Origin of the sequence: Legionella santicrucis, assembly GCF_001468135.1 — a bacterium.
Taxonomy (GTDB): Bacteria; Pseudomonadota; Gammaproteobacteria; order Legionellales; family Legionellaceae; genus Legionella; species Legionella santicrucis.
In genome coordinates this window covers 1-57,671 of record NZ_LNYU01000012.1, presented here as the reverse complement: position 1 = coordinate 57,671, position 57,671 = coordinate 1, and the positions used below count along the sequence as shown (strand labels likewise).

Here is a 57,671-nt window from a genome sequence, read left to right as displayed (position 1 = left end):
AGCCTATTTTGATTGCGAACAACCCGAGATTGATTGGTTGCTTTCCCCTTTTTCTAATAATGATAAAAAATTATTTCAAGCCCTCACATACCTTCCCCAAGGAACAAAGGTAGGTAAATCGGCTTATCATAGCTTTGATTGTTCCATCATGGATATCGCTGATGATATTGCTTATGGGGTTCATGATCTCGAAGATGCCATCCATTTAAGACTAATAAATCCTGCCCATCTGGATACTCAAGAATTCAGACTACTTTTAGCTAATACTTCATTAAATCATCGGAAAACCCATCTCATTGATTCTTTATTTTCATCAGATTTATATTCAAGAAAACAAACTATTGGTGAAATGGTCAACTATTTCATTACTTCTACTCAGATCATTATCACGAACGAAAACTTTGAAAATAATTTACTTAAATATAATCTTGCATTAATTCCAGAGGCAGATGCACTGCTCCACTATTTGAAACAATGCATTTACAATAATGTTATTGATTCCCAAGAGGCACGCACTTTTGAGTATGGCGGACAAACAGTGGTACTTAGATTATTTGATGCCATCAGCTCAAATCCTGGCAGTTTATTAGATAATAAAAATAGAATATTGTTTAAAGAGGCTGAGGATGAAACTACTGCATATCGAATTGTTTGTGATTACATCGCCAATATGACTGATGAATATGCATATAGAATGCATGAGCGATTGTTTGGATTTAACACAAGGACAATTTTTGAAAGGCTTTAATTCCGAACTCAAGGTGGCTCCACAATAAAGTTAATTGAGGTAAATTAACAAAATCACAGTACATAATGTTTTGGAAAGAAGTACTTTAGCGATAAAAAACCAATAAAAGCTAGGGTTTTGTGTGCTTGATTAGTGCCCCGGAAATGAGGAAGATCTGGAAAAGACTTAATTATTGCTCCAGATTTGGGAAAGAGCCGAAAAATTTAAATTCTAGAATAAAAAAGTATTAAAATGGCGTCCCCAAGGGGGTTCGAACCCCTGTTCCCGCCGTGAAAGGGCGGTGTCCTAGGCCTCTAGACGATGGGGACCTGGAACATTTTTCACCATCAACATCTGAGATGTTGATGGTGGAGCTAGGCGGGATCGAACCGCCGACCTCTTGCATGCCATGCAAGCGCTCTCCCAGCTGAGCTATAACCCCAAAATTAGGTTCGCAGTTTAATGAGCTCTCTCAGCTCTGTCAAGTAAATTTTACATTTTTCCAAAAGAAGAGACTTTTAATCCCCAAAACTGATACTTTATATGATTAAATTAAACTCACTGAATCGTCAGTACTAAATTATACGAGCCAATTCATAATAAGTTTAAAAAAAATAAAATAACTTCTATTCTATTATATCCCAGCCCCAAATTAGTCCTTGTACTGCTAATCTTAATTATTTATTGAATCGCTTTGTCTACTCCACTCAATTGATCATTTTAATTGCAATAAGATTGATATGCTATCATTTAATATATAGATGTTTCAATTGGTGTAATGAATGAACATTGAACTCAGTAATCAAATTGAAGAATATAAATCTCAATATAAAATGGCAGATTCTCTTGCAGAAAAACTTAATGTTATTGTTGATTTCAGGTTATACGTAGCTAGCTTTAATGATGGGATTTTCGGCCCAGAAGTTAACGAAAAAGATAAAAATGAAGTTATTCAGGAACTAGAAACTCTTAAAAAAGACTTAAATCAATATTGTCTAGAGAAAAAAATCAACATAACAAACATTAACGACATGTGTGAAAAAAGACAGCAAGTAGGTACTTTAATTTCAGAAGTCGAAATCTTATGTAATCGAAACGAAAAACAGACCCTAACTCAAACAATCGCTAATGCTTATCATATTTATAATACTTGCCAAAAAGCCTTGATAGAAAAGGACTATGTATTGCCCAGTGAAAAAGAAGAATTACAAAAAACAGCAGAAAAGTATATGAATATAATGAAAACTCTTTGTAATAGAACAAATAATACACTGACATTGATAGCAGGTAAAAGAGTTTACCAAGCAATTAGTAATGAAGATGAGTTACCAAAAAAATTAAAGTTGGATGGAGATAAATATAATCTGGTACCTAACGAAAGTATTAAGTTAAATAAGATTCCTGCAGAGAATAATGCGACTAGTACAGCAAAATATAGATGGAGGAGGACAGCAAAACTTGCTTTAGCCAAGGAGCGCGGACAATTATTGGAAGTGAATGAGCTTTCCAAACAACAAGATATCAAGGGACAAACAAAAATGCTTGAACCTAAAGAGCGCGATCCTCATCGTGCACTCATTCGAGATGGAAAGATTGTAAGATATGATAGAGAATTATCCACAACAACACTTGCTGATACATCAGATATGCTGTCTCACGGCAAAGGAGGATACTGCGCTTTTACGATTAACGCAGATGGAGACATGTATCTTTTTAATCATAAAGATAAAACGGATAAAGTGGCTCATTCAACCATGACTGAAGGAGGATTAGTATTAGGCGCAGGTGAAATGCAAATTAAAAACGGTCAAATCGAAGTAATTACTTGTTATAGTGGTCATTACAGGCCGGGAGTTAAAAATATATATGAAACTTTGAAACATTTGGTAGAAAAAAATATCGATATTTCTCAAATCAAAGTTGCCTTTTTAGAGGAACCTAAAGAATTAGAACATCTCACGAAACAAACCATTGACTTACCCGATAAAGTTGTAAGTAGTTCCGGAGATCTTTGTCATATTGAAGAGGTTCTTTCAGATGTTTCTCACCAAGATAGGCAAACCCACTTAGGCTTACGCTATGCTTATAATGCTCAGGATATAGTTAACCATATGAATTTGCTTTCAAAACAACAGACAATTAAGGAAAACTTATCCGAATTTAAAAATATAGAGGATCCGAATAAAACTACTGAGCAAATAAAATTTTCAAATAATTAATTGATGATCCTGTCATATAAATAATGCTGCTTTCATAGCTCGGTTGAGTACAAGAAAATATTTAGTAAACTCCCCCTAAAATCGCTATCAAATGATTTAAAAAAGATTTTTATGAGTATTTACCCTACATAACTCGCTTTGTACATTCTTTTTTTTTCATTATAATGAAATCAATTTTAAAGAAAAAAGAACAGATGCTTCTCTTTTTTATCAGATAATTTACTGAACAAAGTTGAAATATTTCTGCATATTTTTCTAAATTTTACAGGAGTTTCATTGTGGCTCAATCTCCCCAAAATAAATACCTTCAATCCCTACTGGAAAACTTGATTTCTTCATATGAAACCGAGGTCAATTATAACCCTATTGAAATTGAACTTGATCCAGCACAAGTCTCCTCTAAGGACATTGATACTTTATTAGGTTTTGTTAGCGAGCCACGCCAACGTCTTTTTATTTTTAAAATCCCTGGCAATGAACACACTTCAAATCAACTTGCCCTTAGTGCACGTCGCACCGTATTAAATAAAACAGCAGAAACAATACTCCAAAATACCTCGAGTGGACCTAAAATTTATCCTTTAAAAAAGGCCTTAGTTACAAACTCCCAATCGGTTCGAGCTCGTATCCAAATTCAAAAAAGCTTTGTGTTACCTAAAGCTCCAAGCATTCAAAAGGATACTAGACAAGAACATATAGAACATATAGTAACAGAAGATTCTGCTCTCATTTCTATTGAGTTGCCTGAATTTCCTGCACTTACCCAGCAACTTAAAGCCCTAGGTATTATGCACCTCCAAGAATCCGCTGTATTAAAAATTAAAGAATTTTCTTATGCATTTAAGGATGGAATTATTCCCAATAATCTACCTAAGGGATTTTATATTAATAAAGACAAACAAGCGCTTTGTTATACTGATACACCAAGAAGGCTTCCCTCTGCATTAGCTCCTACACTTAAAAATCAAACCTCACTTATTTTACCTTCTACAGAACTAATAGCCGGTTTATTACCGGATATTTCTCAAAGCACCATAGCCTTACTAATGAACACGTCTTACTCAACAGCACAAAAAAATGCTTTGATTCGTTTATTTCCCAAATATGAAGATGAACTCAAAGCATTACTGCAAGTTACTAAATCCAATACCCCATCTATTATTTCGCAAAAACAAATTCAGTCTATAGTCCCATTTTTGTGCAAACAATTTCTGCTTGGTGGTGAAGCGCATACTCTTTTATTAGTAAGGTTACTTAGTACCTGTTTAAATAAAAAAATTAGTCTTGCATTTCTCGAAAATCCAGAGGTACAAAACTCACTTTTGACTCCCCGAGGCATTAAAAATCTTCAAAAATTAGCCTATCTTCCCGCAGAGCAAAAGGAGTGGTGGAATGGTTTAGCCACTGCTCATCTAAACTATGATAAAAGTAGTTTTGACTTTAATATTTTTTTTGAGGCCTATACTCAAGTATTCCTACCTAGAATCGCAGAAAAAAACTTGACCCTTCCTAATCCATGCCCCATCGAACATAAGGGTCATCTTCTTATTACATTAAACCGCGTATTAGATGTTATAGAGCATGCAGAAAATCCACAAGAACAATGTCTTTCTTTAACTCAACTTAATTGGGGACCAACAGGCGTACACCATGCAATGACGCAAAAATCTGCGTCTAAACAATTTAAGCACGTAGCTTCTTGTATGAAAATCGAAAATCATGAAGATACGATTACCGATCCAGAACTCATTTACCAACAAATCGAAAATGAACATTGCCAACTCACGCCATGGTTATTTCGATATATAGGACAACATTGGAAAAAGGAACTTAGACTGTCCGATATTCAAACCCAACTATCTGATATTGAAAAACTTAGCGCCTGGACACCGCTACAAAGAAAACAATTAATTTTTATCTTAACCTGCACTTTTGCCGACAAAACAACTCTTAACGTCGAACAATGGCAACAAAACTTAACCAGTTGTATTCACTTATTACAACAATTAAATCAAAATCAGCGAAGCGATTTATTACAAGTCTTTACCCGCTGTTTTAAATTTAAACCCGTCCCTTCTTTGGTACAAATAGATTTTTTACTAAAACAATGCATTGAAATTAAAGATGCATTTCCCAATAAAAATTTTAAAAATGATCTGATTGAACCTCTTATTTCTTGCTTAGAGAATGAAGGATTTGATGTATTTAACATAGTACAAGAACGCATTCAAAAAACTGCACCATCTTCAGAGGACAATCGATACTCACATTCAGTCATAAACTCTTTCACAACAATAGTACAAGAGAATCGCCAAATTTTACCCCCTGATCTCATCAAATTATTAGCAAAACTTAATGAGCCCGTTTTAACCCAGCCAAACATTAATAATTTATTATTAGCACTGCAAAACTTACACGCTATGAAAGGTGATGCTTTTAGTGAAATCGTTTTGAGCGCTTTAAGTCAAATTAATATCTCTAAATCACCATCGTTGCCCAAAATTGGGCAAATTCAAACGCTACTTGAAACACTGGCAAACTCACCAAGCTCTATTCCAACTGAAAATAAAACAGTTGAGAGACAAGAGGATTGGATAAAAGAATACATCATTGAAAAAAATCTTTTGCCAGGTTGCGTGATAGGCAATGGCGATATTTCTAAGCTTGATGATCTGATTGTCGATGCATTAGTTGATGCCATAAAAAAGCGAAGCGCTGCATTTAAAATCGATTCACTCAAAGCTGTATTACAAAAAAATCTACAAAGCTTTATCGTACCTAAACAATTAAGAGAGCAATTGAATCTAGAGTTAATACCACTTTTTGATGCAGTCAATGATCTGGTTAATTTATTACAAAGCCCCAACCCCAAATTTCCAAATGTGATTGAAAAATTACGTTTTTTTGAAGAAAAAAAACCTATATTACTTAATGGCATGTATGGAGTGGGCATTCTTGGGCAAACGAAAGGGGAATATATATTAAGTTTCTTGCTTACTGGAAAAAGACATGCTCATGACAATACTACAGGCTCAGCATTTGCAACTATTTTAAGTCAGTTGCATGGGTTATTTATTTCTGAAATGAATGCCTTCTTTGGTAATCCACAAAATAAACTTCTAGTTAAAGATTTAGATATAAATACAAGTCTTTCTTGGATGGCTGCATTTAATGACACACACTCTTTAACATTCTTTTTCAAAGAGGAACTCATTCAGAAGAAAGTCTTACCTGCATTAAAGAAAACACTTCAACAGCTCAATACTCAAGATCCCGAGTTTGAAAGAAATATTCTTAATGAAGCAACATTGCTTGTTGAAAATGCCCCCTCTGATCACTCTTTACAAGAGTATAAAAACAAAATTGAATCCATCGCCAATTATCTCAATTTGCTTATTGATATACATGAACAGTTACCTGAGCAATTCAATAAAATCTATAAGCAATTAAGTTCAGGTGCTTTAACCCGCTTAAATTATACTCAAAAACAAATTCTGATTAATAAGTTAATTCAAGACAAGATCGAAAATTTAGATCTTTATTTAAAATTAACAACGCAAGCCTTGGAAGAAAATCCTGATGCAGAAAGTGATGCTATTGAACGAGGGATTCATGGTTTAGTAGAACTTTTCGAATTAACTGATCTTGATCCTGAAGCACAAGTAATGTTCTTTAAAATGAGTATGGCTCATAATTTAAAAAGTACTAGCCCTTTTCCCTTAGCTGCATTAAATGAATTAAAAAAATCGAATCTTCCCGAACACATTAAGTCATTAATTATAAAAAAAATAATTCATATTTTAACCGAACTTTCAGGAGCAACCTCTCCCGAGCTCGTACAAAACCTAGTACAGCAAACTCAATTATTCTTAACTCATAATCAAGGTCAAGCAGAACTTTGTATTGCTTTATTAAACCGTTTTTCTCCAGAAAACCCCGATCAAGATCTCAATGCCTATCCTCTTATTCTTCAACAATTAATGCAAATCAATTCGGAAAATAGAGCAAAAATTGCAACAATTTTAACTGGCCTTGCGCAAAACAAAAAAGATTATACAGTCAACTTATTTGCTTTATTAGAAGTAACTAAAGGTTTAGGACGACGTTCTTCAGTCGACATTGATCAAGTTTTAAAATTATTTACCACTCCCCCCTATCCTAATACTCAAAGCTTAAACTCTGCATTACTTGCCCATGACTCAGAAAAACTTCGGGCCTATTGTTTAAGCTTTGATACTAATCCCTTTGCTCAAACAGGAGAACAAAGAGATTTAAACAAACAATTTGCAACAGATAGAGTGAAAGAGGCTTTAATAAGCTTACAAGATTCACTTCATGAAATGGATTTACCTCATTCATTACAATTGAAACTTGCAAAGCAATTAACTTTTATCGAAACCTTGGGTTATACCGATCCATTAAATCCCGATGATTTTAAAACCCTAAAAAAATTAACTGCAAGTTCGCGGCACGATTTAAAAGAACGAGCAAAGATATTACTTATGCAATTATGTTCAAAATCAATTGAGCCTGAGCAAGTTGAAATCACCTGTTTAGAGCTGCTCGCCTATCTTAGAGAAATTTATTTTCGTACTACAGGATTATTCCCAAACACCACACAAATGCTTATCTTATTACTTGCTTTAAATGATCCATCCTCCAATTTATTAATGCGTATCAAAACAGGGGAAGGAAAAAGCATTAATACACCCATGCTCTCTGTTTTGCAATGGACCCAAGGTGGAACGGTCGATCAGTGTACCGCCAATCCACAACTTTTAATTCGCGATTTCGAAAATAATTGTGAACCATTTTTTAAATTTTTAGAAATTGAAACAGCACTTATCCAACATGATAGCCCTCCAGAAGTTTATAAGCATAATGGAATTAACTGTTCTACAGTTGAGGATATGGCCTTTTTCCGCTTATCTGCAAAAGAATCCAAAAAAGAAAACCTACTCAAAACCAACGGACCAATTCATGTTGTTTTAGATGAGTGTGATGATGCCCTTTTAGATCAAGTAACCCTTTATAAATTAGTCGCAGAAAATGAAAAACTCGATGAAAATCCCGCTGAATGGATTTATCCGCTTGCTTATCAATTCATTAATCTACCAACATTTCGCAATATCGATCCAGCGCAAGGAAAAGTTTGGGATGAAGAGGAAGATCTAGAGCAGTTTCGTTTATTTCTAAATAAAGAAATCAATGAGCAATTCAAAGGCAGCGTTGAAAAGCAAAATTATTTGATGGCATCAAGCAATACCCAATTAAAACAATGGATTCATGCAAGTTGTATTGCGGCAACACTTGTAGAAAACAAACATTTTATTATTCAACCACTTAAAGAAAAAGATGAATCAGGACACGAAACAACCAAAAAAATTATTTGCGTGCCCTTAATACGCAGTACTCCTAAAACAGGATCTATTTTCACTGAAGCTGTACAGCAAGCATTACAGGCTCGTCTTAAAGCTGAGCGAAAAGATCATGCTCAATATTTTGTTATTGATCCAGTTCCTTCAGTCTTATCCAACCAATCAGCCCGAGGTTTAATCAAATTTTACCAAAATACGAATGGGCGTTTACTGGGCATTTCTGCAACACCAGGAGATAAGCGAGAATTAGAAAGCTTGGCTACTGCAATCGGTACACAAGCAATTAGTGTTGCCCCCTATGCAGGTGATAAACGCATCAACCATGCCCCTATTTTTACTTTAAATCGTGAAGAAACCATTCAAGCGATGCATAAAACTCTGGACAAGATTAAATGCTCTATTACTAAACCAACAATGGAAATCAATCCTGATACCGAGATTCAAACTTATGCAGAACGTGAAACATTAATTACACAAACTAAAAGGGCTATTGAAAAATGGAGCCATACTCAAACCCAGCCCATTCTGGTCATCAGTGAGGATTTTGATGAAGCGCAGGCCCTTGGTACTAGCTTAAAAGCATATAAAGATCAAGGATTCAAAATTCAAATTATCACTGGAAAAGAGAGCTCTGGTGAATTAGATCGCATTATTAAGCAAGCAGGACAAGTTAATACCATCACTGTGGGTACAGCAATGCTTGCAAAAGGGATAGATATAAATACAGGAGATCACCCTAAGGGCTTATTCGTCATCCAAACCTACCCCGATACAGAAAGAATGACCACTCAAATTGCTGGGCGTGCTGCTCGAAATGGTAAGCCAGGTGAATGGCTGCCTATTTATCAAGTTAAACCACCAGAAGATTTATTCACTCAATTTTTTTATTATGTTTTTCCCTGGAGACGCCAACATATCAATGAACGTGCTGTTGAATTATTAAGAAATAAAATCAAATCACAAGCAGCTATTGATGGACTATATACTCAGGCGATTGATGAAGCACAACACATATTAATGCAACAAATTGAGGCCTGGGAAGGGTTACTTCTCGAACTTTACCCAGATGATCCTAAGATGCAATTTGAATTCTATCAGTGGCGTGAAGCTCTTTTAGGTGAGCTAACTCGATCCCAAGAAACAAGTATCTCTGAGAGTACTCTTGCTACAAGCATTAACCAATTTAAAATCTTTGCGTGTAAGCTTTGGGAAATTGCTCGCGAAGAAAAATGGACAGCTAAAGCAGAAAAAGCAACACATATGACTAACGAACAAAGTCTAAGGCTAAAATATTTAAAACAATTAAACTTCGCTCAAGAATTGAATGTGCAAACTCAATTACTGCAAAAATCGAAACCATTTACAGATGCAACCAAAGCATTAATACAGCAAAATCTTGAAACCATTATTGCTGATAAAGCTGGAGCCGTACTTGACTACACAAAACCTAGTGGCGAGATGAAAACAGATTTGGAGCTTGCACAAAGTAAACAAATTTTACCTCAACTGATTGGAGAATTCTGTGCTGTTTGCCCAGAAGCAATAGAAAAATTCTTCCCAACTCATTCGCAAAACTCCTCGTTTATACCTGAAATAATCACCAATGTGATTAACAAAGTAATCGAGAAAAAAAATAAAATTTTATATAACGAGGAAAAGAAAGAGTTGACTGAAAGTATTATTCAGTTCTATCAAAAGAAATTGATGAAGGCAGATCGCAATAAAGTCCAAGAATTGTTATTGCAAATGAAATCATTAATGCTCAATCACTGCCAAGAATCTCGTCAGTTTCCATTAGTAGAACAATTTAAAATTCAAGGATTGGTTCTTAATTTTTGTACTCTGTATCAAAACTCAGCCTTACCTGCAGACATCCATTTAAAAAATCTTCAGACACATTATAACGAAGAAATAATGAAACGACTGGCCCAACGTCTTTGTGAAGAATTTTCCTGGGTAAAAGAAAATCCAGAACCTTTTCATGCGCTATTTGAACGTACTGTAGCCAAAGAAGCAGCCTTAGCTCTTTATAAGCTGGCTGAGAATGTAAGGGACTCATACCAAGACAAAGATAAAATTCAAGCCCTTTATATTGAACTTAAGAAACAACAAGCAATCTTGAAAGATAAGTATCTGATTTCAGTAGGCCACTCATCCCCTCGCAATGTAATTAATGATGCCTTGAATGCAATAGACTCATTAACGCATCCCTTACATTGTGATCTTGATTTTCGAAAAAACTGCCATGATAAAGTGGTTTCAAAACACCACATCGACGCATTTCGCCGTTATTTGGCAAGTGCATCACCTTACTTCTTCGAAACTTATGATCCCGTTTGGAGTCATCTAAAAGAAACCTTGCTTAACATAAGTCATCAAAGTAAAAATAATCCAGGTCATATAGTACAAGAACTCTACGAAGCCACAGAACGATTTAGTACTTATGAAGCATACAAGCCTTATTCAAATCAACTTAATGCATTGAAAAAAAAGCTTCTTAGTTCAATTAAGGAATTAAATAAAACTGATGGATTAAACCAAGACACCCTAAAAAATTTATTAGTCCAAAAAAAGACCCAATTTGCGCACTTATTGAATGTAAATCCTGAGCAGATTCGTATTCAAAATGGTACTGATGGAATTCAATCCTACATAGAAATACAAGTGGCAGATGCACCATTAAAAGAGGGGTTTACAGGGTATCAATCTGCTTTCTTATCCCGAATAGAAAATGAACGAAATGAACTCAAAAAATTACAGCTAACACTTGAAGAAAATAAAGAAGCTCTTCTTAACTTATCTGATAAACGTGTAATTGAAACTCTTCCTCTGCTAAAACGAGCAGAATTTGAGAAGTTATTTAGATTAAAAGCACTTGTAGCTGAAGATTGGAATAATATCAATATTGATCGCTCAGAACTGCCTGAATTCATTCAAAAAAGGTTCACCCAGAGCGATGAAATGAGACAATGGAATTGGATCAAAAACCCAGTCGATCTCGATCAACTAAAAATGATGTTAGATATGAATCCAGATGAATTTTTTATTGATCTCATTGAGGAACAATCAAGAATAAAAAATAATCTTGAAGAGATACGAAGTAAGATACAAGATACTGAGGAACAAATCCGTAAACAAGAAAAAGAAATCTTAGAAACACAAAATAGAATTAAAGCAGCACAAGAACGCAGACAACAGTCTGATTGCGGCTATCTAGAAAGCGCTTCTTTAATGAGTCAAATCGTTTTTCATCAAAGCAAAATTATTTATATTAATCAATTAATCGCAAAATATGAGCAGTTTATAAAAGCAACTCAAAATGAAGAAATTGAGTGTATTGAAAAATTACGCAATCATAATCAATTAATTGATGATAAAAGAATCGAGTTTATAAAAGCTCATTTGCAGCAAACGAAACACGAGCTTATATCCTCGCTGCAAGAGACCTGTAAACAACAAATTACTAAGATACAAAAAGAGTTACAAATTACAGAACCTACTATTGATGCATTAGAAAATACTGAGCGCCAAAAATCACGTTACCAAACACAGCGCTTTTTCAAAACAAGTGAGTTCTTAAAATATGAAGCAAGTTTATCCCATGAAGAAGCACTCATTCCTAAAAAAACATCAGTACAAAACACACTTTTTAACAAAACCAATCTGACAAATGGAGAAAAACATCAAGCACCTTCTTTAACTTATAACGTATAATTAGGATAACTCATCATATGGCTGCAAATACCAAATGATATTTGCAGTATCATTTTGCGTGGCTTAAACTGATCATAAGGAAATGGTGTTGTTATTTTTCTCCTACGAAGCGCTAGGTCCAAAGGAATACGGCAACATCTGACAAACTCTCATTGGCTAAACCAGTGCTTAGTTGGTTTTGACTTTATTTAAGAAGGGCCACCTCTCCAAGGTAAAATACAGGAATTTATTTATGAAGATACTATTAACGTTGCTTCTATTGACACTAATGAGTACAAGCTTATTTGCAGAAAAACTCATTATTGGAACATCACCTTTCAATCCCCCCATGGAAATACGAGCAACTGCAAATAATGTATTTACAGGATTTGAAATTGATCTCCTCAATGAAATTTGTCGCCGAATTAATGCTACCTGTGTCTATGAGCCCATGACCTTTGAAGATATTATGAAAGCTGTGGCAACAGGGAAAGCTGATTTAGGTATAGACGGTTTTTTTATTACTCAAGAACGACTTGCATCTTATTTATTTAGCCGACCCTATTTACAAACTCAAGCCCAATTACTCACAACGGTTGATTCTAATATTGATAACACTAACGTCAATACAGGAAAACGTATAGGCGTTGAAGCCGGGACCGTATTCAAATCTATTCTAGAGCAAAAGTATGATAACGTTAAAGTGATCAGTTATGATAATCAACAAAATATGTTAAGAGACTTAGCCGAGCAAGACATTGATCTGGTTATGCTTGATTTTATTGGAGCAGCATATTGGGTACATACCAACCCAGACAATTTTAAACTAATTGGCAAGGCGATACCTTTCGGCACGGGATATGGCATCATAGCGAACCTCAATCAAGGCGCACTTATCTCTAGAATCAATAATGCATTGGATGCTATGGAGAAAGATGGTACTTATTTAAGTATTTACTCCCGTTATTTCTAATGGCGCTACTGGGTCTGTTGACAAAAACTTAATTGCCATGATAGAAATAATGCTGTTTCATCAATCAATTAGAAAAATGTTGAAATTTTATACTTTTATTAGCTTAATTTTAATCACAAGTATAGGTTTTGCTAAACCTTGTTCCCATTATAGAAGCTGTTTAATCTTAAAAAATCAACATTCTCAATTTGCTATGATTACATGCAATTGGCTAAGCGAGGTTACTTCAGAGGGAAACGCTCAGGGATCAACACAATTGGATTTAAGCTATGGTGATGGACTCGGAGCTCCTGAGCCACGAGCTCTTTATTGCTCATTTATAACTGCACAAACACAACACGATTTTAATTTTTATAATCCTTACTGGGGCTCACGCATTGAATTCAATCTCATCTCAGAAAAACAACTTGATGTACGTGTTATTGATGGATGGGGCACCAGAGATACCAAATATAAATTCAAGTGGTAAATTACTTTTAAAAGTATCCATTAACGGACGCAGATGAATTAATTATAAGTGGGTCTTGACGGTAAAATTGAACCATCAACTGATAAACGCCCGCATAATAATGCCTGATAATTTCGGGCCTTTCGAAAAATAATTCGCTTAAAACAGCAAAAAACTCAGCTGGAGATGTCGCAGCATAATGGTTAATGGGGATAGGATCATTTTGTTGTATGCGATTGATAAAATCATTATAAGCATCATTAAATTCAGTAGCCCACTGCAAAGCAGACATCCCTTTATGTAGTGGAGGAAATCCATTTGCCCTACCATTTTGCATATCTAATTTGTGCGCGAACTCATGGAGCACTACATTGCGTCCATCAGTCCCACCATGATGCAGTACATCATTCCAGGAAAGAACCACCGGGCCACGCTGCCATGATTCACCACTTAAATGAGCATTTCCTAAATGTTCAATACCGTATTCATCAACCACTTTATTTTGTCGTGAATAAGCTTCGGGATATATTATTACGGAAACCCAATCATCATACCAATCTAATCCAAGGTTTAAAATCAAAAGACAAGCCTGCAATGCGATGCTTAATTGCATTGCTGTAGTGATCTGAAAATTATTACCCCCTTCTAATGATTTGTAGTGAAGAAATAAAATTGCTAATTGCTTAAGCTTTATTTTTTCCTGTTTACTTAAACGCTGAAGTAGTGATAAATGCTGAAATGCATCATTCCACTCAGCTTCAGTGATCAGGGAGTATTGAATAATCCGTTTTTGCCGCCATGCTTTTAACCATTGAAACATGACTATAATCCTTTGTTTTACAAAATCCTATTTTTTAATTGAATCAAATAATCAACCGCATTAAATGCTGATGTATAAGCTGAAAAACAAGGATTAGAACTATTTACTTTATCAGATAAATCATCCAGATCACTGCCTGAAATAATTCCGTTGCCTACAATAACATCATTTAACGCAAATTGGGTAAAACAAGTATTAATATGAGACATAATATAATTATAGTGATCTCTATTTGAATTCAAAACCAGCCCTAAGGCAATGTAACCATCAAATGGATTTTTTTTCTGAAATGTATTAATAACGAACGGAATCTCATAAGTTCCAGCTTGTAATGACTCAATTTGATACTCATAATCAGAGCCTTTAACAACATCAATGCAATAGGAAAGTTGTTGGGCTGATAATTCCTTATGGATGCAAGATGAAATAATTAAAATTTTTGCCATAGATTAACATCTATTTTTTGTAAGTTGTATGAGATACGTAATTGCTTGGAACGCTTCCCGCACCCTTTCACCATTTTCAACTCGCTCTCGTAATAATTCCATGCTAGGAGCAGAAATAATACCATTACCAATCATTAAACCATTCATGGCAAATTGAATAAAGCATTCTTTTACATGCTCCCAAATGAACTCATAATGATCCGTTTTTCCTTTGAGTAATAAGCTTAAGGGAATGTAACCATCAAATGGATTATGGCTATGATAATGCTGAATAACAGCTGGAATTTCATAAGTTCCGGCATTCACTGTTTCAACTTGGTATTCATATGCGGATGATTTTAATAAATTTAAGCAACTTGCTAATTGTTTTTCAGCAAGCTCTTCGTAATAATTTGACCAAACAATAAGAATTTTAGCATTAGACATATTTTTAATTAAACTTAATGAGACTCTAAATAACAGAATGGTACTCGAAAATAGAGGCTGATTCAATTTAGTAGCTTAAACAATCATAGATTGTCATTTGATTCATATAAACCCCAAATCGAAAATCAGTGTTAAATCCTCAATAGCTCAGACTGAGCCTCTTCGAGCTTTTTAATTTTTTTTATAGAATCCGTATCACAATGAAAAAACAAATGCTCCCCGTGGGTCCAAACATAATTAACTCCTAGAGCAACAGCATAAAAAATTCCTAAACCAAGAATAGCTGCAGTAACATTAAGCAATACATCGCCCCAACCACGATGATTATTAAGTTCAATAGATGCTTTTTTTATGGCTTTTTTACAATTGGTACGAAATAACTCATAATTTTTTGCATTTTTGTTATTGAAGTAGGTCTTTGCTTCACTCTTTAAAGTATCATAAAGTTCTACAGCCGCATCAGCGGCTTTCTGATACGTTTGAGGATTGGTTTTAGCCTTTTCCCTCAATGCAAGTGCTTTTAGCTGAACCACAGCTAACTCATCATAAAATTTCGAAACTGCATCTTGGCTTGCATGCATAAACGCAATGAAGCAATCCTCCTTTTCATTTCTATCAATTATATCTTTCTCAACTAAAATAGTTAAAAACACATCAAAGTCTTGGGCACTAATGTTTCTAGTAAATTTCATATGAAAATGAGTGATTTCTCTGTCCAAAGCATCATCATGATAATACTCATGATCTGGATACGTACGATGAACAGGTTGTACCGGTGATAATCTTTTAACAAAAGGGTCTTGCGGATCAAATGGATTATATATCCGTAAGGGCCAAATAGGTTTTAGTATAGATTGAGTGGAATCATAATAATTTGATTGTATTATTTGTTGATATAAAGAATACCAAGGTACTGTTTTGGGCACATATAGAGTTACCGTATTATGAGCTACACTAATATAAACATTTTTACATAAGCGAGTAAATGCTGGCACAGTCTCCCCCGGCATTAAAAATTATAGTGCTTATTATTCTATCCCAATGGATACACTCTGATTTACTATGCTTTTAAAAAGACATTCTTGTTTTCATTCGTTACACCATCATCCATACACTCAATGAGCTGTGAACCTGCAGTAGAAAGAGTACGTGTCCCCAAAGAAGCTAATGAACAAGGAATACTAAGAATCGCTAATAAAAAACTTGCTGTAGATAAAACAAGCGCATAACCTGTAACATATAAAGAAAGAGCAGCAACGTCTAGAGCATTTTCACTGAGTTCTGAGATACCAAAAGCAGCCGCGCCGAGTGCAAACAACAAACTCCCTACACAAAACGCTGGCGCAATAGCGGTAATAAGCACACCCATGGTACCTAAAAAGGTTAATCCTAGCGGGTAAACAACTGGTGCAATCACTCCACCCGCAAACTCTTTGCCATTTTGATAAGGCTTAAAAAAGCCCGGTCTTTTGTTATAAGTTTTGATAAATCGTCTTAACTCACCAGAAAAACAAAGATCCTCAGGCAGATCGTTACTACTATCCAATACATAAGATAAATCATCTAAGGCTGCTAATCCCAGCATAAATTTCTCACCATGAGTAATTATTGCTCATAATATCGGGGAAATAAACTGAAGTCAATTATTTTAGTTAAAGTTAAAATAATAATATTTCTTTACTTTTCAAAATGTTACTAATTAGTAATCATTGATAAACCATCCAACAGCCGCTATCCTTTTTTATTTTTTACTTTAGGGGGTAAAGCAACATTAGCTACCCAACCGCCCCCTAATGCTTTAATTAAACTCACTGCTGATGCCATTTGTAACCCATCTATCTGCGTCGCCGCTTGTTCTGCTGCTAGTGCGCTAATCTGAGCTGTAAGTATATTAGCATAAGGCAAAGTTCCTGCTTTATATTGATTTTTAGTGAGCTTAAGTGCATAGATTGCATCAGCTGCTTGTTTATCTTGCACAATGCTTTGTTTTTCCAGAAGACGCAATGAAATAAGATTGTCTTCAACATCTTGAAATGCATTGAGAACCACTTGACGATAATTTGCAACTTGGGCAACATACTGTTCTTTTGCTGCTCGTACCCCTGCTGCACGATACCCACCATCCAATATAGTCTCCGCTAATTGCATACCAGCAGACCAACTGATTGATGGTTTATGAATCAACTGATGGAAACTATGACCTGCAGCACTTGTGGTACCAGTCAAGGTCAATGTTGGAAAGTAAGCAGCAACAGCTACACCAATCAATGCACTTGCTTGTTGCACCAAACGTTCCGCTTGTGCAATATCCGGCCTACGTTCAAGCCATTCAGAAGGAACTTGAAGAGGAATTGGAGGTGGCTTCAATTTTAAAATCGCAGGTTTTAATGAGAAATAAGCAGGAGGTCTTCCCATGAGTACAGCAATAGCATGCTCATATTGACCTCGTAAAATACCATTATTAATAGCGGAAGTCTGAGCTGTCTCAAGTTGAATTTGCGCCTGGACTACATCGGCACGAGAAGCAACACCAGAAGTATATTGATTGCGTGTAAATTGTAACAATTTTTGATAGGCAATTACTGTTTCATCTAAATATTTTTGACTTTTATCCAATGCACGAAGTTCAAAATAATATTGTGCTAAAGCACCTTGAGCTGATAAACGGGTCACACCAATTAAAGCCTCATTAGACTCGGCTAAAGAAAGATTTGCTTCTATGGTTCGACGAACCAAACCCCAAATATCAGGCTCCCAATTTGCATTCAAAAATCCAGTATAAATGGTTGTTGTATTTGCTACAGGTACAATATTTGTCGTTGCCGTACCTTCACTAGATCCAGAGGAACTGATAATTGTTGTAGATCCCCCAGCTTGCCGCTGCCTGAATACGCTACCCGCACCTACTAATGTTGGATATAAACTCGCGCGAGCCTGATCAACAATTGCCAGTGACTGGCTGAAATTAGCTTCTGCACTAACAATACTTTGGTTGTAATGATACAGTTGCTCTTCCAATTCATTTAATACAGGATCATTGAATACCTTCCACCATTGCCCGCGCTCTATATCATCTTGAGGTTTAATGGGTTTCCAATTTTTACGCTTAGCTTCTAGGACTTTTTTACCTTTGGCTTCTTTAAATTGTGGTGGCACTACAAGTTTTGGAGGAACATAATTAGGACCAACCATACATGACGAAAGTAGAGATAATACTAAAGTTAAAAGCACATATTTTTTTAATAAAAAATGTTGGATCGAAGTGATATGGGATTTTTGATAGTATTTTATTAGGTTGAACTTTCTTTCTCCCTGGCTATATAGATTATGAGTGTCCATAGGCGCCTCTTAATTTAAACCGTTTCATAAAATTACGAACCCGAACTCCTGCGGTATCCATTGTCAAATAAATTACTGGAGTAGTATAGAGTGTTAATAATTGACTCATAATTAACCCTCCCACAATTGCAATACCCAGGGGACGTCGTAATTCAGAACCAACACCAAACCCAATAATTAAGGGCATAGCACCTAATATAGCTGCCATTGTAGTCATCATAATCGGACGAAAACGCAATAGTGCCGCTTCATAGATCGCATCACGTGGAGATTTATTCTCCAAGCGTTCCGCCTCCAAAGCAAAATCAATCATCATAATGGCATTTTTTTTCACAATTCCAATCAGAAGAATCATCCCAATAAGAGCAATAATGCTCAGATCAGACTTGAATAATAATAATGCCAATAATGCACCAACTCCAGCTGATGGCAAAGTAGACAAAATCGTTATAGGATGAACTAAGCTTTCATAAAGCATTCCAAGTACAATATAAACGGCCAAGATCGCAGTTAAAATCAAAAATTTTTCATTTTTAAAAGACTCCTGAAATGCTTGTGCAGTACCTTGAAATGATCCACGCATGGTTGGTGGTAAATCCAATTTATTAACCATAGCAGTAATTTTATTCACTACGCCACCAAGAGAGCTTCCTGGTGCTAAATTAAATGAGAATGTTGCCGCAGGAGCTAGACCTTGATGGTTGACAGACAATAAAGTAGAACCCGCCTTAAAACTGGCAAACGCAGATAAAGGAACCTCATAACCCGCTGAGGATTTGACATAGATTTCATCTAAAACAGAAGGATATTGCCAATATTTTTGAGCGACATTCATGACCACATAATATTGATTCATTGGCATATACATCACTGAAATCTGACTTTGTCCAAAAGCATGATAAAGCACTTGGTCAATCTGTTGTGGTGTAATGCCAAAACGCGATGCAGTATCATGATCTACGTTGACATAGGTTTGCAAGCCATGATTAAGCTGATCATTATTCAAATCAACAATTCCATGAATTTTTGATAACTGTTCCATGATATGAGGGGTCCAGATCGCAAGATCTTGCAAATTATCAGCAGAAACCGTGTACTGAAATTGGGCTGCAGCAGCTCGGCCACCAATAGTTAAATCTTGGGCTGACTGCATATATAAAGTTGCACCAGAAATTGAAGATAATTCTTTTCGCAAACGGCCGACAACCTGATCGCTCGTAGGACTATCAGCTTTTAATGGTTTCAATATGATAAATACAGTTCCCGTATTCGTTGTATTATTTCCTGGACCACTTCCTATAAATGCGGCAACATTTGCTACAGCGGTATCTTCTTTTATTTTCGAAACAAATTGACTTAATTTTTTCCTCATTGCTTGAAAAGAGATATCTTGATCTGCTCGCAAAGTCCCGGCGATCCTATCTGTATTTTGTTGGGGAAAAAAACCTTTGGGGATAATGACAAATAAATAAATAGTTAAAACAATTGTGGCAAACATAAGAAACAACATGAAGCTTGGATGAAATAATGCCCAGTGTAAGCCATTAGCATAACGTAATCGTACTCGTTCAGTAAAACGCATAAAAAAATTGCTTTGTTCTCCCTCATCCTCACGCAACATTCGCGAGCACATCATAGGAGTCAATGTTAATGAAATAACAAGTGAAATCAATATTGCTATGGATAGTGTCACTACAAACTCACGAAACAAGCGGCCGACAATCCCTCCCATCAGTAAAACTGGAATGAAAACTGCAATTAAAGAGATGCTAATAGAAAGTACCGTAAAACCTATTTCTTTGGATCCATCAAAAGCAGCTTGTAATGGTTTTTTACCCAGTGCAATATGGCGTGAAATGTTTTCCAATACTACAACAGCATCATCCACTACAAATCCTGTAGAAATGGTTAAAGCCATGAGCGATAAGTTATCAAGACTGTAATTTAATAATTTCATAACGGCAAAAGTTCCAAGCAAAGATAATGGTACAGCAATACCCGGAATCATCATTGCTCTGAAGCTACCAAGAAAAAGATAAGTGACAAAAATAACCAAACACATGGAAATAAATAGAGTAAGCTCTACATCATGCAATGAAGTGCGAATTGTTGAGGTTCTATCCATTAAAATATTTAATTGGATGTTCTTTGGCATAGAGGCCTCAAGTTGCGGTAAAATTTCTCTTACGTGATCGACAGTTTTAATCACATTTGCTCCTGGTTGTTTAAATAAAACCAAGAGCACTGCAGGTTTACCATTTGCTAGGCCCGCCGTATGTACATCAGCAACAGAATCATAAACATGAGCTACATCTGATAGGCGCACAGGCTGGTTATCGAAGTAGCTAATAATCAGTGGAGCGTATTCTGATGCCTTGAGCATCTGATCATTACTTTTAATTACTGAAACAGTCTGATCATGAATGAGTTGCCCCTTTGCCAAATTCACATTAGCATCTGCAATGATTGTTCCTAATTGATTTAGTCCTATTCCGTATTTATTTAAAGCAGTAGGATTTATTTCAACCCGTACCGCAGGTAATGAACTTCCTCCCACATTTACCTGACCTACTCCCTCAATACGCAAAATCTTCTGTTGTAACAGAGTTGATGCCACGTCATATAATTGTCCTGGAGTAAATTTATCCGAAGTCAATGCAAGAATCATAATCGGAGCATCAGCAGGATTCACCTTGCGATAGGTAGGATTGTTCGTTAAATTTGTAGGCAACTGACTCATTGCGGCATTAATTGCTGCTTGGATATCACGAGCTGCCCCATCAATATTACGTGACAAATCAAATTGTACTATGATGCTTGTTTGTCCTAAAGTACTTGAAGAAGTAAGCTGAGAAATTCCTGCAATTCGCCCTATCTGCCGTTCTAAGGGTGCAGCAACTGAAGTCGCCATGATTTCTGGGCTCCCTCCAGGTAACTGGGCTTGTACTGTAATTGTCGGAAAATCAATCTGAGGCAATGGAGCTACAGGCAATAAATCAAAGGCAAGAATTCCTGCAAAACTTAAACCTAATGCTAACAAAATAGTTGCTATAGGTTTCTTAATAAATAGGGATGATAAATTCACAATCCAGCCCCCGAAGCATTAGGATTGTGTTTACCATAGCCCATTACCTTACGCGATATACGATCAAAAGTAAGATAAATAATAGGAGTTGTATATAAAGTGATTAATTGACTCACAATTAATCCACCAATAATAGCGATACCCAGAGGACGACGTAACTCACCTCCTATACCATGACTTAAAGCTAAAGGGATTGCACCGAGCATAGAAGCCATCGTCGTCATTAGAATCGGCCTAAAACGTAATAAAGCAGCTTCATAGATTGCATCTTTAGGTTGACGTTGATATTCGCGTTCTTGCTCAAGCGCAAAATCAATCATCATGATCGCATTTTTTAAGACAAGGCCAATCAATAAAATAATTGCAATCAAAGCAATAATTGTTAATTCATTTCCTGAAAGATATAAAGCTAATAATGCGCCCATAGATGCGGAAGGTAAAGTAGACAAAATGGTTAACGGATGAATATAACTTTCATAAAGAACACCTAAGATAATATAGACGACTACAACTGCAGCAAACACTAACCATCCTTCATTAGCAAGTGATTTTTGGAAACTTTTTGTGGTTCCTTGAAAATCAGCCTCTACACTCAATGGCAGATTCAGACTCTTCTTTGCTGCTTCTATTTGGGTTACAGCATCTCCTAATGAAGCATTGTGAGCAAGATTAAAAGATAGTGTTGCTGAAGGAAATTGATCCTTATGAGCAATAACTAATGGCGCTACTTTTTGTTTCAAATTGGCAAAAGTCTTAATAGGTACAGAACCACTGATACTAACCCCTGTGGTAGACCCAAGATTTAATGAACTCGATACTGATGGATTTGCTACTCTATAAGACGTTGTAGGGGAATTAGGAACAGGAGCAGTAGTCACCGTACTGTTTGGATTAGTTGTTATCGTAGAGTTAATATAGATGTTGTCAAAAGCAACTGTTTCTCTTTGTAATGAAGGGAACACTTCCAACACAACCCGATACTGGTTACGTTGGGTAAACATAATGGATATTTGTCGCTGTCCAAAAGAATCATATAAAGTATCATCGATCATCTGCATTGTAATTCCAAGTCTGTATGCAGTATCTCTATCAATATCAATTGCAGTCACCAAGCCATTATTTTGTTGATCCGTATTCACATCTTTCAAAATGGGGATTTGATGCATTTTTTCTAACATTAAATTAGACCATTTGGTAACCTCTTCCTTATCAGGAGCACTAATACTGTATTGAAATTGAGTGCGACTCGTCAATGTATCTATGGTTAGATCTTGCACTGGCTGCATGTATAATGTTGCACCTACAACTTGCTGAACCTTAGACCGCAAATGATTCATCACATCGGTTACACCTAGACGTTCATCTAAGGGTTTTAAATTAATTAGAATGCGTCCATTATTCAATGTAACATTTGTGCCATCAATGCCAATAAATGAAGAAACATTTTCAACGGCAGGATCAGTAAGTACCGCGTTTACTAAAGCTTGCTGACGATTAGCCATTTCTTGAAAAGAAACAGAGTCTGAAGCCACAGAAATTCCCTGAATAACTCCTGTATCCTGAATAGGAAAAAAACCTTTGGGGATAAAGTACAATAAAATACTGGTGATGAGCACGGTAATAAAGAAAACCAACAATATTAAAGGTTGTCGTGAAAGAACCCAGCCCAGAGAACGTTTATAATAATCAACAAAATAATTTAACTTTTTCTCTAAAAATTGCTCTAAACGTGTTGCATGGCTTTCACTGTGAGGTTTTAAAATTCGAGAACAAAGCATGGGCGTTAACGTTAAAGAAACAAAAGCAGAAATCGCGATGGTTATGGTTAGGGTCAATGCAAACTCACGAAATAATCGTCCTACTACATCGCCCATAAAAAGTAAGGGAATTAATACGGCAACCAGAGAAATAGACAATGAAATAATGGTAAAACCAATTTGCGCAGCTCCCTTGTGTGACGCATCTATGGGTTTTTCGCCCATCTCGATATAACGCATAATATTTTCAATCATGACGATTGCATCATCGACTACAAAACCCGCTGCAATGGTTAATCCCATTAATGTAAGGTTATTTAAACTAAAACCGAGTAAATACATTAACCCCAATGTACCTACAAGAGCCAATGGCACTGAAATACTAGGGATAATTGTTGCGGAAAGTTTACGCAAAAACAGAAAAATCACCATCACAACTAATACTACGGACAAAAGCAATTCTAATTGAACATTTTCTACAGAAGCACGAATACTCGTAGTGCGATCAGTAAGTATTTTTACATCCACACCTGCAGGAATTGCTGCCCGCATTTGCTGGAGCAGCTTTTTGACTCGCTCTGTTACTTCGATAACATTAGCTCCTGGTTGGCGCTGTATGTTAATGATGATAGCAGGCTCTTTATTCATCCATGCCGCTTGCATATTGTTTTCTGATCCATCAATAACACGAGCTACATCAGATAAACGAACAGGGGCCCCATTCTGGTAAGCAATAATTAATGGACGATAATCAGCAGCAGATAATAATTGGTCATTAGAATTAATTGTATAAGCTAATCTTGGTCCATCAAAATTTCCTTTTGCAGCATTCACGTTGGATGCCATAACTAAAGTCCGTATGTTCTCCATAGTTAATCCATAAGCTGATAAAGCATCAGGATTTGCTTGGATACGCACTGCCGGCCTATGCCCTCCACCTATACTGACTAAACCAACACCCAATAACTGAGAAATTTTAGGAACAAGGCGTGTTTCAGCGTAATCTTCTACTTTGGTTAAAGGTAAGGTATTTGTAGTTAAGGCCAAAGTTAGAATAGGTGTATCTGCGGGATTTACTTTGCTGTATATAGGCGGATTGGGAAGAGCTGTGGGTAAATAACTACTTGCGGCATTAATAGCTTGCTGCACTTCTTGTTCAGCCACATCAAGACTCATGTTCAAATTAAATTGTAAGGTAATAATCGATGATCCTGTTGAACTATTTGATGTCATTTGGTCCAATCCAGGCATTTGACCAAATTGGCGTTCAAGTGGTGCAGTTACCGTGGTACTCATCACATCAGGACTTGCACCAGGATAAAAAGTAGACACTTGAATCGTTGGATACTCCACCTCAGGTAACGCAGAAACAGGTAATAATTTGTAAGATAAGACCCCTGTAAGGAAGATAGCAAACATTAATAATGAAGTTGCTATTGCTCTTGCGATAAATGGGCCTGAAATACTCATGTCACCCCAATAAAGAAACGGCTATACTGGCTGTTTTAACAGATATGTCCTTAGGATGCTCGGCGTGTATTAGCACCTTAGATCCGTTAATTAATTTATCAGCGCCATTAATTACAATTTTTTGACCAGGTAATAAGCCACTTTTAATCACAGTATCATCACCGCTTGTAGGTCCCATTACAATTTTTTGAGTTGCTACAGTATGATCTGAATTAATAATATAAACAAAATCTTCTGTTGTTGTATGTTGCACAGCAGCTGTTGGTACAACAGTAGCATCATGTAATGTGTCAACTAGTATTTTCACATTAACAAACTGATTAGGAAATAATTTTTTTTCCTCATTATTAAAAACAGCCCTTAATCTGACTGTTCCGGTAGTCGTACTAATTTGGTTATCTAAAGCCAATAACGCTCCTTTTGCAAGTAAATGCTCTTGTTGCCGGTCATAAACGTTAACTTCCATTTGCTTGTCACCATAAGCTTTTGGAGCTATCTGCGGTACATAATCTTCTGCAACAGGAAAAATCACGGTAATTGGATCCATAGTAGTCACAACAGCAATGGCTTGTGTATTTGATATTTGTACAATATTGCCAGGATCAATCAATCGTAATCCAATTCGTCCATCAATTGGCGAAGTTATATTGCAATAAATGAGATTAATTTTAGTACTTTGAATTAACCCCAAATCCGATTTAACGTTTCCTTCATATTGCTCGACTAATGCTTGCTGAGTCGCTAATGTTTGCTGTGAAATTGAATCTTCCTGCCATAATTTTTGATAACGTTTTAAATCAATTTTTGCATTGGCTAATAACGCTGAATCTCTTTTTAAATTTCCTTCGTACTGTGTCAGCAATGCTTCATAGGGACGTTGATCAATTTGTGCTAGTAATTGTCCTTTTTTGACCAATTGTCCTTCTTTGAAGAGCACTTTCATTAATATGCCGTTGATTTGGGATTGAACAGATACAGTATAAACTGGTGTTACTGTTCCTAAAGCAGGAAGGTAAATAGGTACATCACGGGTTGTAGAAAATCCAGCAACTATAGGTATAGGTTTTGGCCCCACATCTTTCGGTTTTTTATGAGCGAAGTAAAACCACAACAAAGCAACTAAAGTGATTAAAATAATAATCAACCCTAAAAAGTTCTCTGATGGAAATCGCTCTCGCCAATATTTAGAAATCACCATTTTTTTTTTATTTTTGGCAGGTGATGCTTCTCCTTCCATAAAAACGACGTTCCTTCCACAAATTAATCGAACTCATCATAACGAATTTTTGGTTGGGTAGCAAAAAAAAATCGTAATGGCCAAATGAGCAATCTATGCCATTGTTATCCTAGAAAAACCATTGCCTCATAAAAATATTGAAGGTGTTATGGTTTTTAAGTCTTCCTTATCACTGAAAAAATTTAAGATAAACACTATACTTTTAATTAATGGTCGATCATTTGTCATTTAGATATATGAGAGAACAAGGAGAGAGTATGGAAATTAAAACATTTCAGTTCTTTAAAAATAAAGGATGGAGCTTAAAAAAATTTCCTGAACTTGATTCAGCGAATACTTTGGTTCTCATTTTTTCTGCCCCAGAATTTTATGATTTTCATGAACCAATACTGCAATTAGCTGAGTTTTATTCCCAATCAAAAATAGTAGGTTGCTCTACCGCAGGTGAAATTTTTGGTAATTATCTTTTTGATCATAGTATTGCTGTTGTAGTGGCAAAATTTGCGCATACGACTTTAAAAATTGCAAAAGCCCTAGTAAATCAAAGTAATGAATCAAAAAATACAGGTATGATAATTGCAGATCAATTAAAAGATACTCATTTACGCAGTATTTTTGTACTCTCTGATGGACTGAATGTAAATGGTTCTGAATTAGTAAAGGGTTTAAATACAGCTAAAGAAACTAATAATTTAATTATTACCGGTGGCTTAGCAGGTGATGGGAGCAATTTTAAAAGAACATGGACCATATTAAATAATGAAATTCTCGATCATTACGTAGTAGCTGTTGGTTTCTACGGTTCAAAAATTCAGATTGGACACGCATCAAAAGGAGGATGGGATATTTTTGGCCCTATTCGTCGTATTACCCGGTCTGAAGCCAATGTCTTATATGAACTTGACTATCGGCCTGCTCTGCAACTTTATAAGGAATATTTAGGTGAAAAAGCTTCTGAATTACCCTCTTCAGGATTGCTTTATCCCTTAGCGATCCATGATCCTAATGCTCATAATGATACGCAATTGGTTCGCACCATTTTAGCAGTTAATGAGAAAGAACAATCTCTGGTCTTTGCTGGTGATATTCCAACTGGATGGCATGCCCAATTAATGCGCGCAAATTTTGATCGCTTAATAGACAGTGCCCATGAAGCTGGAAACTTAGCGAATAATCGCATGCTATCAAACGGACTTGAAAAATTAGGTCCGGTTCTTGCGATCGATATTAGCTGTGTAGGAAGAAGACTCCTGTTAGGGGCACGGACTGAAGAGGAAATTGAATCAACTTTTTCTGCTCTACCTGAAGGTTCAACACAAATAGGGTTTTATTCTTATGGCGAATTATCGCCATTTTCAGTTGGAAATTGCGAACTACATAATCAAACAATGACAATTACCACCATACATGAGCTATAAAATTATTATGGACATTCATAAATTATTACAAAGACAGCTAGCACGATTGAAAATTGATCCCAATCAAAAACCGGAAAGCACAGAACAATGGATAACTTTTTTAAATCATATTAATAATACTTATATAGAAGTAGATCAAGAACGTTATATGCATGAACGCTCCACAGCAATTTCTTCTCGAGAAATGATGAATTTAAATGAAAAACTTGAACATGCACAACATATTGTTGGCTTAGGATATTGGTCCTATGATGGAAATACTGATCATACAATTTGGTCAAATGAATTATTCACTTTATTTCATTTAAATCCAATCAATAAACCCCCTACCCTTAATGAATTTATTGAATTAATTCACGAACGAGACCGATTTGATTTTGTTCAAAAAGTAGAAAGAGCGTTAAATGAAAAAATAGATTATGAGTGTGAGATACGAGTAAAAAATCCAGATGGAGCTTACCACTGGTATCGAACGATTGGGCAGTGTCTGGATGCTGATAAACAGCTTACGGGTATTGTGATTGATATCCATAAAAATAAAATCGCTGAAGAAAAAATTAAAAAATTAAATCAACAAATTTCATCTACCGCTCGCCAAGCTGGAATGGCTGAAGTTGCAACCACTATTTTGCATAACATTGGGAATATTTTAAACAGTTCTAATGTCTCAATTTCTTTAGTGAAAAACAGTTACAAACAAGCTTATTATAAAAAATTACTGAGAGTCGTAACAATGATTGAGCAACATCAAACTGATTTAGCTCATTTTTTAAGTCATGATCCCAAAGGAATGATTATTCCAGAATTTTTATTATCGCTCTCTAAAATTATCTTAGAGGAAGAAGAAAAAAATAATATTGAAATTGATAATTTACAGCACGATTTAAGACATATTAATCAAATAGTAGATATGCAAAAATCAATTGGTGGGCTCTCAAGTTTTAGAGAGTCCATTTATGTTCCTGAATTAATTGATAGCGCATTAAATATCACGATGAGTTCTTCGAAAAAAGACATTGAGATCATCAAAGAATTTAAACTCACTCCGTTAATTTTCGTTGATAAAACCAAACTTTTGCATATTTTAATTAACTTGATTCAAAACGCCAAAGATTCTGTACTCGAAAAAACGTCTAATCCAACAAAAAAAAATCGAAATAAGCGTACAAAAAATGCAGAACTCCGTACAAATAATGGTTAAAGATAATGGAGTTGGCATCAAAGTAGAAGATTTACAACATATTTTTGCCTTCGGATTCACCACTAAAGAAAACGGTCATGGCTTTGGTTTGCATAGTTCAGCATTATCCGCCAAAGAAATGGCTGGAAAACTTATTGCCGAAAGCCAGGGAGAAGGATGTGGCGCCCAATTTATACTGACATTACCCATTACTGATTCAAAGCAACAAGGAGACATTTATGGGTGATATACCATTACATATTATGATTATTGACGATAACTCTTCGATTCATACGGATTTTATTAAAGTTCTCACCTCCTCAACTATTAGAACAAAGATCGATTATTTTGAACAACAATTATTTGATGATCCTCTTTTAAATGAATCAGAGAGTTCCGATATGGAGAGTTTTTTACCTAAATTTATTTTTAATACAGCATCCCAAGGATATGAAGCAATAAAAAAAATCAAACAAGATCTGAAAAAAGGGATACATTATGCTTTAGCTTTTGTAGATATAAGAATGCCTCCGGGGTGGGATGGGATCACTACCATTAAACAAATGTGGAAAGTTGATCCCGACATTCAAATAGTGATTTGTACTGCATATTCTGATTTCAGTTGGGGAGAAACTGTAAAAGAGCTAGGAATGGGTGACAATTATCTTATTTTGAAAAAACCATTCGATATAGTGGTGGTAAGGCAACTGGCTTGTGCTTTGACAAGAAAATGGATTTTGACGAATAATGCAAAACATCATGAAAAAATACTCCAAAAAACTGTAGCCGAACAAACCAAATTCTTACAGCAATCTTTATCTATTCTACGTTCAACTTTTGAATCGTCTACAGATGGAATTTTAGTTACTGATCTAAATTATAAAATTATTGATTGTAATTCTAAGTTTGTTTCCATGTGGAATATTCCAAAATCCATGTTAGAAACTAATGATGGATTGAGTGTCTTATATCACATGCTCAATCAGCTCTTTAAACCTAAAAAATATTTGGAAGAGCTTAACCGCCTTAAAAAAAATATTAATGAAATCAGCAGCAGTATTGTGTCTTTTAAAAATGGAAAAACACTAGAGTGTTATTCTCTTCCACATCGTTTAAATGATGTTATCATCGGACGTGTATGGAGTTTTCATGATATTACTGAACGCGCCAATCTTGAAAAGAAACTTACCTATCAGGCGCTCCATGATCCATTAACCCAATTACCCAATCGATCTTTATTAATCGATAGAATACGAACAAGTATCGATAATGCAAAAAATCAAAAACAAAAATTTGCAATACTTTATTTTGATTTAGATCGATTTAAACTAGTCAATGACAGTCTATCCCATGAAGTTGGTGATACATTATTACGCATGATTGGACAAAGATGGAGTTTATTAGTTCGAGATGGAGATATCCTAGCAAGGATGGGTGGAGATGAGTTTGTAATGATTTGTCATATAGTTGAGGAAAACACTATTTATACAATTGCTAATAAGATTTTAAATTCTATGAAAGAACCCTTTAAAATCACAAATCAGGATTTATTTATAACTACTGCTTTGGGGATAAGTATCTATCCTCAAGATGGAGAAACAGCTAATGATCTATTAAAGAATGCTGATTTAGCAATGTATCAAGCAAAAGAACAAGGAGGAAACCAATTTTCTTTTTATGACGTTCGATTATATGAACACAATAAACAATGCTTTTTAATAGAAGCTGAATTGCATAATGCGCTAAATAATAATGAATTTTTTCTAGTATACCAACCTCAGTGTAATATTGATCAACAAGGATTATTATCCGTTGAAGCACTAATCCGATGGAATCATCCAGAAAGAGGTTTATTACTTCCTATGGATTTTATTCCATTTACTGAAGAAACGGGGCTAATTATACCCATTGGAGAATGGATTCTTAGAGAAGTGTGCCAACAAATAAATATCTGGCATAAAAAAAACTTGCCTTATGTTCATGTCGCTGTAAATATTACTTCCCGACAATTACGACAACCGAATTTCCTTGATTTTGTTAAAAAAACTTTAAATGAATATCAGCTTAATCCTCAATATTTAGAGTTTGAAATTTCTGAGAATGTTGTTATAACACATCAAGATATTATTTATATGCTGAATCAACTCAAACAATTAGGCATTAAAATTGCGCTAGATGATTTTGGTACTGGAAATTCCAGCATCAACTATCTAAAGCAGCTCCATATTGACTGTATAAAAATAGATCAATCATTTGTCCAAAATATATCAACATCACATAGTGATGAAGTTATTATAGAAGCGATTATTTCTATGGCACGCAGTTTTAATTTTAAAGTGCTTGCTGAAGGAGTCGAAACTCAAAAACAATTGGATTTTTTAAAAAAACAACATTGCGATGAAATACAGGGTTTTCTTTTTAGTAAACCACTAACACCTAAAGAAATTGAAAGATATTTAAAGCAGAATAAAATATTAAAAAGACCTCATTAAGCATCTAGCCAATATAACCAGCGTTGTTGACAATTCACTCTCCTATGTCCTGCATTTTATGTTTGTAGAAATTGTCAACGGATCTCTAAATATTTATAAAGTAACGTGGGTATTTTGCAATTCTGGACGAATCCTCTTCCATTGATTCAAGGGTGAAAAATCTGGATTAGCCATATTATCAACGGGCAGATAAAAGGTTTGTTCTAGTAAATGCTGGCCACTAAGAGCCGCATGCGACATATGATCAGTAAACACTATCCAAGTACTTTGAGCAGGAAAATCAACTTGCATTTTTTGAACTTTTGCTTGATACAAATCATCGAGTTTCATCGTATCATGTAAATGCAACATATAATGATCATAAGGCGAGCGTAAGGTTTTGGTTGCTTTAATAAACTTTAGAATTTTTGCTTTGATTTTACTGTAAGATGCGATTTTAGGTCCAAAACGATGAAGCACATCTGCAAATGGCTCACCAAGATTCCAAATTCGAGGTTCATTATCTGGATTTACATTACAAAAAACACGTAAAATTCTTAACCCATGAACCGGGCTTGCTGCAAATGAATCTACATGTAAACGAGTATCATCTTTACGTTTTGAAGAAACACGCCCTTGTACTTGTGCAGGCCTAAAGCTGGTTCGTCCCCATTTTAAATGAGGGATATAAGAAGGCAGAACATGCTGAATTAATTGATGTGCAAACTCAGCATAACCATGCATCATCGATGAAAGTTTATCATTCAAGCCGCTAATTTCTTTTTTATAAGCACCGAGCTTTTGAGTACGGATATCGTAACTTATATTTTTACGACTCCCATCAAGGATATTTTCAGAGAACAAAACAGGATCTATAGAGGTATAAAAATATTTAGGAAAAAATAAAACCGTACCTTCCTCTAACCGATTAATACTTTCTTGATGATTGATTTGCTCTATATTTTGCGTGAATAAGTAGGAATTCATTCATTTACCCTAAATAATCGTGTAATTTAGTAAAAATTTAATACTATATCGAATATAATCTATAATCCCAAAAAATAGATTTATGTTTCGCTTTGGATCATACCATGTTACTTTGTCCTTGTGGATCACAAAATACTTATGAAAGATGTTGTGGTTTGTATCTTGATAGTCATGAGCTACCACAAACTCCTGAGCAGTTGATGCGCTCACGATATACAGCTTACAGCCTAGGAAAAATTGATTACATCAAATGCACCATGAAAGGCAAAGCGCTCATAGGCTTTAATGAATTTGAGGCTGCTCAGTGGGCTAAGAGTGTTAAATGGATTGACTTAACAGTAATTAATTCAGATATCCCTACTTCACATATAGGTTTTGTCGAGTTTGCTGCACGCTTTTCTGAACACAATCAGACAAAAATCATTCATGAATTAAGTGAGTTTCATAAAGAAAATGGTCGTTGGTATTATGTATGCGGCGTACATAAGCCAAATTTAAATAAAACCCATAAGCCTCAAGTTGCACGTAACGCACCTTGTCCTTGTGGCAGCGGTAAGAAATTTAAGAACTGTCATGCCAAATAATAATCAGGTTTAATTATGAATAATCACATGTTACTTAATACATTCATTTTTTTGGTATCAGCGAGTATTATGGTTCCTATTGCTAGCCGGTTCAAATTAGGCTCGGTATTAGGATATCTCACTGTTGGTATTCTTATTGGACCTTTCGGATTCAAGCTCATAGAAAACTCACAACAAATTATGAATTTTGGTGAGTTTGGTGTGATTATGATGTTGTTTCTTATCGGTTTGGAAGTAGAGCCTGCTATGTTATGGAAACTCCGACGGCTTATCGTAGGTCTGGGGGGATTACAAGTTATCTTAACTACGAGCATACTCACTGCACTTGGGCTTATGTTAGGGTATGCTTGGCAAGAAACCTTAGCGATAAGCATGGCTTTATCGCTTTCATCAACAGCCCTTGTTTTACAAATGTTACAAGAAAAAAACCTATTGAAAACGGCTGAAGGAGAAACATCATTTGCTGTATTGTTATTTCAAGATATTGCCGTAATTCCTATATTAATCATCATTCCTCTACTGGAACAACATGGAGTGATTAAAGTCAATGTTAATGAAGCAGCGTTTATCATGCATTTTCCTAGATGGATGCATGCCCTTTTAGTAGCTGGAGTAATTGGAGCCGTTATTTTAATTGGTCATTTCGTGTCCAGACATTTATTCTTCATCATTGCAAAAACAAACTTACGCGAAGTATTTACTGCGTTTTCTCTTGCTTTAGTGGTAGGAATTACTTTATTAATGGAATCAATAGGGGTATCTCCTGCCTTAGGTGCATTTATTGCGGGTGTTGTATTAGCTAACTCTGAATACAAACATGCAGTTGATGCAGATATTCAACCATTTAAAGGGATTTTACTCGGATTATTTTTTGTCTCTGTAGGAATGGGAATGAATTTTTCGCTCTTTACCCATAAGGCGTTGCTCATTCTTACAGCCGTTCTTGTATTAATTAGCATCAAAGCGCTTATTCTTTCCATTTTAGGCCGCATCTTTGATTTAACTAAATTGCAAACTTTAGGATTTGCTTTTGCTTTATCTCAGGGCAGTGAATTTGCCTTTGTTTTATTTGATTACGCCAGTAAAACTAAAGTAATCAGTAATGATAACGCATCATTTTGTACTCTTGTTGTTGCGTTATCGATGCTTGCCACACCTTTTTTATTGCTTATCTACCATCGATTTATTGTACCCAAATTTATGAGTGTCTTACCTGAACGTGAATATGACTCCATTAATGAAAAAAATGGCATTATTCTTGCTGGCTATGGGCGTTTTGGCCAAATCATTGGTCGTTTGCTCAATGGAGAAAAAATTAAATTTACTGTATTGGAAAAAAATCCCGAGCAAATTGAGTTACTTCGAAAATATGGATACATTGGACATTTTGGTGATGCAAGTCGTTTAGATTTATTGAAAAGTGCCGGAGCGGAGCATGCAAAACTATTAATTGTAACTGTAGGTAATCCTGATGCAAATCTAAGAATTGTTGAGTTAGCCAAATACCATTTCCCCCACCTCAAAATTTATGCAAGAGCTCGTAATCGTCGTCATGCATATGAGCTGCATCGAGTGGGTGTGGATTACTTTATTAGAGAATTATTTGATTCTTCTTTAACTATGACCAAAGAAATTATGAAATTCCTAGGCTATAAATCAGAAGATATTCAGAAAAAAGCAGCTGCATTCAAAAAACATGATGAAACAACATTAATTCGCTCATTTGATTTTTTTGATAAGGAAAGTGATTTAATTAATTTTTCTCGTCAAGCAAAAGGTGAATTAGAACGTATTCTTCAATCAAATTAAAGGGGATCTATTAAAGTATATTGACAATTTATTCTAAGTTGCCTACCTTCCAGACTTTATGTCTGAGAGAGTTACCAATTGAGGTACCAGTCTCCGTCTCGACCTGAGCCCCGCAAAAGCCAAATATAGAGTGTATCAAAAGCATTAACTTGACCTCATGGGAGTAATCATAATAAATGATCAATCTGCAGCAAATTTCTTTAAAAACTTTTCTCAGTGACTATTGGCAAAAAAGACCTCTAGTGATTCGCAAGGCTTTGCCAGAATTCACGCATCCCTTATCTCCCGATGAACTTGCTGGACTTGCACTGGAAGAGGATGTTGAAAGCCGTCTGGTCTTTGAAACTCCTAATGAAAAACCTTATTGGCATTTAAAACGCGGGCCATTTTCTGAAAGTGACTTTAGTACCTTACCACCAACTCATTGGACCTTACTAGTGCAGGGTGTAGATCGATTAATTCCTGAAGTTTATGCATTGCTTGATCATTTTAATTTCATTCCACAATGGAGAATTGACGATATTATGATTAGCTATGCTGTTCTTCATGGCAGTGTTGGGCCTCATTATGATAACTACGATGTGTTTTTATATCAGGCCAAAGGAAAACGTGAATGGTCGTTAACTACTAAAGGTTGTAATAACCAAAACTATATGAAAGACCTTGAATTACGTATCATGAATCAATTTGATATTGAAGAGCGTTTTATCCTTGAAGAAGGAGATATGTTATACCTTCCTCCACATGTGGGTCATTATGGGATCTCCCTGTCTGACGAGTGTATGACTTACTCTTTTGGCTATCGTAGTTACCAGGGACAAGAACTATTAGAAAGTTTTAGTGATTATTTATCTGAAAAAGGTTCGTTCAAAAATCTGTACCAAGACCCCGACTGGTCTAATTTACAAAATACGTCCGAAATCATGCCTTCTGCCTGGCTTAATGCTCAAAAATTATTACAACAATTAATTAATGATGAAAAAACAATGCAATCGTGGTTTGGATGTTTTGCTACGCGACTCGATCAACAAGCAGAACTCCAATTGCCCGTTCCTTTGGAAGAAGACGAATTAATTGATTTATCTGGTTTTATGAAAGAAATAAAAGCAGGATTAAATCTTATAAGGGATGCTTCGTGCCGATTTGCATATCAAAATCAAAATGAGCAATCTGAATATCAATTTTATATCAATGGAAGTACATGGGATATAGATGGAGTTAATGAGGATTTGTTGCGTTATATTGCTAATAATCGCTACTTATCTTATAAAGTGCTAAGTACTTATTTAAATACAAAAAAAAATCAATTACTTATTTATAATTTATGGAAATTGCAATGGCTACATACTGAAGAAATTTTGATATAAATTGGTTAAATTCAAAAACTTAGAGTATAGTTAATATACAGGCGATAACAAGGATAAGTATGAAAAAAATAATAATGGCTGTAATTTTAGTGTGTTCAGCTGCCTTTATGGCTAACTGTTCAAGTAACCCATGTTGCGGAACTTGTGCTACAGACTGTGGGGGTTGTGGCGGCTGTAATGGAAGTTGGTATTAAAACATAGCATGAAAGAAGTGCAATGCAACCAAGCTGCGTTGCACTCCATTAAATACTTAACCAACATTTTCACGACGCATTGATAGTACTCTCAAGTAGCCAAGATTAATTTTATGACTAAATAAAGTCATCACTGCGCCAATTAAAACTAAAACCATACCAACAATACTCCAAAGCTGAATTTTTTCGCCCAAAAGTAACACACCAAAAATGACTACAAATACGGGCTCTAAAACCGATAAAATAGAAGCTTTTTCTGAGCTAATGTATTTCAAGCTATATAATACCAATAAAATAGGTATTACTGTTGCAATAATCGCTATTCCAAACAAATGAGCCCAAACTGTCATGGATGCTGGAACGACAAAAGAATGATTAAAAAATGAAACAAAGAAACTCGTTACCGTACATCCTAGACACACCATAAATGTTGACATATTTGGAGAGAGTAAATTTCGTTTACTCCCGATAATGTAACAAGCATAGAAAAATGCAGATGCAATAGCAAACACCATACCCCATAGATTAAAAGATGCATCCAAATCCACCATGAATATCATGCCGAATAAAATAATCAGGATCGCTAAATAATAAATTGGTGGGATCGACTGGCCATAAAAAAAATAATTCAACAGCATAATGACAACAGGATAAGTAAAAAAAATCACCATCGCCAATCCTGAGCCTATATATAGAGAGGCTAAAAAATACAGCCAAGTAGATATTCCATAAAAGAATATACCCGTTAAAAAAGCAAGAAACATGTTTTTATAAGAATCGTTATTTTCTTTTATTTTTGGCAGCATAATAAATAAAATAATGATGCTTGAAATCAAAAAGCGCCAAAAAAGCATCGTACTTGCAGACAAATGACCATTAATTGCACTTAAGCCAAAATAGCCGATAAAACTGTATAGAAACCCAGATAAAATGGCATAAATAGAGCCTCGATATTCTTGATTCATCTTCATGATAATACTGCCTGAAATAATTAAAATAAAAAGTATTTGATAACAGTCTGATTGTACATAAATATCAAGCTCTCGACGCAATAATACATTGCAGATTTATTTATAAATGAAATACAGATATTTTAGCTTGGCGTCTTGTGACGCACCCAGACTACGGATTGATAATTCTAATTAAAAAAATTACGATACGAAACAAAATAGTTCATCATTTTTCTGCATGATACCATGTTGAAAATAAAAAATACATAATGTATCATTTAAAAACTTTTTGTTGGGGTTCCTTAGCTATGCGCTGTTTTTGGTTTTTTCTCTCATTTCTTTTTGTAGTAACCGATGTTTATGCTGAATCTGCCGAATGTACTGAACATCAATGTATGGCAGTAGTTGATGCAGGAAGTACCGGCTCAAGAGCACATATTTTTGCTTATGATCTAGATGAAACCAACACTCCGTCTCAAATTCATGAAATATGGTCTAAAAAAATCAAACCAGGCCTCGCAACAATCGAAGCGAATCAAGATACCATAGATGCCTATCTGACTATTCTCTTCTCCGGAGCTCCTAAACAAAACATTCCAGTTTATTTTTATGCAACTGGAGGAATGCGTCTTATACCCCAAACCAAACAGAAGCTTTATTATAAAGAAATACAAAATTGGTTTAACCAACAATCTATATGGCAACTTATTGAAGCAAAAACCATCACCGGAAACGATGAGGCGTTATACGATTGGCTTGCTGTAAATTATCATATAGGCACACTTAAATCATCCACTACCGAACCCATAGGGGTCATGGACATTGGTGGAGCCTCGGTACAAATTGCTTTTCCAATACCAAAAGATGTGGAGACGAATAAAAGCTCACAAGTAGAATTAGATCTTTATGGCAAACATCTTAATCTGTTCGTCCATAGTTTTCTTGGGCTTGGGCAGAACGAGGTCACACACCAGTTACTCGATACAAATTCATGTTTTTCAGAGGGTTACCCTCTTCCTGGCGGTAACTTAGGACAAGGAGATGCTGTTATATGTCAGCAGGAGGTATCTTCATTGATCAATCGTGTGCACAAAGTCCAAAGCGAAGTACAACCTACTCTTGCCACCAATCGTATTACGATGTGGTACGCTATAGGGGGATTAACAAATCTCGTGGAAAGCGAACCATTCCAATTTCAAAATAATCAAATTACCAATCAGGATTTATTACAACAAGCAAATAGTCTGATTTGTCATCAACAATGGGAAGGACTGAGCACGCAATTTCCTGATAATGAATATATAGAATCGTTCTGCCTCTTACCTGCATTTTATTATGCGTTAATGATTGACGGTTATGGGATCTCAGTAACTCAACCCGTAAAATATATTTCTCCAAGAGAAAATCTAGATTGGACCACGGGTGTTGTGCTCCATCATTAAAAATTAGCTGCGAACGCAGTAAATCCAGAGTTTGACGTGCCTTAAAAATGAGAATTAGCTCATACATCAAGCACGCTGACACATTATATCATGCAGTTACTATAACTCCTCTAAGGAAAAATCTTCCTCTCTCAAAACAAGGGATTGATTATAGAAATCACATAAAGCATCTCTAAATTTTTTCGCACGTTGTGATAACCCGTGCTTACAGTAATGGATTACCTGATTGTACACTGATTGTTTGAACAATATTGTATCTGACTCAGCACCATTTAAGTTATCAATACTTATATGAAATTTATAACCTGAAGCTTTAGAAAGTATCCATTCTAATGCTTGTGGCTTTACTTCTACACATTGAAACATTGCTTGTTGCTCTTCATTACGCCCATCAGGCATGTACCAATAACCAAAATCAACCAGCTTTCTACGTTCTTCCCCAGCAATTAACCAGTGAGCACATTCATGTAAAGCACTACTGAAAAAACCATGAGCAAAGCATAAAACATGATAAGCGCGCTTTGCATCCGCAGGTAAATAAATAGGTTCATCATCGCCTTTTACAAGTTTTGTGTTATATTCATTCGCAAAACAAATTTCAAAAAGATTGATTAAGTCCTGATAATGATGCATTAATATCTTTTTCTCATTAATTTACACATACTGATTAATTTATACTAATATATTTAGAGAGTCATTAATTTTTATGAGTTTGGAAGCTCCGACTAGAAAAATGCCCACAAAAACATTGTCGTACCGTTTAGGAAAGTTAATTAATAAATTACGTTGGCCCATCATAATTTTTTGGGTGCTCGTGGTCTTATCCTGTATTCCCTTTCTACCACACATCATCGCTCCATTTAAAACAACTGGCTTCGTTGATGAAAGCTCTCAAAGTGCGAAAGCAGAACTCTATATGGATAAGAAACTCGGTTATGATGATAAAAATCAATTTATTGTCATGTATCACAGCCCCAAACTTTTAGCCACTCGTTCTCTATTTAAGAAAAAAATGCGGCAATCTTTATCTGAGTTAGAAGATTTTCCGCTCAAGCATGAAATAATTTATCCTGATGACCAACATCAGATCTCAAAAGACAAGCATACTGCTTATGTTGCAATCATCATAAAAACAAATAAGCCAATTAGTGATCCGTTACTGAAACAATTTAAAGACTCTATCAAGAAACCCTACAATATGACTATGCAAATTGGAGGAGAACCTTTTTTTGTTCAAAATGTAAATAAACAAACGCAAACAGACCTATATAAAGCTGATTTCATTGCTACACCCGTAGCAATTGTTACCTTAGTTGTTGTTTTCGGTTCAGTAGTTGCTGCAACTCTCCCTATTATTTTGGGAGGTGGCTGCGCATTAATTATTTTGACTACTCTGTACTTTTTAGGTCATTTTTTTACACTTTCTATATTCACAATAAACATTGCTTTATTATTAGGTCTTTGTCTTTGTCTGGATTATTCATTATTTTTCATCAGTCGATTTAGAGACGAATTAAAAAATGGCTCAAGCATCGAAGAAGCTATTGCAACAAGTCAAGAAACAGCAGGCAAAGCAATTTTCTTTAGCGGTTTAGCTGTTTTTGTAAGCCTGAGTGCCTTATTCCTATTTCCGGTTAATATATTATTCTCTGTTGCAGTAGGTGGTTTGGCTGCAGTGTTTTACGCCGTATTAATTTCAACCATTCTTTTACCAGCAATACTTGCCGTCTTAAAGACAAAAATAAATTTCCTCTCCGTACGTATTTTTAGAAACAAAAATCATTCTAGCTATTGGCGTTGGTTAGCTGAACGAGTGGTAAACCATCCCTATCGCTTTTTCTTTCCCATACTTATTTTTTTATTATTACTAGGATATCCATTTTTAGAGGCTAATTTCGGAATATCGGATTACCGTATATTTCCTAAGAACTCAGAAAATAGGGCTTTTTATGATACTTATGCAGAAAAATTTAATATTGAAGAGCTAAATCCTATTGTATTGGTCATTGAATCCCCTTCTTCACCGATTCTATCTCGCCACAATCTTTCAAAGTTATATGATTTCGTCCATAAATTAGAACAAAATCCTTTAGTCAAAGAAGTGAATGGCATTATCAGCAGTGATTCGGATGTGAAAAAAAGCCAATATTACACTCTATATCATATGAATAAAAAATTACTCGATTCTCGAGTGAAGCAATTGTTAGAGACAACAACAACCAAACATTTAACAGTTATTCATGTTGTTAGCAAATATCCTGCAAATTCGCCTGAGACTAAAAAACTAATTACTCAATTATATCATATGAAGGTGGGTTCAGGATTAAATTTAGAGATCACTGGAACTGCTGTAAGTAATAGTGATGTGCTAAAAAGCATCTATCATTTTCTTCCTTATTCCATTTTATGGATTATGGTATTTTCTTATTTGATACTTCTTTTATTATTACGCTCAATATTCTTACCATTAAAAGCAATTATTATGACTCTGTTAAGTCTTTGTGCCTCATATGGAGCTCTAGTACTTGTATTTCAAGATGGTTATCTCTCTCAGATACTTAATTTTCAGCCCCAAGAGATGTTGGATATTAGTTTATTAGTAATTATATTTTGTGCTTTATTTGGTTTTTCTATGGACTATGAAGTCTTTTTATTATCCCGCATTAAAGAAGCTCACCGATTAACGAAACATAATAATAACAGTATCATTTTTGGTATTGAAAAGAGCAGTCGTATTATTACTAGTGCAGCGCTTATCGTTATAGTTATTAGCTGCTCTTTTTTAGTCGCTGATGTATTGATGGTTAAAGCATTCGGCTTGGGGATCGCGGTAGCTATTTTTGTAGATGCTTTTTTGATACGTAGTTTTCTGGTTCCAGCAATAATGGCAATTTTTAAAAATTGGGTATGGTACTTGCCCAAATGGCTGGATCGAATCCTGCCTAAAATTTAGAGAGTAATAATCTATTTAACTTATCCATCTATCATTGATTTCTTTTTGCAGGACACCTATTTTTCTGATACAGTAAATGCAATTATTAATATAGAGGATGAATAAGAATGATAAGAACAATTTTTGCAGGATTATTATTTATATTTAGCGCCGTTACTTTTGCAGCTGCCTGCGGCAAAGCCTTACCAATCCATCACCCCAATTTTTGCTCTTCATTTAAAACAACTGCAACTTGTCATTGTACCGCTAAAGGGTTACCTCCATATGTTTGTCAAAACATGAAGCTGCTATATGGTCAAATGGTAGCTGTATATGGTTCATTAGAAAGTGCATGCGCAGCTCAAAGAGAAACTACTCCAGACGATTGTATCGCTAATTGGAAATGTTATAAAACCGGCACTGCCACCCAAAAAGTTGATGACATCTATGTAAATTGCGCAGCTGTCTGTGAGAGGTTTTAAATTTTTTGTTCAACATAGCGCCATTTTCTAGTTGGGCTTCCCGCCCAACAGAAATTCTGATTAATTAATATAATTTCTTAGAGTATTTATTGTGCTTGTTAAAAAATCAAAGTTATCTCTATTAGCTTACTTATTTTTATATGCCCCTTTTTGTTTGGCACATGAAGAAACACCTGTGCGCCATCCCTTTTATTTTGGAGCAATTGCTGGTTATGGTTCTACTACCTGGGATGGTTTAGTTCCCTCGGAAGAAAATCAAAATGCAGCATTGATGCTATCCACTCCAATAGAAGTTGATGAAGGAGGGAGCACTTGGGGCGTTATGGTAGGATATGAGTTTACGCATTATTTCGCTATTGAAGCAAGTTATATGCGCTTTGCTGATGCGAATGTTCATTTTGATCCCTTAAGTCTCTTCAGTTTTTTTCATAATGGGTCAGAAACATTAACAACGCAAACTGAAACATTAAGTTTAATTGGTAAACTGATGGTACCTGTTCCTCATTCTAACATGAAAATTTTCTCAGGTGCTGGAGTAGCAGGTGTACATCGTAAAGACATTATTATCAATGATTGGAATCCCGGACCCACTTTTACTGTTGGAGTAAACTATAATTTTACTGAACATATAATGGGTGAAATAGCTGGCAACTTTACTGCCGGTTATGGTGAATCACAGCTTAGTCCGGTAGATGCCTATTATCCTTTTCTTTATTCCGTTGCAGCGCATCTTATCTATCGCTTTTGAGAATTATTCTGAACTATCTGATCAGATAACTTGCTAACGTGGTAAGAGCCTTCATAAAATAAATAAGAGTCTTCTCACCCTCTGCGAAAGCAGAGGGTCTATGAACATTGCTCACTATGTATATAAGCGCGTTGTCTTCTTGCAATTCGCCCCCTAATTCTTGCCAAGGATATATGACTGATAATTCTTTTCTAAAGCCTGTTTTAAATGTTCCTGATTCTCAATGCCTATTTGATGAACTAAGGTTAAAGTATGTTTTATATGAATTGCCTTAGCTTTGGTTACATTAAAGGAAACAACACCATCCGACTCTTGAAATTCTAAACTTTTTTCTAATAAAGCCTTTTTGCTCATACCTTTCACATGTTTGTTTTCATATTCCTGAGTCGATAAATAATTTTTCTTCTTCACCAAACAACGCATCACTTTATAATAAGTATTGATTTGTTTATAAGTAAGATTCATTTCAATTGAATTATCCATATTATACATATCCATGGAGGCATTTCTTAAAAGCGTAGGCTGATGAATTTTAGCGAGTCCGGTATTTTCTTCATAGGTCAGATTATCAGTTTTTGTAAATAACTTATTCAACGCAAAATAGCTAATTGGGCGAAAAACATAAGTGTAAGGAACTAAAAAATAATAATAAATAAAAGTTCTAGCAAGAGCATTGATTAAATTGTAAGATGTGTTTCGCTTGCAATTATCGTATTCTGCAGCAACATACCTAAACTCGGTTTCTGCGAATCCAGCATAATTAAGACAATGATCACAAAAAGCATTAGGTCCCTGCTTGTCTTTTGGTGGAGTCACCTGCAAAATTTCCCACTCTTTTTTCCAGACTCCAAATGCTGAAACCGGATCATCACCTTGTTTTTGTATCACTACTTTTGGCTTTTCATCTAATTTATCCCAATAATCATGCCCGTTTTTAAATAAAGGTTCATAAAGACCAGGGGGATTTAATGCATCAATTCTTGATAATTTGTAATTTCCTTTATCAATAGCGAGCAATAAACTTAATGCCCCTCCAAGACTTACTCCACATGCATGAATGGTATTTTCCTGCTGATTTAACCATTCATGTATCTTTTCTCTACCCATTTGATACAAGGAGCTACCTACAGATTCAACTCCCTTCGCATCAGTTCGTATTTGAGTTAAAAAACCTTGTCCTGCAGGATATGTTGTGCCCATGAAAATTAAATGAGACTCTGCATTGTTTTGAAAAAGGGGCTTCAAGCCATAAGCAAAAACTCGGTCGTGATCATATATGAATAAACTACGCCAACCCGATGTTACTGTTAACTCAATAGGACTAACCTGATATTCAACCAGTTCCCAATGCCCTGAGATATATTGAGGAATTTTAAAGAACTCGTAAGGAGTCAGATCACTATAAGGAAGCATGCACAAACAATTGCTCAAATAAAGCTGAACCTGCTCACTTTGTTCTGAATTCAAATTCTTACCCTGTAGCTGTTTAAAGAGCTCCAAAAATCCCTGTTGCATGGCAAAACGTACTTCTCTTAATAAATTGGAATTACGTTGTACGAAAAAGGAATATAAAACGGATGGTGTCAAAAATTGAGTCCAGGATTGTGTCCACCCCATGGTAAAAAAACGCAGTATATTACGTGCAAGAATAGCGTCTTGTTGTGAGGACTCTACTCCATCTGTATCCTCAAACTCCATTTGCTCAAAAAACTTTAACTCCAGACCTCCTTTAAAAACAGTTTCCGTAGGCAAAATAAACCTCCATGTTCTATTTTGTTAGTAATTTTACGATCATTCAATATAAAGATAACATTCAATACCCATATCCTACTTTAAACACAATAAATGAATTTTTTCCAAAAAATTACTGAACTTCGCTCAGAATATAACGTTCATTAAGTATATTTACCCATACGATAGTTCGAATAGCTTTTATCTACTACTGACTTTAATTGTTCATTATCTGAACCTAACTTTTGAACAAAAGATAAAGTATGTTGTATATGCGCTGCTTTAGCCTTAGTTGCCTTAAAAGAAATAACAACATCTGCATTTTTAGGATTTTGGCTGTTTTCCAGTAATGCTTTTTTGCTTATTCCTTTTACATGCTTGCTTTCTTTTTCTTCACAAGGAATAAAACTCTTGTTTTTTAAAGATCGCATCAGCTGATAATAAGTATGTATTTGCTGGTAAGTGAAATCAACTTCTACCGAATTATCCTCGTTATAGATATCCATAGTTGGATTTCGAGAAAGTGAAGGATCATGTAATTCTGCAAGTCCTTTTTCTACATACTGATTCTTAGGAGTAGGTTCTTTTGAATTTTTTTTTATTGAAAATAGTGTGGCGCATAGGAGACTGCTCGCCAATAAACCGCCAGCAATTCCTAAAAAAACGAGTCCAGGTATAACTCCAGCCATTGTAAGAGCTGCAGCGACACAAAATGTCATTATATGTGCTGACAATACCCAATTTTGCGATACTAAGTGAACTAATGGGCGTACTAAATAAGTATAAGGAGCTAGAAAACAATAATAAATTAGACTCCTACCAAGAGAATAAAGCCAAAAATTACGTGCAAAACGTTTGGAGTTATCGTGCTCCGCTTTGATGTAATTAAATTGAGTATCTGCAAAACCTGCATAATTAAGAAAATGATCGCAAAAACTAATAGGACCTCGTTTATCTTTAGGTGGTATTACATGGAAAATGTCCCAATCCGTCTTCCAAATTCCAAAAGCAGAAACGGGATCATCTCCCTGTTTTTGTACTACTACCCTGGGTTTATCATTTAAGCTATCCCAATAGTCATATCTACTTTTAGACCAAGCATCATGAAGTCCAGCAGGATTTAATGCGTCAACTCGTGATAATTTATAATTCCCTTGATCAATAGCAAGTAATAAACTTAGAGAACCTCCTAAGCTTACACCACATGCATGAATACTATTTTCTTGTTGGCTTAACCACTCTTGAATTCTTGCTCGACCTGTTCGATATAAAGATTTACCTACCGTTTCAAAACCTTTGGAATCAGTGTTTACTTGAGGCACAAAACCTTGGCCAGCAGGATAAGTAGTACCCATAAAAATTAAATGCGATTCTGCTTTTTTTTGAAAAAGAGGTTCTAAACCATAAGCAAAAACACGATCTTTGTCTTGGATGAAAAAACGTCGCCAACCTGATGTTTCTGTTAACTCGATTGGAGTAATTTGATATTCAACCATCTCCCATTTCCCCTCAATATACTGGGGAATTTTAATTGATTCATAAGGAGTTAAATCACCATAGGGCAACAAGGTTAAACAATTACTTAAATAAAGCTGCACTTGTTCTTTTTGTTCTTCAGTAAGTTCTTTTTCTTTAATTTGTTCAAAAATTTCAAAAAAGCCTTGCTGAAAAGCAAGGCGTAATTCTCTTAATAACTCATGATCCCGTTCTATAAAAACAGCTTTAAGTACTGTTGGAGTCAAAAATTGAGTCCAGGAATTAGTCCATCCCATCATCAAAAAACGTGCGGCATTGCGGGCAATGATTGGTGCCTGTTTTGAAGGCTCCACACCTTCAGTGGATTCAAATTCACGTTTTGCAAAAAAATTAAGATCTAATCCACCTTGAAAATCAGCTTTTACAGGCACCTTTATCTCCAATAAGAAATTACAATTTTTCCTGGTGTAGTGAAGTCACAACAGCAGGACGCTCACCCACAACGCTCATAAACCGTTCTAAATATTTATAGGCTGAAAGATCCATTTTAAAATAATGGGCCCATCTTAGAATGACAAATAAATAAGCATCAGGTAAAGTAAAATGCTCCCCCATCAAATATGGGCCTTTCGCCAGATGATTATTAATGTAGTTCAACCTTGTCATGACTATAGACATAAACAAGCTTTTCGTTTCTTCCTGCAAATTAGGATGGAAGAACATACCTACCGTTTTATGTAATTCGGTAGCAATATAATTGACCCATTCCAGGGTATGATAACGCTTGAGATCACCTACAGGAGCTAGCAGCTTTTGAGCAGGTGTAATATCTGCTAAATATTGCAAAATGATTTGATTTTCAGTAAGTATGTCGCCATTATCTAAACGAAGCGCAGGAACAGCACCTTTAGGGTTAATCTCTAAATAATTTTCCTCTGATTTTGTTCTTTTTGCTTTTAAATCAACCTCTTCCTCTTGAAAAGTATGCCCTAATTCATTAAGAACGATACGCACTGCTAATGAACATGCTGATTTAGTATAATACAACTTCATTTTTCAACTCCTTATGATAATATATAAATGTGCTAACAACAGAACAAGCTAAAAACTATACTTTTTGTGCTACTTGAAGATCACGTTCTACTTCTTCAATTAAACTCATAGTAGCCGATTTTCGGGTGAAAAATGAATCCCAAAAATATTTTTTTCGTAAAGCAGTAAGTATTGATTCATTATCTTTTTTCCAAGTTTGAATACTTTGCAGTAACTCAGAAAGAGACAATTTTTTTTGTGATCCTACTATATTTAAATACAATTCTTTTAAACGCAGAAACTTATCTTGGGTCGATTGGGAGTTTGCTTCAAGCAATAACATACGCTCCATACGTTGATATAATTTAGTAATTATTTTTGTTTTAGTTTGCCCTAATCCAGAAAAAGCAACGGGAGGAGCCGGCAAAACATAAAACGGAATCTCTTCACTGGGTTTACCGTAATCTAATACAGTTTTATAAGGCAAGCTAGTAAAAAAAGAAGTCGATACCAAAAATGCAATTGGTGCATGCTGTGTTGCCTCTACAAGTGCTATTGCTGAATGTCTGCATGTATTACCAACGTGTAGCTCATTCACATTCTCTTTGATTTTATTTTTGGGTTGAGGAGGAAAAATCACATCATTGCTGAGCTCTAGTGTAACCTCATTGCCCTGTGTTGCAATGGGTTTATAGCATAAAAACTTATTTTCATCTGTTTGTAATGATTCTAATATTTGTATAAATTCCAAATATTGAGCGTAGGTAATATCATAAGCTTGATACGTTATAGGGGTTGATCCTTTTGCCCTTCTTGTAATTCCCTCATCCCCTAATTTAGCTTTATTCTTATAAAAGAGTGCATTACACAAGAACTTAGTCACTAAAGCACAATTAGGATCTATATCGTCATTGTCACCAAATTTTCCGACACGACAAAGCAAGTGTTTGGCCTTATTTTGGTCATAAATGCCTAACATTATAAATGAATGCACTCCTTGCTTATTGATTGAAATAAAAAATTTATCAGTTCCCAGATTAACTCTAATTGACATAATTGATCATTTTAAATCTTAAAGGGCAAATTGTAGCACATTCAATAATGATAAAACTACAATTTGTATTTATTTGAATCAACTTATAGCAAAAGAATTAGTCAAATTTGATCTTAGCTTTATCATTAAACAGTAAACCTCAATCACTAATACAATTTAGTTCAGGATAGTTTTTCAAGATAATTTTATATAAATTAACATTCGCCTTACTAATTTCATCACCCAATTTTGAGTTAGGATTCCCCTCTCCTCCTTTGCTATTTAAAGCAACAACCGTAGTTACATTATTGCAAGACTGCCAAATATACATGACTCTAAACCCTAAAGTACTGCCTTTATAAAACCAAAAGCGTTGCTTAAGCTCTTTATCGTAATAAGAACCCACACCTAAACCAAATCCTAAAGGATCATTTTCTGTTACTGTAGGGATAGTTTGTCCCGTTTTCATAGAAACAACAGACTCCAATTCAGCCAAGCTACTTTCTCGATAAATAGGGTTAATTAATGTTCCGTGATAAAGCAACTGCACCCAACGTACTACGTCTTCAGTATTTGCTACAATTGCTCCAGCAGCACCAGCCCAAGACAAATCATTAATCATGGTATCAATGAGCTTATTTTTTTCTTCATCGAAATAATAGCCATGAACTCTTAGCTCTTTAATTGCTTTTGCAACAACTTGTCCATCTGGCCCTGCTGGGTAAAACATATCATTTAACCCATTTTCCTTATTAATAATTCGTAGCTTTAATTGGTTTGCAAAAGTATCTTGAGTCACTTTTTCGATAACCATCGCGGCCAAAATATAATTTGAATTAGAGTATTCAAATTGATTCTCTTTTTTAGTCACAAGTGGCTTTTCAGGATGTGCATAAGTCAGCAATTCTTTATCAGTCCAAACTGTATCTAAATGTGCCTCCATTTTTTTCGAAAATTCCTTATCTTCAGAATAGTTTGGAATGCCGCTGGTCATGTTTAATAATTGACGTAAAGTTACATCTTTCCAATTTGGGTATTGAGGCAACCATTTACCTAAATGGTCATCTAAAGATAATTTATTTTCAGTTTGCAATTGCAATAACAGTAATGAAGTAAATGATTTAGTAATACTGCCAATGTCAAATAAATCGTTTGGAGCAATGGACTGGGATAATGGTGGATACCCCATAGTTCCATGCACTACTGTTTGAATTTCTTGCTTATTATTCGTCCGATTTTGAGGAATCAAAACCGAAGCAGCGATTGCTGTAAATTTTTCTTTTTCACTATACTTTTTATAATAATCATTGATTTCCTCTTGAAACTGCTGAGCAAGATTATTTTTTGAGGTATTGAGATTAGCAGAAAAAGCCGGTGTAATAAAAAAAGCAGACAATGCCGTTAAAGCAAAACTTAGTTGATGTAAATTTAATCTCATAAGTGAGCATCCGATCTTATTTTCAGTTGTTCCAAAGCAAATGCAAGACGAGCTAGTACTTTTTCTCTACCTAATAACATCAAGGTCATGTCAATAGATGGTGACATCCCTGAACCAGTCACTGCTACTCGCAAGGGTTGTGCAATTTTTCCCATATTGATATCAAACTGCGCGCTGATGTCATTAATGCATTCTTGCAAGTGTTCCTTTTCCCACAGTTCTACTGTTTTTAAGCGTTCATAAAGCGCCGTTAAAGGCTCTAAAACAACAGGCCGTAAATGTTTTTTTACTGCAGCTTCATCATATTCTATTGAATCGGCATAGAAATACGTACTCATTTGACATATTTCAGCTAAAGTCTTACATCGTTCAGCCTGAAGAGTCACTAAATCAGTTAATGCTGGCCCCTGCTCCAGTTTAATTCCTTCATTTTCAAAATGCCAACGCAAAGCTTCAGCCACGTCTTCAACCGGATCATTTTTTTGATAATGTTGATTGAGCCAATATAATTTTTCATAGTTGAAACTTGAAACCCCTCGACTTACATTTTTCAAATCAAAAGAGGCTATCATCTCATCGATACTAAAAATCTCCTGATCTCCATGAGACCAACCTAAACGAACCAAATAATTTAACAAAGCATGCGGTAAAATACCTAATTCTTTAAATTGCAATACACTTACCGCACCATGACGCTTGGATAAACGTTTGCCATCTTCACCTAAAATCATTGGCAAATGGGCAAATACGGGTATAGGTGCATTTAATGCTTGAAATAAATTGATTTGTCTTGGTGTATTATTAATATGATCATCACCTCGAATTACATGGGTGATATTCATATCTATATCATCAATCACCACGGCAAAATTATAAGTAGGATGACCATCGGAACGTATCAAAATTAAATCATCTAATTCACTATTAGCAACGTGTATTTCACCATAGACCTGATCATGAAAAGATACTGTACCTTGATTAGGATTTTTAAAACGAATAACAAAAGGTGCATCAGACATTGGCAAATTTTTATTGCGACAATGACCATCATAGCGAGGCTTTTCTTTGGCAGCTAGTTGAGACTCTCGCAAAGCTTCCAGGCGTTCTTTACTGCATTCACATCGATAAGCCTTACCTTCATTTAATAACTGTTGTACCACCTCATTATATCGGTCATAACGTTTCGTTTGATAAAAAGGTCCTTCGTCATAATCCATGCCTAACCAAGTCATACCATCCAAAATGGCACGGACAGACTCTTGAGTGGAGCGCTCTTGGTCAGTATCTTCGATACGCAAAATAAACTCACCACTATGACGTTTTGCATAAAGCCATGAAAATAAAGCAGTTCTTACTCCACCTACATGTAAATATCCAGTCGGACTTGGTGCAAATCGGGTTCTAACAGTCATAATCACTTCCACATTGTAAGGAATAAAATAATCGGGCTATAATAACTGACTTTATAGCCTGGGTGAAAGGGAAAGATTCGTTTTTTCCCAATGTGCTTAAATATATTATCCAAACCATCTGGTGAATCATCTTGAAAAGCATTGGTATTAAGTATCAACTCAGAATTACTACTTTAATCCCTGTTTTTCTGGTCGCTCTACTCCTTGCAATTTTTTATAATGGGTTGTTTGGTAATGACTTAAAACAACACATGTCTCGCCTGGGTGAGGCATATATTCGACAGTTACTTCCGGCTGCCCAATATGCTATGTTGCGTGGTGACGATAGAACCTTACAAGGTCTTATCAATGCCTCAACAATTAATCCTGAAGTCAAAGCACTCGCTTTTTATAGTAGCGACGGTCAACTCCTTGCTTATCGTGGCGGCAAGCATTCGCTAAATAAACCATTTACTGCACCCAAGTTCACTGGAGATTACATCAAAAGTAAACAAATTAACCCTTTTACTATTAATTTTATAGCACCAGTTACGATTCCAAAATTTAACTTGTATTCCAACTCTCCCTTTAAAAATATTTTAAGCCCTATGACATCTCGCGCTGATGATATTCTTGGTTGGTTATCTATTGATATCGATACTCGTTCAATGATAATCAAACGCTATCAAATGCTTATTGTCACTATATTTATTACTTTATTTGGATTATTAGTGGGATTAACCATTCATTACTTTCTCTCTAAGCAGATTTATTTACCTATTTCTCGTTTACGACGGAGCATGAAACAAATTTTGCGTAACGAGTTTGAAACAGAAATAAAAACAACCAGCTCTGGTGAGTTAGGAATAATTGAACAAGGGTGTTCTCATTTGCAAAAAAAACACCTTGAAACCATACATGATCTGAATCAACACATTGAAGTAGCCACTGCTGATTTGCAACAAAGCTTAGAGCTTCTAGAGGAAAAAAATATTGAACTTTCTCTTGAAAAGAAAAAAATAGAAGAAAAAAGTCGGCAGAAATCTGAGTTCATCGCCAACATGAGCCATGAAATTCGTACGCCTATGAATGGAGTTATTGGTTTTACTAATGTTTTGCTTGAAAGCAAACTCGATCCTTTGCAACTAGATTATGTCAAAACAATTAAATCATCTGCACAAGACTTATTAGGAATTATCAATGACATTCTCGATTTCTCAAAAATTGATGCAGGAAAACTTCATCTCGATTGTATTCCATTAAATATTCGTCATTGTATCGATGAAGTACTTGCTCTTGCAGCACCTAATGCCCATAAAAAAGGAATCGACTTAATTCCTATAACAGAGCTAAATGTACCTAAAATTGTTTTAGGTGATCCCTTTAGAGTGAAACAATTTATTAGTAACCTGGTCACTAATGCAGTTAAATTTACTGATCATGGATATGTATTAATCCGCACTAAAGTAGAACAGGAAACAGATAAAGATTACACTTTATGCATTACAATTACCGATACAGGCTTAGGTATTTCTCCTGAAGATCAAAACAAATTGTTTACCGCCTTTAATCAGGCAGATACGAGTATTACCCGTCGTTATGGTGGATCCGGACTTGGTTTAGTAATCTGCAAAAAGCTCTGTGAAGAAATGAAAGGCCGTATTACTTTTGCCAGCGAACCCAACAAAGGCTCTGTTTTTACTGCTTACATCAAGGTTGAAAAATTGGTTGCCTATGAAGTTGAAAAAAATCAAGCGCATCCTTTTGCTCATTATAAAATGCTTTGTTTTGACGATAACCCGATGCAGTTGGAAGCACTGTGTAATGGTTTAGGATATTGGGGAATAAAATGTATCGCCGTAAATTCACTCAATCAACTCGAGAAGAAGCTAAAAAACAATAAAGACTGCAAAATCGCATTTCTTAATATCAATAAAGGCTACGAACAACAAATTACTAAGCTAATAGCCGAACATAATTATTTTCCCTATGTATTGATCTCTAAATGGCTTATTAATGACTATACAGCACTTGGAGCACAAGGATTTTTATATAAACCCATTAGTATTCAAAAACTCCAAGATATTATTGAGTCATTAACAAATCAGGAAAATATTGAAAAATCAGTTAATCATGAACTAGAAGGTTTAAGGGAGCAATTACGTTTTCTACATCCAGATCTTCTTATAGCCGAAGATAATCCAGTGAACAAAATGCTTCTTGACTCTTTATTGGGTACTCGCTCCAATATTACAGCAGTTGATAATGGGGAAATGGCTGTATCCGTATGTAATGAAAAGAAATACAGCCTCATCTTACTTGACTTACATATGCCCAAAATAAATGGCTTAGAAGCTGCTCGACTTATCCGTCAAAAATCAGAATTTAATCGTCATACACCAATAGTTTTAATTAGTGCAAATGGTAAAGATGTAAATGATATTGATCTAAAAAAATCAGGTGTGGATTTTTGTTTGCAAAAACCTATAGATGAAAAACAATTATTGATCCAAATTTTACGTATTGCAGATAAAGCAAAACACTCTGCAATAGATTGGCAATTATGTGTTCAAAAAGCTTCTGGAAATCAATCTCTTGCCGAAGAGTTTCTTGCTCGGTTTATAGAGGAATTGTTTAAAAATCGCGAAGAATTTATCCAATTAATGCACGAGAAAAATGTGAAGCAGTTGGGTGAGGCAGCTCATAAACTTCATGGAGCATGTTGTTTTAGTGGTGTTCCCACTTTACAGAAAAAAGTAGTTCAAGTAGAAAGGCTTGCTGCTCATGCTGCTTCAATCGAAGAATTAGCCACTCCTTTTGCAGAATTAATTCAAAGCATCGATGCAGTAATTAGTGAATATGAAAATCAAAAAATAAAAACTTAGCGCAATACATCTGCGCGTCTCAAATGAACAAGGAGATAGAATGACTATAAAAAATGCGATATATGCTCAGTCAGGAGGGGTCACTGCGGTCATTAATGCCTCAGCTTGTGCAGTAATTCAAACAGCTAGACTCTATCCTCAACATATAGGAAAAGTCTATGCTGCCAAAAATGGAATTATCGGGGCATTACATGAAGAACTTATTGACACATCATTTGAAAGTGACGCAGACATCGCTAAATTATTACAAACTCCTGCCGGCGCTTTTGGTTCTTGCCGTTACAAACTTAAAAATGACGGTGCAGAATATGAGCGATTAATTGAAGTATTTAAAGCACATAATATAGGTTATTTTTTCTATAACGGAGGTGGTGACTCACAAGATACAGCTTATAAAGTATCACAGTTGGGCGCTACTATGGGTTATCCCATTACCTGTATTGGCATCCCAAAAACTGTAGATAATGATCTTCCTTTTACAGATGCATGCCCAGGTTTTGGTTCTGTAGCTAAATATGTAGCGGTATCCACCAAAGAGGCAGGATTTGACGTTGCCTCTATGGCCGCCTCCTCAACAAAAGTTTTTATTCTTGAAGTAATGGGGCGTCATGCTGGATGGATTGCAGCAGCAAGTGGTTTAGCCAGCCAAAGCCCTGATGAGCCTCCCCATATTATTTTATTACCTGAAGTTCCCTTTGAACCCGCAAAATTTTTGAGCAAAGTAGATGAATGTGTCAAAACTTATGGGTATTGCGTTATAGTTGTTTCAGAAGGAATTCGTAATACGGAAGGTAAGTTTTTAAGTGATGCAGGATTAAAAGACGCTTTTGGTCATGCCCAATTGGGAGGCGTTGCCCCAGTTATCGCTCAGCTCATTAAAACTGAACTCAATTATAAATACCACTGGGCAGTTGCTGATTATCTGCAACGTGCTGCTCGACATATTGCATCTAAAGTTGATTTAGAGCAGGCTTATGCTCTAGGCAAAGCAGCCGTAGAGTTTGCCGTTAAAGGTCATAATGCCGTTATGCCCATTATCATTCGTGAGCAAGATGAACCTTATCAATGGTCCATAGGCCATGCTGCCTTAGCAGATGTAGCCAATCAAGAGAAAGCTTTACCTAAAGAATATATTGCTGCAGATGGGATGGGAATTACAGAAGCATGCAAACGTTATTTATCGCCATTGATTCAAGGCGAAGCTTATCCTGATTATGTAAATGGTCTTCCTGATTATGTTCGTTTAAAAAATAAATTAGTACCAAAGGTACTTCAAGTTAAATAGTTAACACTATGGGGGAAGTAAAACCGAATATCATTTTTGCCTCCTGAGTTTGGTTATAGCTTCACCCGTTTACTATATGTTAATTGCAAAAAACTTATATTTGATATGGTTTTAAAAACACAATAAATGTAAATATAATACATATTTAGATGACATCTGCTAAACTTAGTATAAAGAAAAAGATCAAATAGGACTTTATCATTTTCTAACAAGATAAGGTTTGTTGTATTGTTGTTTGGCCTATTTGTGATGTATTTGTATATTTAAGGATGTAATTAATTAGGGAGCTAACAATGAAGCAAAAAGGTTTTACTTTAATTGAGTTGATGATAGTCGTGGCAATCATTGGGATTCTTGCCGCAATCGCTATTCCGGCATATCAGGACTATGTCGTTAGAGCTCGGGTCACGGAAGGATTAAGTCTTGCCTCTGCAGCAAAAACCACGGTTTCTGAGAACGCATCAAGTGGTGCTGCTAAATTAAGTCAGGGCTGGGTTGCCCCTACAGCAACTGCTAATGTAAAAAGTGTTGCTGTTGATGATAATACAGGAAAAATCACCATCACTTATGATGCACCGGCAAAAAGTATCGTGATTACTTTAACCCCACAATCTGGTGGTGCCGCTCTTGTTGCTGGTACTCCACCAACAGATGCCATTACTTGGACGTGTGCAGTTGATCAGGCGGCAAATGACCGATATGTTCCTTCAAACTGCCGTATTTAGCCTCATCTATTTTAAAAGCTGCTTCCAAGCAGCTTTTTTATTTTGATATGATATAAGTAAATAAATATTTAGAGTTAAATATGTCTCGTAAAAATCGTATTGAAGAATTATTAAATCAGAAGTTAATGCCTGTCTATTTAAATGTCATAGATGAGTCAGCCAATCATCATGTCCCAGAAGGTGCACAAACCCATTTTAAAGTAACTGTTGTATCTTTTCATTTTAATGATTTATCACGAATTGCACGCCACAGACTATTAAATCATCTGCTTCACGGCGAATTTGAACTTGGATTACATGCTTTAAGTATGCATCTTTTTACTCCTGATGAATGGGAAAAAAGAAACAAAACTATTTTACAATCTCCCGCTTGTAAGGGTGGATTTAAGAAAGATGAAGCATAATTTCCCCAAGATTTTGTAGAACCATCCTAAAATCAAATTATTAATTTTTCAGAGTAGTTAATTTTCTTTAAAAAGAATAAATATTCCTTGGTAGGATAAAAAAATGTAACATCAATCAATAACTTCCTATATAATGTATAGCATTTTAGCAAATAGAATTAATTAATGAACAATTGGTCTTCTGAAAAAATATCTGTACTTGCTTTAGTCTTATTGATTACTGGTGCTATTGATAGCATCAGAAACTTGCCAGGAACAGCTTTATTCGGTTCTTCATTAATTTTTTTCTTTATTTTTTCGGCAATTGTATTTTTAATTCCTGTTGCTTTAGTTTCAGCTGAATTATCATCAACTTGGTCTGATGAAGAAGGAGGAATTTATAGTTGGGTAAAACATGCCTACGGTGAAAATCTCGCTTTTTTTACCATTTGGTTACAATGGATAAATACTTTAGTCTGGTATCCAACTATTTTATCCTTTATTGCAGGAGTGCTTGCTTATTTGATTAATCCCGAGCTTGCACAAAATAAATACTATTTGATTTCCGTTATTCTCATTATATTTTGGTCACTCACTTTAATTGCTTTATCGGGTTTACGCGCTTCAGCACATTTTGCAGGCCTTTGTGCAATTTTAGGAATGATTATTCCTATGGGATTTATTATTTTTCTTGCTGCTATTTGGGTCATTAAAGGCAATCCTATAGCAATTAATTTAAGCTTGCCTCATTTATTACCACAATGGAGTGACAGTCAATCTTGGGTATCACTCACTGCAATCATGACTTCATTTCTAGGCATGGAGCTTGCAGCAGTTCACGTTCGTAATGTGGATAATCCACAGAAAAATTTCCCCCGAGCGATGCTTGTTTCAGTATTATTGATTTTAACCACAATGATTTTTGGTTCTTTAGCAATAGCTTTTGTTCTACCTAAAGAAAAAATCAGTCTTATTGATGGCGTATTACAAGCCTTTAATAACTTTTTACAGGCTTATAACTTAACCTGGTTATTGCCTATTCTTATTGTGCTTTTGTTATTAGGTAGTTTAGGCAGCATGATCAATTGGATTATCTCACCTGCCAAAGGCTTACTTATGGCAGCAAATCACAATTTTTTACCCGGTTTTTTATCTCAATTAAATAAGCGTGGTGTTGCCTCACGAATTTTAATTATTCAAGCCATCCTGGTAACACTTCTTTGTAGTGGATTTCTATTATTTCCAACCGTGAATGCTATTTATTGGTTATTTACCGCATTAAGTACAGAACTTTATATTATGATGTATGTTTTAATGTTTATTGCTGCGTGGAAGTTAAAAAGTAAATTTGCACATATTGAGAGACCCTTTGCTATACCTGGAAAAAAACTTGGCTATTATTTAACATGTATTTTAGGATTATGCGGCTGCACAATGACTTTAATAGTAGGATTTATTCCTCCAGTTGAATTTATGAATTTTGGCAGCGCATCTCACTTTAGATTTGTTTTTTCGATGGGAATTGTATTAATGATGATTCCAGCATTTTTATTGTATTGGCGTAAAAAATACATCACCAAGCAATAATCCATTTTTATGGGGACACCTCAAAACCGAACGTAAGTAATAGGTCACCCCTAATAAACTTTAAAGAAGTTTATTAGGAGAACTGATCCTCTTTATATTCTAACCAAAGCTACCGCCAAAAGA

At 35.3% G+C, this 57,671-nt stretch carries 40 protein-coding genes and 2 tRNA genes (1 of these 42 running past the window's edge); 22 read left to right on the top strand and 20 right to left on the bottom strand.

What is annotated here, in order from left to right; translation table 11 throughout:
• Nucleotides 1-748 carry the 3' portion of an anti-phage deoxyguanosine triphosphatase gene (locus tag Lsan_RS03515; protein ID WP_058513150.1) on the top strand. The gene continues 578 nt to the left of window position 1, outside the view, so the window shows 748 of its 1,326 coding nt (coding positions 579-1,326); its start codon lies off the left edge, out of view; it ends in the stop codon at nucleotides 746-748.
• A gap of 232 nt (nucleotides 749-980) precedes the next feature.
• Here Lsan_RS03515 and Lsan_RS03510 read toward each other — a convergent pair.
• A tRNA-Glu gene (locus tag Lsan_RS03510) sits at nucleotides 981-1,056 on the bottom strand.
• Nucleotides 1,057-1,093: 37 nt separating this feature from the next.
• Nucleotides 1,094-1,169: transfer RNA gene (locus Lsan_RS03505), tRNA-Ala, on the bottom strand.
• A 340-nt stretch (nucleotides 1,170-1,509) separates the two neighbouring features.
• On the opposite strand from Lsan_RS03505, the gene Lsan_RS22825 reads away from it, so the two are divergent.
• The 4 genes from Lsan_RS22825 to Lsan_RS03480 all read left to right on the top strand — a co-directional run bounded on the left by Lsan_RS22825 (nucleotide 1,510) and on the right by Lsan_RS03480 (nucleotide 13,459).
• Entirely contained in the window at nucleotides 1,510-2,946 is a 1,437-nt protein-coding gene (locus Lsan_RS22825; RefSeq protein ID WP_237762022.1) for a hypothetical protein, read from the top strand.
• 278 nt (nucleotides 2,947-3,224) lie between these two features.
• A complete protein-coding gene (locus Lsan_RS03490) occupies nucleotides 3,225-12,038 on the top strand; it encodes a helicase-related protein (RefSeq protein ID WP_058513149.1) in 8,814 nt (2,937 codons plus the stop codon).
• Nucleotides 12,039-12,270: 232 nt separating this feature from the next.
• Nucleotides 12,271-12,990 carry a transporter substrate-binding domain-containing protein gene (locus Lsan_RS03485; protein WP_058513148.1) on the top strand — a complete coding sequence of 240 codons (720 nt, stop codon included), beginning with the start codon at nucleotides 12,271-12,273 and terminating at the stop codon, nucleotides 12,988-12,990.
• Between the two features lie 49 nt (nucleotides 12,991-13,039).
• Nucleotides 13,040-13,459 (top strand): hypothetical protein, encoded by a 420-nt coding sequence (locus tag Lsan_RS03480; protein WP_237762021.1) that lies wholly within the window; start codon nucleotides 13,040-13,042, stop codon nucleotides 13,457-13,459.
• Nucleotides 13,460-13,466: 7 nt separating this feature from the next.
• On the opposite strand, the gene Lsan_RS03475 is transcribed toward Lsan_RS03480, so the two are convergent.
• The 9 genes from Lsan_RS03475 to Lsan_RS03435 form a co-directional block, all read right to left on the bottom strand.
• Nucleotides 13,467-14,258 (bottom strand): M90 family metallopeptidase, encoded by a 792-nt coding sequence (locus Lsan_RS03475; RefSeq protein WP_058513147.1) that lies wholly within the window; start codon nucleotides 14,256-14,258, stop codon nucleotides 13,467-13,469.
• A 17-nt stretch (nucleotides 14,259-14,275) separates the two neighbouring features.
• The gene (locus tag Lsan_RS03470; RefSeq protein ID WP_058513146.1) at nucleotides 14,276-14,704 is read right to left on the bottom strand and encodes a 6,7-dimethyl-8-ribityllumazine synthase; all 429 of its coding nucleotides are present in this window, start codon (nucleotides 14,702-14,704) and stop codon (nucleotides 14,276-14,278) included.
• Between the two features lie 3 nt (nucleotides 14,705-14,707).
• Nucleotides 14,708-15,130 carry a 6,7-dimethyl-8-ribityllumazine synthase gene (locus Lsan_RS03465; protein ID WP_058513145.1) on the bottom strand — a complete coding sequence of 141 codons (423 nt, stop codon included), beginning with the start codon at nucleotides 15,128-15,130 and terminating at the stop codon, nucleotides 14,708-14,710.
• Between the two features lie 131 nt (nucleotides 15,131-15,261).
• Nucleotides 15,262-16,125: a hypothetical protein gene (locus tag Lsan_RS03460; RefSeq protein ID WP_237762020.1), complete on the bottom strand. Its 864-nt coding sequence runs from the start codon at nucleotides 16,123-16,125 to the stop codon at nucleotides 15,262-15,264.
• 65 nt (nucleotides 16,126-16,190) lie between these two features.
• Nucleotides 16,191-16,715 carry a hypothetical protein gene (locus Lsan_RS03455; RefSeq protein ID WP_058513144.1) on the bottom strand — a complete coding sequence of 175 codons (525 nt, stop codon included), beginning with the start codon at nucleotides 16,713-16,715 and terminating at the stop codon, nucleotides 16,191-16,193.
• Nucleotides 16,716-16,861: 146 nt separating this feature from the next.
• Entirely contained in the window at nucleotides 16,862-18,469 is a 1,608-nt protein-coding gene (locus Lsan_RS03450) for an efflux transporter outer membrane subunit (protein ID WP_058513143.1), read from the bottom strand.
• Nucleotides 18,456-21,554: an efflux RND transporter permease subunit gene (locus Lsan_RS03445; protein WP_058513142.1), complete on the bottom strand. Its 3,099-nt coding sequence runs from the start codon at nucleotides 21,552-21,554 to the stop codon at nucleotides 18,456-18,458. The genes Lsan_RS03450 and Lsan_RS03445 overlap by 14 nt, the downstream gene beginning before the upstream one ends.
• Entirely contained in the window at nucleotides 21,551-24,781 is a 3,231-nt protein-coding gene (locus Lsan_RS03440; RefSeq protein WP_058513141.1) for an efflux RND transporter permease subunit, read from the bottom strand. Before Lsan_RS03440 ends, Lsan_RS03445 begins: the two co-directional genes overlap by 4 nt.
• Before the next feature lies 1 nt (nucleotide 24,782).
• Nucleotides 24,783-26,018 (bottom strand): efflux RND transporter periplasmic adaptor subunit, encoded by a 1,236-nt coding sequence (locus tag Lsan_RS03435; protein WP_058513140.1) that lies wholly within the window; start codon nucleotides 26,016-26,018, stop codon nucleotides 24,783-24,785.
• 257 nt (nucleotides 26,019-26,275) lie between these two features.
• On the opposite strand from Lsan_RS03435, the gene Lsan_RS03430 reads away from it, so the two are divergent.
• The 4 genes from Lsan_RS03430 to Lsan_RS03420 are packed head-to-tail and all read left to right on the top strand — an operon-like array spanning nucleotide 26,276 to nucleotide 31,108.
• Nucleotides 26,276-27,436, top strand: a complete 1,161-nt coding sequence (locus Lsan_RS03430; protein WP_058513139.1) for an FIST signal transduction protein — start codon at nucleotides 26,276-26,278, stop codon at nucleotides 27,434-27,436.
• Complete coding sequence (locus tag Lsan_RS03425) at nucleotides 27,426-28,637, top strand: PAS domain-containing protein (protein ID WP_237762019.1); 1,212 nt, start codon at nucleotides 27,426-27,428, stop codon at nucleotides 28,635-28,637. Before Lsan_RS03430 ends, Lsan_RS03425 begins: the two co-directional genes overlap by 11 nt.
• Nucleotides 28,609-28,863, top strand: a complete 255-nt coding sequence (locus tag Lsan_RS22820; protein WP_237762018.1) for an ATP-binding protein — start codon at nucleotides 28,609-28,611, stop codon at nucleotides 28,861-28,863. Before Lsan_RS03425 ends, Lsan_RS22820 begins: the two co-directional genes overlap by 29 nt.
• Nucleotides 28,856-31,108, top strand: coding sequence for an EAL domain-containing protein (locus Lsan_RS03420; protein ID WP_058513138.1), 2,253 nt, complete (start codon nucleotides 28,856-28,858; stop codon nucleotides 31,106-31,108). Before Lsan_RS22820 ends, Lsan_RS03420 begins: the two co-directional genes overlap by 8 nt.
• Nucleotides 31,109-31,201: 93 nt before the next feature.
• Here Lsan_RS03420 and Lsan_RS03415 read toward each other — a convergent pair whose 3' ends face one another.
• Nucleotides 31,202-32,074: a Kdo hydroxylase KdoO gene (locus Lsan_RS03415; RefSeq protein WP_058513137.1), complete on the bottom strand. Its 873-nt coding sequence runs from the start codon at nucleotides 32,072-32,074 to the stop codon at nucleotides 31,202-31,204.
• A gap of 104 nt (nucleotides 32,075-32,178) precedes the next feature.
• On the opposite strand from Lsan_RS03415, the gene Lsan_RS03410 reads away from it, so the two are divergent.
• The 4 genes from Lsan_RS03410 to Lsan_RS23285 all read left to right on the top strand — a co-directional run bounded on the left by Lsan_RS03410 (nucleotide 32,179) and on the right by Lsan_RS23285 (nucleotide 36,028).
• Nucleotides 32,179-32,658: a YchJ family protein gene (locus Lsan_RS03410; RefSeq protein ID WP_058513136.1), complete on the top strand. Its 480-nt coding sequence runs from the start codon at nucleotides 32,179-32,181 to the stop codon at nucleotides 32,656-32,658.
• A gap of 15 nt (nucleotides 32,659-32,673) precedes the next feature.
• A complete protein-coding gene (locus tag Lsan_RS03405; protein ID WP_058513135.1) occupies nucleotides 32,674-34,467 on the top strand; it encodes a monovalent cation:proton antiporter-2 (CPA2) family protein in 1,794 nt (597 codons plus the stop codon).
• Between the two features lie 176 nt (nucleotides 34,468-34,643).
• Nucleotides 34,644-35,834, top strand: coding sequence for a cupin domain-containing protein (locus tag Lsan_RS03400; RefSeq protein WP_058513134.1), 1,191 nt, complete (start codon nucleotides 34,644-34,646; stop codon nucleotides 35,832-35,834).
• A gap of 59 nt (nucleotides 35,835-35,893) precedes the next feature.
• Nucleotides 35,894-36,028, top strand: a complete 135-nt coding sequence (locus tag Lsan_RS23285; protein WP_272947130.1) for a hypothetical protein — start codon at nucleotides 35,894-35,896, stop codon at nucleotides 36,026-36,028.
• Nucleotides 36,029-36,084: 56 nt separating this feature from the next.
• Here Lsan_RS23285 and Lsan_RS03395 read toward each other — a convergent pair whose 3' ends face one another.
• Entirely contained in the window at nucleotides 36,085-36,999 is a 915-nt protein-coding gene (locus Lsan_RS03395; RefSeq protein WP_058513133.1) for a DMT family transporter, read from the bottom strand.
• 287 nt (nucleotides 37,000-37,286) lie between these two features.
• Here Lsan_RS03395 and Lsan_RS03390 point away from each other — a divergent pair, with 287 nt between their 5' ends.
• Complete coding sequence (locus Lsan_RS03390; protein ID WP_058513166.1) at nucleotides 37,287-38,420, top strand: acetate and sugar kinases/Hsc70/actin family protein; 1,134 nt, start codon at nucleotides 37,287-37,289, stop codon at nucleotides 38,418-38,420.
• Nucleotides 38,421-38,519: 99 nt separating this feature from the next.
• Here Lsan_RS03390 and Lsan_RS03385 read toward each other — a convergent pair whose 3' ends face one another.
• Nucleotides 38,520-39,053 carry an elongation factor P hydroxylase gene (locus Lsan_RS03385; RefSeq protein WP_058513132.1) on the bottom strand — a complete coding sequence of 178 codons (534 nt, stop codon included), beginning with the start codon at nucleotides 39,051-39,053 and terminating at the stop codon, nucleotides 38,520-38,522.
• 73 nt (nucleotides 39,054-39,126) lie between these two features.
• On the opposite strand from Lsan_RS03385, the gene Lsan_RS03380 reads away from it, so the two are divergent.
• The 3 genes from Lsan_RS03380 to Lsan_RS03370 all read left to right on the top strand — a co-directional run bounded on the left by Lsan_RS03380 (nucleotide 39,127) and on the right by Lsan_RS03370 (nucleotide 42,582).
• Complete coding sequence (locus Lsan_RS03380) at nucleotides 39,127-41,373, top strand: MMPL family transporter (RefSeq protein WP_058513131.1); 2,247 nt, start codon at nucleotides 39,127-39,129, stop codon at nucleotides 41,371-41,373.
• A gap of 107 nt (nucleotides 41,374-41,480) precedes the next feature.
• The gene (locus tag Lsan_RS03375; protein WP_058513130.1) at nucleotides 41,481-41,834 is read left to right on the top strand and encodes a hypothetical protein; all 354 of its coding nucleotides are present in this window, start codon (nucleotides 41,481-41,483) and stop codon (nucleotides 41,832-41,834) included.
• A gap of 91 nt (nucleotides 41,835-41,925) precedes the next feature.
• Complete coding sequence (locus tag Lsan_RS03370) at nucleotides 41,926-42,582, top strand: outer membrane beta-barrel protein (protein WP_058513129.1); 657 nt, start codon at nucleotides 41,926-41,928, stop codon at nucleotides 42,580-42,582.
• Between the two features lie 153 nt (nucleotides 42,583-42,735).
• Here the strand turns inward: Lsan_RS03370 and Lsan_RS03365 are convergent, their stop codons facing one another.
• From Lsan_RS03365 to gltX, 6 genes are all read right to left on the bottom strand, one after another.
• Complete coding sequence (locus Lsan_RS03365; protein WP_083505073.1) at nucleotides 42,736-44,334, bottom strand: hypothetical protein; 1,599 nt, start codon at nucleotides 44,332-44,334, stop codon at nucleotides 42,736-42,738.
• Nucleotides 44,335-44,477: 143 nt separating this feature from the next.
• Nucleotides 44,478-46,220, bottom strand: coding sequence for a hypothetical protein (locus Lsan_RS03360; protein ID WP_058513128.1), 1,743 nt, complete (start codon nucleotides 46,218-46,220; stop codon nucleotides 44,478-44,480).
• A gap of 19 nt (nucleotides 46,221-46,239) precedes the next feature.
• Complete coding sequence (gene gstA / locus Lsan_RS03355) at nucleotides 46,240-46,842, bottom strand: glutathione transferase GstA (protein ID WP_058513127.1); 603 nt, start codon at nucleotides 46,840-46,842, stop codon at nucleotides 46,240-46,242.
• Between the two features lie 55 nt (nucleotides 46,843-46,897).
• Complete coding sequence (locus Lsan_RS03350; protein ID WP_058513126.1) at nucleotides 46,898-47,875, bottom strand: hypothetical protein; 978 nt, start codon at nucleotides 47,873-47,875, stop codon at nucleotides 46,898-46,900.
• Between the two features lie 139 nt (nucleotides 47,876-48,014).
• Nucleotides 48,015-49,292 (bottom strand): serine hydrolase domain-containing protein, encoded by a 1,278-nt coding sequence (locus Lsan_RS03345; RefSeq protein WP_058513125.1) that lies wholly within the window; start codon nucleotides 49,290-49,292, stop codon nucleotides 48,015-48,017.
• On the bottom strand, nucleotides 49,289-50,704 hold the full coding sequence (gene gltX, locus Lsan_RS03340; protein ID WP_058513124.1) for a glutamate--tRNA ligase: 1,416 nt from the start codon (nucleotides 50,702-50,704) through the stop codon (nucleotides 49,289-49,291). The genes Lsan_RS03345 and gltX overlap by 4 nt, the downstream gene beginning before the upstream one ends.
• A gap of 128 nt (nucleotides 50,705-50,832) precedes the next feature.
• Between gltX and letS the strand changes: the two genes are divergently transcribed.
• From letS to Lsan_RS03315, 5 genes are all read left to right on the top strand, one after another.
• Complete coding sequence (gene letS, locus Lsan_RS03335) at nucleotides 50,833-53,568, top strand: two-component system sensor histidine kinase LetS (protein ID WP_133134284.1); 2,736 nt, start codon at nucleotides 50,833-50,835, stop codon at nucleotides 53,566-53,568.
• 40 nt (nucleotides 53,569-53,608) lie between these two features.
• Nucleotides 53,609-54,853 (top strand): 6-phosphofructokinase, encoded by a 1,245-nt coding sequence (locus Lsan_RS03330; RefSeq protein ID WP_058513122.1) that lies wholly within the window; start codon nucleotides 53,609-53,611, stop codon nucleotides 54,851-54,853.
• 293 nt (nucleotides 54,854-55,146) lie between these two features.
• Nucleotides 55,147-55,578 (top strand): pilin, encoded by a 432-nt coding sequence (locus Lsan_RS03325; RefSeq protein WP_058513121.1) that lies wholly within the window; start codon nucleotides 55,147-55,149, stop codon nucleotides 55,576-55,578.
• A gap of 80 nt (nucleotides 55,579-55,658) precedes the next feature.
• Nucleotides 55,659-55,982: a BolA family protein gene (locus Lsan_RS03320; RefSeq protein WP_058513120.1), complete on the top strand. Its 324-nt coding sequence runs from the start codon at nucleotides 55,659-55,661 to the stop codon at nucleotides 55,980-55,982.
• A 165-nt stretch (nucleotides 55,983-56,147) separates the two neighbouring features.
• Nucleotides 56,148-57,548, top strand: coding sequence for an APC family permease (locus Lsan_RS03315; protein ID WP_058513119.1), 1,401 nt, complete (start codon nucleotides 56,148-56,150; stop codon nucleotides 57,546-57,548).
• The last annotated feature ends 123 nt before the right edge of the window (nucleotides 57,549-57,671 follow it).

Bases quoted from the DNA above. Each gene is read 5' to 3' on its own strand.
- Lsan_RS22825 (WP_237762022.1), top strand. From the start codon at position 1,510: ATGAACATTGAACTCAGTAATCAAATTGAAGAATATAAATCTCAATAT.
- Lsan_RS03485 (WP_058513148.1), top strand. From the start codon at position 12,271: ATGAAGATACTATTAACGTTGCTTCTATTGACACTAATGAGTACAAGC.
- Lsan_RS03480 (WP_237762021.1), top strand. From the start codon at position 13,040: ATGCTGTTTCATCAATCAATTAGAAAAATGTTGAAATTTTATACTTTT.
- Lsan_RS03475 (WP_058513147.1), bottom strand. From the start codon at position 14,258: ATGTTTCAATGGTTAAAAGCATGGCGGCAAAAACGGATTATTCAATAC.
- Lsan_RS03470 (WP_058513146.1), bottom strand. From the start codon at position 14,704: ATGGCAAAAATTTTAATTATTTCATCTTGCATCCATAAGGAATTATCA.
- Lsan_RS03465 (WP_058513145.1), bottom strand. From the start codon at position 15,130: ATGTCTAATGCTAAAATTCTTATTGTTTGGTCAAATTATTACGAAGAG.
- Lsan_RS03455 (WP_058513144.1), bottom strand. From the start codon at position 16,715: ATGCTGGGATTAGCAGCCTTAGATGATTTATCTTATGTATTGGATAGT.
- Lsan_RS03450 (WP_058513143.1), bottom strand. From the start codon at position 18,469: ATGGACACTCATAATCTATATAGCCAGGGAGAAAGAAAGTTCAACCTA.
- Lsan_RS03440 (WP_058513141.1), bottom strand. From the start codon at position 24,781: ATGAGTATTTCAGGCCCATTTATCGCAAGAGCAATAGCAACTTCATTA.
- Lsan_RS03435 (WP_058513140.1), bottom strand. From the start codon at position 26,018: ATGGAAGGAGAAGCATCACCTGCCAAAAATAAAAAAAAAATGGTGATT.
- Lsan_RS03430 (WP_058513139.1), top strand. From the start codon at position 26,276: ATGGAAATTAAAACATTTCAGTTCTTTAAAAATAAAGGATGGAGCTTA.
- Lsan_RS03425 (WP_237762019.1), top strand. From the start codon at position 27,426: ATGAGCTATAAAATTATTATGGACATTCATAAATTATTACAAAGACAG.
- Lsan_RS22820 (WP_237762018.1), top strand. From the start codon at position 28,609: ATGCAGAACTCCGTACAAATAATGGTTAAAGATAATGGAGTTGGCATC.
- Lsan_RS03420 (WP_058513138.1), top strand. From the start codon at position 28,856: ATGGGTGATATACCATTACATATTATGATTATTGACGATAACTCTTCG.
- Lsan_RS03415 (WP_058513137.1), bottom strand. From the start codon at position 32,074: ATGAATTCCTACTTATTCACGCAAAATATAGAGCAAATCAATCATCAA.
- Lsan_RS03410 (WP_058513136.1), top strand. From the start codon at position 32,179: ATGTTACTTTGTCCTTGTGGATCACAAAATACTTATGAAAGATGTTGT.
- Lsan_RS03405 (WP_058513135.1), top strand. From the start codon at position 32,674: ATGAATAATCACATGTTACTTAATACATTCATTTTTTTGGTATCAGCG.
- Lsan_RS03400 (WP_058513134.1), top strand. From the start codon at position 34,644: ATGATCAATCTGCAGCAAATTTCTTTAAAAACTTTTCTCAGTGACTAT.
- Lsan_RS23285 (WP_272947130.1), top strand. From the start codon at position 35,894: ATGAAAAAAATAATAATGGCTGTAATTTTAGTGTGTTCAGCTGCCTTT.
- Lsan_RS03395 (WP_058513133.1), bottom strand. From the start codon at position 36,999: ATGAAGATGAATCAAGAATATCGAGGCTCTATTTATGCCATTTTATCT.
- Lsan_RS03390 (WP_058513166.1), top strand. From the start codon at position 37,287: ATGCGCTGTTTTTGGTTTTTTCTCTCATTTCTTTTTGTAGTAACCGAT.
- Lsan_RS03385 (WP_058513132.1), bottom strand. From the start codon at position 39,053: ATGCATCATTATCAGGACTTAATCAATCTTTTTGAAATTTGTTTTGCG.
- Lsan_RS03380 (WP_058513131.1), top strand. From the start codon at position 39,127: ATGAGTTTGGAAGCTCCGACTAGAAAAATGCCCACAAAAACATTGTCG.
- Lsan_RS03375 (WP_058513130.1), top strand. From the start codon at position 41,481: ATGATAAGAACAATTTTTGCAGGATTATTATTTATATTTAGCGCCGTT.
- gstA (WP_058513127.1), bottom strand. From the start codon at position 46,842: ATGAAGTTGTATTATACTAAATCAGCATGTTCATTAGCAGTGCGTATC.
- Lsan_RS03350 (WP_058513126.1), bottom strand. From the start codon at position 47,875: ATGTCAATTAGAGTTAATCTGGGAACTGATAAATTTTTTATTTCAATC.
- Lsan_RS03345 (WP_058513125.1), bottom strand. From the start codon at position 49,292: ATGAGATTAAATTTACATCAACTAAGTTTTGCTTTAACGGCATTGTCT.
- gltX (WP_058513124.1), bottom strand. From the start codon at position 50,704: ATGACTGTTAGAACCCGATTTGCACCAAGTCCGACTGGATATTTACAT.
- Lsan_RS03330 (WP_058513122.1), top strand. From the start codon at position 53,609: ATGACTATAAAAAATGCGATATATGCTCAGTCAGGAGGGGTCACTGCG.
- Lsan_RS03325 (WP_058513121.1), top strand. From the start codon at position 55,147: ATGAAGCAAAAAGGTTTTACTTTAATTGAGTTGATGATAGTCGTGGCA.
- Lsan_RS03320 (WP_058513120.1), top strand. From the start codon at position 55,659: ATGTCTCGTAAAAATCGTATTGAAGAATTATTAAATCAGAAGTTAATG.
- Lsan_RS03315 (WP_058513119.1), top strand. From the start codon at position 56,148: ATGAACAATTGGTCTTCTGAAAAAATATCTGTACTTGCTTTAGTCTTA.